General features: G+C 59.7%; 43 protein-coding genes and 1 tRNA gene (1 of these 44 running past the window's edge). 24 read left to right on the top strand and 20 right to left on the bottom strand.

Features of this window, described 5'->3' with window-relative positions:
• The 6 genes from lptA to CKO11_RS14035 all read right to left on the bottom strand — a co-directional run.
• Nucleotides 1-68 carry the 5' end (the start) of a lipopolysaccharide transport periplasmic protein LptA gene (gene lptA, locus CKO11_RS14060; RefSeq protein ID WP_223640063.1) on the bottom strand. Its footprint begins 427 nt before the window's first position, so 68 of the gene's 495 nt are visible here — the first part of the coding sequence; the start codon lies at nucleotides 66-68; its stop codon lies beyond the left edge, outside the window.
• A gap of 7 nt (nucleotides 69-75) precedes the next feature.
• Nucleotides 76-675 carry a hypothetical protein gene (locus tag CKO11_RS14055; RefSeq protein WP_223640061.1) on the bottom strand — a complete coding sequence of 200 codons (600 nt, stop codon included), beginning with the start codon at nucleotides 673-675 and terminating at the stop codon, nucleotides 76-78.
• Nucleotides 675-1,631, bottom strand: coding sequence for an SIS domain-containing protein (locus CKO11_RS14050; RefSeq protein WP_223640059.1), 957 nt, complete (start codon nucleotides 1,629-1,631; stop codon nucleotides 675-677). Before CKO11_RS14050 ends, CKO11_RS14055 begins: the two co-directional genes overlap by 1 nt.
• A complete protein-coding gene (locus CKO11_RS14045) occupies nucleotides 1,612-2,226 on the bottom strand; it encodes a ribonuclease D (RefSeq protein WP_223640057.1) in 615 nt (204 codons plus the stop codon). Before CKO11_RS14045 ends, CKO11_RS14050 begins: the two co-directional genes overlap by 20 nt.
• A 180-nt stretch (nucleotides 2,227-2,406) precedes the next feature.
• Entirely contained in the window at nucleotides 2,407-3,384 is a 978-nt protein-coding gene (locus CKO11_RS14040; protein WP_223640055.1) for an MrcB family domain-containing protein, read from the bottom strand.
• 281 nt (nucleotides 3,385-3,665) lie between these two features.
• A tRNA-Leu gene (locus CKO11_RS14035) sits at nucleotides 3,666-3,750 on the bottom strand.
• A gap of 174 nt (nucleotides 3,751-3,924) precedes the next feature.
• Between CKO11_RS14035 and CKO11_RS14030 the strand changes: the two genes are divergently transcribed.
• The 8 genes from CKO11_RS14030 to CKO11_RS13995 all read left to right on the top strand — a co-directional run bounded on the left by CKO11_RS14030 (nucleotide 3,925) and on the right by CKO11_RS13995 (nucleotide 17,042).
• Nucleotides 3,925-4,911, top strand: coding sequence for a complex I NDUFA9 subunit family protein (locus CKO11_RS14030; protein ID WP_223640053.1), 987 nt, complete (start codon nucleotides 3,925-3,927; stop codon nucleotides 4,909-4,911).
• Nucleotides 4,912-4,914: 3 nt separating this feature from the next.
• Complete coding sequence (locus CKO11_RS14025; protein ID WP_223640050.1) at nucleotides 4,915-5,709, top strand: undecaprenyl-diphosphate phosphatase; 795 nt, start codon at nucleotides 4,915-4,917, stop codon at nucleotides 5,707-5,709.
• A 195-nt stretch (nucleotides 5,710-5,904) separates the two neighbouring features.
• Nucleotides 5,905-7,338, top strand: coding sequence for an NAD(P)-dependent oxidoreductase (locus CKO11_RS14020; protein WP_223640047.1), 1,434 nt, complete (start codon nucleotides 5,905-5,907; stop codon nucleotides 7,336-7,338).
• Between the two features lie 54 nt (nucleotides 7,339-7,392).
• Nucleotides 7,393-8,124 (top strand): hypothetical protein, encoded by a 732-nt coding sequence (locus tag CKO11_RS14015; RefSeq protein WP_223640045.1) that lies wholly within the window; start codon nucleotides 7,393-7,395, stop codon nucleotides 8,122-8,124.
• Nucleotides 8,121-12,659, top strand: coding sequence for a glutamate synthase large subunit (gene gltB / locus CKO11_RS14010; RefSeq protein WP_223640043.1), 4,539 nt, complete (start codon nucleotides 8,121-8,123; stop codon nucleotides 12,657-12,659). The genes CKO11_RS14015 and gltB overlap by 4 nt, the downstream gene beginning before the upstream one ends.
• Nucleotides 12,660-12,747: 88 nt before the next feature.
• Nucleotides 12,748-13,527: a monofunctional biosynthetic peptidoglycan transglycosylase gene (gene mtgA / locus CKO11_RS14005; RefSeq protein WP_223640041.1), complete on the top strand. Its 780-nt coding sequence runs from the start codon at nucleotides 12,748-12,750 to the stop codon at nucleotides 13,525-13,527.
• Nucleotides 13,528-13,669: 142 nt separating this feature from the next.
• Nucleotides 13,670-14,221 (top strand): hypothetical protein, encoded by a 552-nt coding sequence (locus tag CKO11_RS14000; protein ID WP_223640039.1) that lies wholly within the window; start codon nucleotides 13,670-13,672, stop codon nucleotides 14,219-14,221.
• 10 nt (nucleotides 14,222-14,231) lie between these two features.
• Nucleotides 14,232-17,042, top strand: a complete 2,811-nt coding sequence (locus CKO11_RS13995) for a glycosyltransferase (protein WP_223640037.1) — start codon at nucleotides 14,232-14,234, stop codon at nucleotides 17,040-17,042.
• Nucleotides 17,043-17,084: 42 nt separating this feature from the next.
• Here the strand turns inward: CKO11_RS13995 and CKO11_RS13990 are convergent, their stop codons facing one another.
• Complete coding sequence (locus CKO11_RS13990) at nucleotides 17,085-18,095, bottom strand: hypothetical protein (RefSeq protein WP_223640034.1); 1,011 nt, start codon at nucleotides 18,093-18,095, stop codon at nucleotides 17,085-17,087.
• A gap of 163 nt (nucleotides 18,096-18,258) precedes the next feature.
• Here CKO11_RS13990 and CKO11_RS13985 point away from each other — a divergent pair, with 163 nt between their 5' ends.
• On the top strand, nucleotides 18,259-19,254 hold the full coding sequence (locus CKO11_RS13985) for a hypothetical protein (protein WP_223640031.1): 996 nt from the start codon (nucleotides 18,259-18,261) through the stop codon (nucleotides 19,252-19,254).
• A 37-nt stretch (nucleotides 19,255-19,291) separates the two neighbouring features.
• Here CKO11_RS13985 and CKO11_RS13980 read toward each other — a convergent pair whose 3' ends face one another.
• Together CKO11_RS13980 and CKO11_RS13975 are read right to left on the bottom strand one after the other, a co-directional pair.
• Nucleotides 19,292-22,672, bottom strand: coding sequence for a calcium-binding protein (locus tag CKO11_RS13980; protein ID WP_223640028.1), 3,381 nt, complete (start codon nucleotides 22,670-22,672; stop codon nucleotides 19,292-19,294).
• Between the two features lie 42 nt (nucleotides 22,673-22,714).
• A complete protein-coding gene (locus CKO11_RS13975; RefSeq protein WP_223640025.1) occupies nucleotides 22,715-22,993 on the bottom strand; it encodes a hypothetical protein in 279 nt (92 codons plus the stop codon).
• Between the two features lie 206 nt (nucleotides 22,994-23,199).
• On the opposite strand from CKO11_RS13975, the gene CKO11_RS13970 reads away from it, so the two are divergent.
• The 11 genes from CKO11_RS13970 to CKO11_RS13920 all read left to right on the top strand — a co-directional run bounded on the left by CKO11_RS13970 (nucleotide 23,200) and on the right by CKO11_RS13920 (nucleotide 41,410).
• Complete coding sequence (locus tag CKO11_RS13970) at nucleotides 23,200-23,604, top strand: hypothetical protein (RefSeq protein WP_223640022.1); 405 nt, start codon at nucleotides 23,200-23,202, stop codon at nucleotides 23,602-23,604.
• A 48-nt stretch (nucleotides 23,605-23,652) separates the two neighbouring features.
• Complete coding sequence (locus tag CKO11_RS13965) at nucleotides 23,653-25,698, top strand: M10 family metallopeptidase C-terminal domain-containing protein (RefSeq protein ID WP_223640019.1); 2,046 nt, start codon at nucleotides 23,653-23,655, stop codon at nucleotides 25,696-25,698.
• A 162-nt stretch (nucleotides 25,699-25,860) separates the two neighbouring features.
• On the top strand, nucleotides 25,861-29,793 hold the full coding sequence (locus CKO11_RS13960) for a beta strand repeat-containing protein (protein ID WP_223640017.1): 3,933 nt from the start codon (nucleotides 25,861-25,863) through the stop codon (nucleotides 29,791-29,793).
• 580 nt (nucleotides 29,794-30,373) lie between these two features.
• The gene (locus CKO11_RS13955) at nucleotides 30,374-32,386 is read left to right on the top strand and encodes an exostosin family protein (protein WP_223640014.1); all 2,013 of its coding nucleotides are present in this window, start codon (nucleotides 30,374-30,376) and stop codon (nucleotides 32,384-32,386) included.
• 1 nt (nucleotide 32,387) lies between these two features.
• The gene (locus CKO11_RS13950) at nucleotides 32,388-33,434 is read left to right on the top strand and encodes a glycosyltransferase family 10 domain-containing protein (protein ID WP_223640011.1); all 1,047 of its coding nucleotides are present in this window, start codon (nucleotides 32,388-32,390) and stop codon (nucleotides 33,432-33,434) included.
• A gap of 83 nt (nucleotides 33,435-33,517) precedes the next feature.
• Nucleotides 33,518-34,816 (top strand): hypothetical protein, encoded by a 1,299-nt coding sequence (locus CKO11_RS13945; protein WP_223640008.1) that lies wholly within the window; start codon nucleotides 33,518-33,520, stop codon nucleotides 34,814-34,816.
• Between the two features lie 4 nt (nucleotides 34,817-34,820).
• Nucleotides 34,821-36,062 (top strand): hypothetical protein, encoded by a 1,242-nt coding sequence (locus CKO11_RS13940; RefSeq protein ID WP_223640005.1) that lies wholly within the window; start codon nucleotides 34,821-34,823, stop codon nucleotides 36,060-36,062.
• Nucleotides 36,059-37,021 (top strand): sulfotransferase, encoded by a 963-nt coding sequence (locus CKO11_RS13935; protein WP_223640002.1) that lies wholly within the window; start codon nucleotides 36,059-36,061, stop codon nucleotides 37,019-37,021. Before CKO11_RS13940 ends, CKO11_RS13935 begins: the two co-directional genes overlap by 4 nt.
• Before the next feature lie 126 nt (nucleotides 37,022-37,147).
• Entirely contained in the window at nucleotides 37,148-38,881 is a 1,734-nt protein-coding gene (locus CKO11_RS13930; RefSeq protein ID WP_223640000.1) for a type I secretion system permease/ATPase, read from the top strand.
• Nucleotides 38,878-40,164, top strand: a complete 1,287-nt coding sequence (locus CKO11_RS13925; protein WP_223639998.1) for an HlyD family type I secretion periplasmic adaptor subunit — start codon at nucleotides 38,878-38,880, stop codon at nucleotides 40,162-40,164. Before CKO11_RS13930 ends, CKO11_RS13925 begins: the two co-directional genes overlap by 4 nt.
• 217 nt (nucleotides 40,165-40,381) lie before the next feature.
• Complete coding sequence (locus tag CKO11_RS13920; protein WP_223639996.1) at nucleotides 40,382-41,410, top strand: polysaccharide biosynthesis/export family protein; 1,029 nt, start codon at nucleotides 40,382-40,384, stop codon at nucleotides 41,408-41,410.
• Nucleotides 41,411-41,454: 44 nt separating this feature from the next.
• Here CKO11_RS13920 and CKO11_RS13915 read toward each other — a convergent pair whose 3' ends face one another.
• The 3 genes from CKO11_RS13915 to CKO11_RS13905 all read right to left on the bottom strand — a co-directional run bounded on the left by CKO11_RS13915 (nucleotide 41,455) and on the right by CKO11_RS13905 (nucleotide 45,590).
• The gene (locus CKO11_RS13915; RefSeq protein WP_223639994.1) at nucleotides 41,455-42,444 is read right to left on the bottom strand and encodes a hypothetical protein; all 990 of its coding nucleotides are present in this window, start codon (nucleotides 42,442-42,444) and stop codon (nucleotides 41,455-41,457) included.
• 16 nt (nucleotides 42,445-42,460) lie between these two features.
• Entirely contained in the window at nucleotides 42,461-44,731 is a 2,271-nt protein-coding gene (locus CKO11_RS13910; RefSeq protein WP_223639992.1) for a glycoside hydrolase family 99-like domain-containing protein, read from the bottom strand.
• 67 nt (nucleotides 44,732-44,798) lie between these two features.
• Nucleotides 44,799-45,590, bottom strand: a complete 792-nt coding sequence (locus CKO11_RS13905) for an ABC transporter permease (RefSeq protein ID WP_223639990.1) — start codon at nucleotides 45,588-45,590, stop codon at nucleotides 44,799-44,801.
• 326 nt (nucleotides 45,591-45,916) lie between these two features.
• On the opposite strand from CKO11_RS13905, the gene CKO11_RS13900 reads away from it, so the two are divergent.
• The gene (locus CKO11_RS13900) at nucleotides 45,917-46,975 is read left to right on the top strand and encodes a sugar transporter (protein WP_223640106.1); all 1,059 of its coding nucleotides are present in this window, start codon (nucleotides 45,917-45,919) and stop codon (nucleotides 46,973-46,975) included.
• A gap of 16 nt (nucleotides 46,976-46,991) precedes the next feature.
• Nucleotides 46,992-47,711, top strand: a complete 720-nt coding sequence (locus CKO11_RS13895) for an ABC transporter ATP-binding protein (RefSeq protein WP_223640103.1) — start codon at nucleotides 46,992-46,994, stop codon at nucleotides 47,709-47,711.
• Between the two features lie 108 nt (nucleotides 47,712-47,819).
• Here the strand turns inward: CKO11_RS13895 and CKO11_RS17580 are convergent, their stop codons facing one another.
• The 4 genes from CKO11_RS17580 to fcl all read right to left on the bottom strand — a co-directional run bounded on the left by CKO11_RS17580 (nucleotide 47,820) and on the right by fcl (nucleotide 50,833).
• A complete protein-coding gene (locus CKO11_RS17580) occupies nucleotides 47,820-48,782 on the bottom strand; it encodes a glycosyltransferase (protein ID WP_223639988.1) in 963 nt (320 codons plus the stop codon).
• A gap of 17 nt (nucleotides 48,783-48,799) precedes the next feature.
• Complete coding sequence (locus CKO11_RS13885) at nucleotides 48,800-49,351, bottom strand: glycosyltransferase (RefSeq protein WP_223639984.1); 552 nt, start codon at nucleotides 49,349-49,351, stop codon at nucleotides 48,800-48,802.
• Nucleotides 49,333-49,755 carry a hypothetical protein gene (locus tag CKO11_RS13880; RefSeq protein WP_223639981.1) on the bottom strand — a complete coding sequence of 141 codons (423 nt, stop codon included), beginning with the start codon at nucleotides 49,753-49,755 and terminating at the stop codon, nucleotides 49,333-49,335. The genes CKO11_RS13885 and CKO11_RS13880 overlap by 19 nt, the downstream gene beginning before the upstream one ends.
• Nucleotides 49,756-49,864: 109 nt before the next feature.
• Complete coding sequence (gene fcl / locus CKO11_RS13875) at nucleotides 49,865-50,833, bottom strand: GDP-L-fucose synthase (RefSeq protein WP_223639978.1); 969 nt, start codon at nucleotides 50,831-50,833, stop codon at nucleotides 49,865-49,867.
• A gap of 159 nt (nucleotides 50,834-50,992) precedes the next feature.
• Between fcl and CKO11_RS13870 the strand changes: the two genes are divergently transcribed.
• Complete coding sequence (locus CKO11_RS13870; RefSeq protein ID WP_223639975.1) at nucleotides 50,993-52,369, top strand: polysaccharide pyruvyl transferase family protein; 1,377 nt, start codon at nucleotides 50,993-50,995, stop codon at nucleotides 52,367-52,369.
• Here CKO11_RS13870 and CKO11_RS13865 read toward each other — a convergent pair.
• The 4 genes from CKO11_RS13865 to gmd form a co-directional block, all read right to left on the bottom strand.
• Nucleotides 52,351-53,202 (bottom strand): glycosyltransferase family 25 protein, encoded by an 852-nt coding sequence (locus tag CKO11_RS13865; protein ID WP_223639973.1) that lies wholly within the window; start codon nucleotides 53,200-53,202, stop codon nucleotides 52,351-52,353. The two genes, CKO11_RS13870 and CKO11_RS13865, sit on opposite strands and share 19 nt — an antisense overlap.
• Nucleotides 53,203-53,208: 6 nt before the next feature.
• Entirely contained in the window at nucleotides 53,209-54,204 is a 996-nt protein-coding gene (locus tag CKO11_RS13860) for a hypothetical protein (protein ID WP_223639970.1), read from the bottom strand.
• A gap of 71 nt (nucleotides 54,205-54,275) precedes the next feature.
• Nucleotides 54,276-55,028, bottom strand: a complete 753-nt coding sequence (locus CKO11_RS13855; protein WP_223639967.1) for an FkbM family methyltransferase — start codon at nucleotides 55,026-55,028, stop codon at nucleotides 54,276-54,278.
• Nucleotides 55,029-55,119: 91 nt separating this feature from the next.
• The gene (gmd, locus tag CKO11_RS13850) at nucleotides 55,120-56,241 is read right to left on the bottom strand and encodes a GDP-mannose 4,6-dehydratase (RefSeq protein ID WP_223639964.1); all 1,122 of its coding nucleotides are present in this window, start codon (nucleotides 56,239-56,241) and stop codon (nucleotides 55,120-55,122) included.
• Nucleotides 56,242-56,534: 293 nt separating this feature from the next.
• On the opposite strand from gmd, the gene CKO11_RS13845 reads away from it, so the two are divergent.
• On the top strand, nucleotides 56,535-57,581 hold the full coding sequence (locus tag CKO11_RS13845) for a nucleotide sugar dehydrogenase (protein WP_223639961.1): 1,047 nt from the start codon (nucleotides 56,535-56,537) through the stop codon (nucleotides 57,579-57,581).
• The last annotated feature ends 90 nt before the right edge of the window (nucleotides 57,582-57,671 follow it).

Below are 57,671 nucleotides of genomic sequence, written 5' to 3'. Positions count from 1 at the left end.
GCCTGCGCGCCCCCCAAACTGAGAGACAGACAGATCACGGCAGAGAAAATCAAGGGCAGGCAGCGCATCGGAACCTCACTTCTGCGGCTGGTATATCAGCTTCACGCCGCCGTTGAAGTGCAGATCGTAAGGCGCGGCAGGGTCGGGCCGCCCCATCTGCATTCCCCCGGCCTCGATCATGCCGAAGGGGGCTTCGCCCCGCACCGCATTGGGCGCCACCACGGTTGCGCGGTCGGTCGCCATTTCCACCGTCTCGGTTGCCATGCGATAGCCCGCCGAGGTTTGCACCGCGACCCCATCGCTTAGAAGGATTTGCCCCGCGCCTGGGTCCAGCACCCCGGCGCTGGCGGTCAGATCGGTGACCGCGCCATCGGCGCCCTCTAGCTTGGCGATCACCTGGCGCGCCGAAGCGCCATTCCCCGCCGGATCGGGCGTGGCGGTCTTCGCCCGCACCGTCAGCGCCGCGCCATCTTCTGTCATGCCCGCATATTCCGGTGCGGTCAGCCGGGGCTCGGCCACCAATGCATCGACATCGACCTTGGCATAGATCGAGGCCGTGGTCGGATCGACCTTACCGGAAAACAAAAACAAGGTGGACAGCAGGATCAACGCCGCCAGCGGCAGGACCACCTTGGCCCATTGCACCAACATCGAATGGCGGCTTTCGCGCACCATCAAACCACCCCGGCGCGCAAACAATCATGAATGTGCAAAATGCCCACCGGGCGATTGTCTTGCACCGCGAAAAGGCAGGTAATCTTGCGTTCGTTCATCAGGGCCACGGCCGCCTCGGCCAATGCCTGCGGGTCAATTGTGCGGGGGCTTTTGGTCATCACCTGTGCCGCCGTGTGGGACAAAAGCCCCTCCATATGGCGGCGCAAATCGCCATCGGTCACGATACCCGTCAACTGCCCCTCGGCATCGGTCACCCCAACGACCCCGAACCCCTTTTGCGAAATCACCAGCAACGCCTCGGACATCGGCGTTTCTTGGGGCACCAGCGGCATATCGCTATGCATCAAATCCGCGACCTTTGACAATTTAGCCCCCAGCTTGCCGCCGGGGTGAAAAGTGCGAAAATGTTCGGGCGTGAACTGGCGATGCTCCATCAGCGCCACCGCCAAGGCATCGCCCAGCGCCAAGGTCATCGTGGTCGAGGTCGTGGGCACAACGCCGGTGCCGCAAGCCTCTGCCGCCTTGGGCAGCACCAGCGCCACATCGGCTTGCCGCAACAGCGTCGAGTCCGGGCGCGCGGCAACGCCGATCAGCGGGATCGAAAAGCGCCGCGTATGTGCGATGAGGTCGGCCAGTTCCGGGGTCTCGCCAGAGTTTGACAGCACCAGCGCCACATCGGCCTCGGTCACCATACCCAGATCGCCGTGGCTCGCCTCGGCGGGGTGGACGAATTGCGCGGGCGTGCCCGTGCTGGCCAGCGTCGCGGCGATCTTGCGCGCGACATGGCCCGATTTTCCCATGCCAGAGACAATCACCCGCCCTCGGGCTTGCAAGATCATCTCGACCGCAGCGGCAAACGCTCCATCAAGGCTGTCGGACAGCGCTTGCAGACCAGCCACCTCGATGCCGATCACCCGGCGCGCGGTCGCGGCATAATCAGTGGTGGAAGATGTCATTCGGCTCATCCCAGCCTAGCAGATCAAGCTGCCCGCGCACCGGCAGGAAATCGAAACAGGCCTGCGCCAGTTCGGTGCGGCCTTCGCGGGCCAGACGCTCCACCAAAACCGCTTTGAGTTGATGCAGATAGAGCACGTCCGACGCGGCATAATCGTGCTGCGCTGCCGTCAGCTCTGGCGCCCCCCAATCCGAGCTTTGCTGCTGTTTGGACACATCCACCCCGCACAGGTCCTGCAACAGATATTTCAGCCCGTGCCGGTCGGTGAAGGTACGCACCATCTTGGAAGCGATCTTGGTGCAAAATACCGGCGCCGTCACCACGCCAAAGGCGTTATAAAGTGCGGCGACGTCAAAACGCGCGAAGTGAAACAGCTTTTCCACGCCGGGATCGGCCAGCAACGCACAAAGCCGCGGCGCCTCGGTCTGGCCCTTGGCGATTTGCACCAGATGGGCATCGCCATCGCCGGCGGACAATTGCACAAGACACAGCCGGTCGCGGCGCGGGTCTAGCCCCATGGTTTCGGTATCGACCGCCACCACCGGGCCCAGATCAAGGCCCTCGGGCAGGTCGTTTTGATGCAGATGAACAGTCACCGGAGGCCCTTTCTAACCGTTTGCGCCGGTATAGGCGCTTTGCACAGCCAATACCACCATCTCGGCTTTCGCAAAGTTGACACTTTCGCGCGCGGTCCACGCAAAACCTGCGGCAGGGCGGCTCAAGCCCTTCCTGTGAGACCCAGGCGCTTCGGAGAGCTGCGACGCGACAGCAAATAGTCAGGGATTAAAGTAGGTCAGATCATGCGCAATCTTGAAACGCAATCGGCTCTTGAGGTTGCCCAGGTCCGACGGCGTTTCAGTCTTGTGAATCATGCGATGGCATGTCGGACAGAGAACCATGAAATCATCAGGGACTTTATAGCGACGCGTCTCCCCCTCTGCCATTCCATGCAAAGGAGCCGAATGGTGCACGTCCAGTGGTGCTTCGTGGGCAGGCCCGCCGAAACCATAGTCTCGAGCTGGGTCGAGCCCGCAGCATTCGCAAATCGGCGGCTTCACCTTGAGTACGTCCTTGCGGACTTTTGGCGAGCGCTCAATACGCCGCGATAGAACGTAGCGGCGCGTCTCTTCGATATCTTTCCCTCCGGCCTCTTCTTGCATGGCCTCGCTTGGCGTCGTACCCCCGCGGTTCACGAGCGCCTCATAGGCTTGGAGCATTACGTGCAAGTCTTCGGAAAGGCACTCATCATTTAAATCGCCCATTCGATAGGTTCGGCCGAATGCATGTCCGGCCTCATAACCCGCCGGCAGCCCGGCACCCGAACCAAGATCGATCGATTCCTCGGAAAAGCGCCGGGCAAACTCATGTACCCGATCGCACATATCTTTGGCTCGGCGTTTCAACACTTCAAGTCCGCGCGCGTGCCCAAACTCATTGATCACAGCCGTCGTTCCCTGGTTCATCGACAGCGTGATCGTCTGCGCATCGGGGTTGATCAGGTAAACTACGTAAAAACCTCTCGTCGCCGTCTCTGTGATGAGCGGGTCAAAGAAAGCGAGCCATGGCACCGATGCCCAAAGACCCTGGCCGACGCTGGCTCTCACTTTCAGATCAAACGGCCAGACGCTCAGAATTTTCCTTGCCTCGACAGCAATCTCGTGACGCACGAAGTCGCCAAAGGCAGACCCGGCAAATGGCTTCATACGTTCACGCGTATATTCGGCCGCCAGGCGGGATAGGTATTCAGCGAGCATAATAAACCTCTCTAAAACCTCTCTAAAACCTCTCTGGAATTACGTTAATCAACCTACCACCTCGCCTTGCCAGTTGTCTTCGGCGCACATGAACTGATTGCTTATAGAGGATTTTGCGCACCGACAGGACGCGCTTCAAACCATCGCAGGAGATGATCGCCTGAAAGGATTATGGGGTACAGCAGTACGACAAGCATATCACCCGCAGAAATGCGCGAAAGGCCAAAGGAAACAAGGAAAGCCCCGGGGTCCAGCAGGACCACGGGGCTTTTCCAAGTAAATGGTGCCCAGAAGAGGACTCGAACCTCCACGCCTTGCGGCACACGGACCTGAACCGTGCGCGTCTACCAATTCCGCCATCTGGGCTGATGTCGTGAGGGGCGATTTACAGAGGTGTTCAGGGGCTGTCAACGGGGGCTGAAAGAAATATTCTGCACAACTGCCGCGCCCGTGCTTAGCTGTCTTTGCCTTCACCCTTGTTTGGGCGGGGGGTTGGGGCTAAATCTGGATACGATGGTATGCAATAAGGGGCCGAAGGCGATGTCGAAGCTGGTCACGATCTATGGCGGTTCGGGGTTCGTGGGGCGCTACATCGCCCGGCGCATGGCAAAGGAAGGCTGGCGTGTGCGCGTGGCCGTTCGCCGCCCGAACGAGGCGCTGTTCGTGCGGCCTTATGGCGCAGTGGGCCAGGTCGAGCCCTTCTTTTGCAATGTGCGTGACAGCAATTCGGTGCGCGCCGCGATGCAGGGCGCGGATGCGGTGGTGAACTGCGTCGGCATTTTGGTGAACGAGGGCAAGAACACCTTTTCCGCCGTGCAGGCCGAAGGGGCAGAGCGGATCGCCACCCTTGCGGCCGAAACCGGCGTTGAACGGCTGGTGCATATCTCCGCCATCGGCGCCGACAACGAGTCGGACAGCAAATATTCGCGCACCAAAGGCTGGGGCGAATTGGCTGTACGCAAAGCCTTCCCCACGGCGGTGATTTTGCGCCCCTCGGTGATCTTTGGCCCCGAAGACGATTTCTTCAACCGCTTCGCGGCGATGACGAAGCTAAGCCCGGTTCTGCCGATCACCGCAGGCGAAACGAAGTTCCAGCCGGTCTATGTCGATGACGTGGCGAAGGTTGCCGTGATGGGCGTGCTAGGCCAAGCCGAAGGCACTTATGAACTGGGTGGCCCGGATGTCGAAAGCTTTGAAAAGCTGATGAAACGGATGCTGGCCGTTGTTGGCCGCAAGAATATGATCGTCAACCTGCCGGGATCGGTGTCAAAAGCCGTCGCGATTGCGGGCGATACAGTGCAATGGCTGACGGGGGGGCTGATCACCAACCGCATCCTGACCAGCGACCAGCTTAAGAACCTTTATCGCAACAATCTGGTGGCCAAAGACGCGCGCGGCTTTGCCGATCTGGGCCTTAGCCCCACACCGATGGGCGCGGTGCTGCCCGATTATCTGTGGCGCTTTCGCCCGCATGGGCAATATGAGGCAATTCAGGCTTCGGCCAAGAATCTGCGCAAGCACGGCTGATCCATGTCATATTGGGCCGATGTCGCGCTTGGCGTGATCGAAGGGATCACCGAATTCCTGCCGATCTCCTCCACCGGGCACCTGCTTTTGGCCGAGAACTGGCTGGGGGCGCGCTCTGACACCTACAATATCGCCATTCAGGCGGGCGCCATTTTGGCCGTGACCCTGATCTATTGGCGGCGCATCGTCGGTTTATTCACTGGACTAGGCGAAGCCGAGAACCGCGACTACATGACCAAGCTTGGCGTGGCCTTTGGGATCACCGCCATTTTGGGGCTATTGGTCAAGAAAATGGGGTTCGAACTGCCCGAAACGGTGATGCCAGTGGCGATTGCGCTGGTTGTCGGCGGGGTCTGGATGATCGTTGCCGAGCGTCTGGCGGAACGAAAACCTGATTGCGCGGCGATCACGATGAAGGTCGCCATCGCGGTCGGGGTGGCGCAGATCATCGCCGGGGTCTTTCCCGGCACCTCGCGTTCGGCCTCGACGATCTTCATCGCCATGCTTTTGGGCACAACGAACCGTGCCGCAGCGACCGAGTTCGCCTTTCTGGTCGGCATTCCCACGATGTATGCCGCCACCGCTTATGAACTGCTCAAACAACTGGGTGGCGAGGCGGCGCATGAAGACTGGACCGCGCTGGGGATCGCCTTTGCCGTTTCGACCGTAACCGCCTTTGTCGCGGTGAAATGGCTTCTGGGCTACATTAGGACGCACCGTTTCACGATCTTTGCATGGTATCGTATCGTCTTTGGGGGCGCGTTATTGGTCTTGGTCGCGGCCGGCGTCGTCGCATAGCCTCGAATCACTCAAGAAATCCGGCGAAAACGCCTATTGGGTAATTACTGCTTCCCTATTTTGGCGGATTTTCCGCCCATCACCCCGGCCCTTGGCGCATTTTTCCTGCATTTAGGTCATATATACTGACTTTCAATTTGATTTGGCCGGGTGTAAGAGGGCGAACCCGGATTTATCCCAATGGGAGGTGTAACCATGGCAAAGCAACGCATGCTCAAATTCGTCAGCACGGCGAAAGAGACGCCCGAGAAGCGCGATGCCGCCGTGCGTTCGCACGACTTCGACGAGATTTACCGCGAATATGCGGATCAAAAGGCTGCCGAACAGGCCGCGCGTTGCAGCCAATGCGGCGTGCCCTATTGCCATTCGAACTGCCCGCTGCACAACAATATCCCCGACTGGCTGCGCCTGACCGCCGAAGGCCGCTTGGCCGAGGCCTATGAGGTCAGCCAATCGACCAACACCTTCCCCGAAATTTGCGGCCGCATCTGCCCGCAAGACCGCCTGTGCGAAGGCAATTGCGTGATCGAACAATCCGGCCACGGCACGGTGACGATCGGCGCGATCGAAAAATACATCACCGATACCGCTTGGGATCGTGGCTGGGTCAAAAAGATCCAACCCGGCCAAGACCGGCCCGAGTCGGTCGGTATTATCGGCGGGGGCCCCGGTGGCCTTGCCGCAGCCGATGTTTTGCGCCGTGCCGGTGTGCAAGTGACCGTTTACGACCGCAATGACCGCGCGGGCGGGCTGCTGACCTATGGCATCCCCGGCTTCAAGCTTGAAAAAGACGTGGTGATGAACCGCGTGAAACAGCTGGAAGAAGGTGGCGTCGAATTCGTACTGAACTGCAACGTCGGCACCGATATCTCTTTCGATGCGATCCGCGGCAAGCATGATGCGGTGCTGATCGCGACGGGCGTTTACAAAACCCGCGCGCTGACCGATCCGGGCAGCGATGCCAAGGGGATCGTGCGCGCAATCGACTACCTGACCGCCTCGAACCGCAAAAGCTTTGGCGATGACGTGGCCGAGTTTGAAGATGGCACGCTGAACGCCGAGGGCAAGCGCGTGCTGGTGATCGGCGGCGGGGACACGGCTATGGACTGTGTGCGCACCGCAATTCGCCAAGGCGCGACCTCGGTCAAATGCCTTTACCGTCGTGACCGCACCAACATGCCCGGCAGCCAACGCGAAGTAACCAATGCCGAGGAAGAAGGCGCCGAATTCGTTTGGCTTTCGGCCCCCAAAGCCTTTGCCGGTAATCCGGTCCGCTCGGTCACCGTGCAGAAAATGCGCCTTGGCGCCCCCGATGCCTCGGGCCGTCAAAGCCCCGAGCCGATTGAGGGCGGGCTTTATGAAGAAGACGCCGATCTGGTGATCACCGCGCTTGGCTTTGAGCCCGAAAACCTGCCCGAGCAATGGAACACCGAAGAGCTGGAAACCACCCGCTGGGGCACCGTCAAAGCCGATTTCGGCACCCATGCGACCAGCTTGCCCGGCGTCTATGCGGTGGGCGATATCGTGCGCGGCGCCTCCTTGGTTGTCTGGGCGATCCGTGACGGCCGCGAAGCCGGCGAACAGATCCTCCGCTTCCTTGACGGCGCAGAGCGCGTGGCAGCGGAATAATCTACCGGCGGGCATCTGCGGGTGCATCGGGTCCATTTCAAAAGGGGTAAGACGATGCTGCGGCATTGGACCATTCTGGCAGGGATAGGGGGGCTTTTGGCCGCCCCGCTCGCCCATGCCGGAACGGTGTTTACCCCGCCCTCGGGTTGCACGCTCAATATGACGGTGCAAATGCGCTCGTGTCAGGTGGCGAATTATTACACCTGTGCGGACGACCCGGCGGGCGATCAGTGGATTTCCTTTGCCGATGGCGAGGGGGAGTATTTCCTGAGCCATATCGACAGCGAAACCCGGTGGGTGGAAAGCGTGAACCTTTTCGCGGGCGAGATCGAATATCTCGATATGGCCGCGTCGGAGGATCACGCCTCGTTCTCGACCCTGCTGGATGCGGGGCGCGACGAATATGATTTCGTCACACGCACCAACACCGGTACGGTTCAGCGCTTTATCGGCCATGACGAACTGACCGGTGAAAGCACCATGATCGATGGGTTCCCGCTGGAATATTGCCGGTTCGAGATGCGCGTCGAAGATGCGGCGGGCAACTTTTTGGCCAACCGCGAAGGCATGCAACTGATCAGCCGCAAGATGCGCGTCTTCTTTGGCGCGACCGAAAGCTACGAAAACAGCTACGGCGACCGGTCCTCGAATATCGACACCCCGGTGCGGTTCGCCTTTCCCGGCGATGCGGGTTTTGCCGCCGCCACCCCCGAATATGATTGCGACATGATGCTTACCGATCTGTCGCCCCTGCTTGACCATCCCTCGAAGGAGGTAGTGAGATGATGAACTACGATGAAGCCTGGGTTGCCGCCGAGGAAGCCAAGCGCAAGTGGATGGATGAGCATTCGCTCTATAAGTCCGAAGACGAACATGCCTCCTGTGGGGTGGGTCTTGTCGTGGCGCTCAATGGCAAGGCCAGCCGCGCGGTCGTGGCCTCGGGCATCGATGCGCTCAAGGCGATTTGGCACCGTGGCGCGGTCGATGCCGATGGCAAAACCGGCGATGGCGCGGGCATCCATGTGCAGATCCCAGCCCCCTATTTCTATGACCAAATCCGCCGCACCGGCCACGAGCCCGACCGCGAAAAGCTGGTTGCTGTGGGCCAAGTCTTCTTGCCGCGTACCGATTTCGGCGCGCAGGAACGCTGCCGCACGATCGTGGAAACCGAAGTGCTGCGGATGGGCCATTATATCTATGGCTGGCGCCATGTGCCGGTGAACACCTCGGTTCTGGGCGAAAAGGCCAATGCCACCCGCCCGGAAATCGAGCAAATCCTGATCCGCTGCGAAAAGGACATCGACGAAGAACAATTCGAGCGCGAGCTGTACATCATCCGTCGCCGGATCGAGAAAGCCGCCGTCGCGGCACAGATCAACGGGCTTTATATCTGTTCGCTGTCGTGCCGTTCGATCATCTACAAGGGCATGATGCTGGCCGAGCAAGTGGCCGAATTCTACCCGGATCTTAAAGACGAACGCTTCACCTCGGCTTTCGCGATCTATCACCAGCGCTATTCGACCAACACCTTCCCGCAATGGTGGCTGGCGCAGCCCTTCCGCATGTTGGCTCACAACGGCGAAATCAACACGATCAAGGGCAACATCAACTGGATGAAGAGCCATGAGATCCGCATGGCCTCGAATGCCTTTGGCGACGCCGCCGAAGACATCAAACCGATCATCCCGGCCGGCGCGTCGGATTCGGGCGCGTTCGATGCGGTCTTTGAACTGATGGTGCGCTCGGGCCGGTCTGCCCCGATGACGAAAACCATGCTGGTGCCCGAGGCGTGGTCGAAAACCACGACCGACATGCCGCAAGCCTGGCAAGACATGTATGCCTATTGCAACGCCGTGATGGAGCCGTGGGACGGCCCCGCTGCGCTGGCGATGACCGATGGCCGCTGGGTCTGCGGCGGGCTTGACCGCAACGGCCTGCGCCCGATGCGCTATGTTGTGACGGGCGACGGCATGCTGATCGCCGGGTCCGAAGCGGGCATGGTGCCGGTCGATGAAATGACCGTGCGCGAAAAAGGCGCGCTTGGCCCGGGGCAGATGATTGCCGTCGATATGGCCGAGGGCAAACTTTACCACGACCGCGAAATCAAGGATGCGCTGGCCAACAGCCAACCGTTTGGCGAATGGGTCGGCAAAGTGGTCGATCTGAACGCGATCCTGCGCGACGTGCCGGAAAAGGCGCTGCACGCTGGGGCCGAGTTGCGCAAGCGCCAGATCGCGGCTGGCTATTCGGTCGAAGAGCTTGAAAACATCCTGTCGCCGATGGCCGAGGACGGCAAGGAAGCCGTCGCCTCGATGGGCGATGACACGCCGCCTGCGGTTTTGTCGAAGAAATATCGCCCGCTAAGCCATTTCTTCCGGCAGAACTTCAGTCAGGTCACCAACCCGCCGATCGACAGCCTGCGCGAAAGCCGGGTGATGAGCCTGAAAACGCGGTTCGGCAACCTTAAGAACGTGCTTGATGAAAACGGCACCCAGACGGAAATCTGGATCCTTGAAAGCCCGTTCGTCGCGAATGCCGAATTCGACGTGATGATGAAAACCTTTGCCAGCACGGTGACGGTGATCGATTGCACCTTTGCCGCCGGTGCCGGGCAAGACGCGCTGCGCGAGGGGCTGGAGCGGATCCGCGCCGAGGCCGAAGATGCGGTGCGTTCGGGGGCCGCGCATCTGGTGCTGACGGATGAACATCAAGGCGCCGACAAGGTGGCGATGCCGATGATCCTGGCCACTTCGGCGGTGCATTCTTGGCTGACGAAAAAGGGGCTGCGCACCTTTACCTCGGTCAATGTGCGCTCGGCCGAATGTGTCGATAGCCATTACTTCGCCGTGCTGATCGGCGCGGGCGCGACCACGGTCAACGCCTACCTTGCGCAAGACAGCATTGCCGACCGGATCGAACGCGGCCTGCTGGAAGGCTCGCTCGAAGACAACCTGCGCCGCTATCGCGATGCGATCGACGCGGGCCTTCTCAAGATCATGTCGAAGATGGGCATCTCGATCATCTCGTCTTATCGCGGCGGTCTGAACTTTGAAGCGGTGGGCCTGTCGCGCGCGATGGTGGCTGAATATTTCCCGGGCATGCAAAGCCGCATCTCGGGCATGGGCCTGCATGGCATCCAGCGCAAACTGGAAGAGGTGCACGCCAAAGGCTGGCGCGGCGGCCAAGACGTCTTGCCGATTGGCGGCTTTTACAAGGCGCGCAAATCGGGCGAAACGCATGCTTGGGGCGCGCAGTCGATGCATATGCTGCAAGCGGCCTGTGACCGCTCCAGCTACGATATGTGGAAGCAATATTCCGCGATGATGCGGGCGAACCCGCCGATCCACATTCGTGACATGCTCGACATCAAGCCCTTGGGCAAACCGGTGCCGATTGAAGAAGTGGAAAGCATCACCGCGATCCGCAAACGCTTCGTCACCCCCGGCATGTCGCTGGGCGCGCTGTCGCCCGAGGCACACAAGCTGCTCAACGTCGCAATGAACCGTATCGGTGCGAAATCCGACAGCGGCGAAGGCGGCGAAGATCCGGCGCATTTCGTGCCAGAACCGAACGGGGATAACCCCTCGGCGAAGGTGAAACAGGTGGCGTCGGGGCGCTTTGGCGTGACCGCCGAATACCTCAACGCCTGTGAAGAGCTGGAAATCAAGGTCGCCCAAGGCGCAAAACCCGGTGAGGGCGGCCAGCTTCCGGGCATGAAAGTGACGGAACTCATCGCGCGTCTGCGGCACTCGACCAAAGGCGTGACGCTGATCTCGCCGCCGCCGCACCACGATATTTACTCCATCGAAGACCTCGCGCAGCTGATCTACGACCTCAAGCAGATCAACCCGCGCGCCAAGGTGACGGTGAAGCTTGTCGCGTCTTCGGGCGTTGGCACGATTGCCGCCGGTGTCGCCAAGGCGAAAGCCGATATCATCCTGATCTCGGGCCACAATGGTGGCACCGGGGCCTCGCCCGCGACTTCGGTGAAATATGCCGGTCTGCCGTGGGAGATGGGTCTGACCGAGGCGCATCAGGTGCTGGCGATGAACAACCTGCGCGAGCGGGTGACGCTGCGCACCGATGGTGGCTTGCGCACGGGGCGTGACATTGTCATGGCCGCGATGATGGGCGCCGAGGAATATGGCATCGGCACCGCGGCGCTGATCGCCATGGGCTGCATCATGGTGCGGCAGTGCCAGTCGAACACCTGCCCGGTGGGCGTGTGTACGCAAGACCCGAAACTGCGCGCCAAATTCACCGGTTCGGCAGATAAGGTCGTGAACCTGATCACCTTCTACGCGCAAGAAGTGCGCGAGATCATGGCCTCGATCGGGGCGCGCTCGCTTGATGAAATCATCGGCCGGGCCGACCTGCTCACCCAAGTCTCGCGGGGCTCGGCCCACCTTGATGACCTTGACCTGAACCCGCTTTTGATCACCGTCGATGGCTGGGATAAGATCGTCTATGACCGCTCCAAACCGCGCAACTACGTGCCCGATACGCTGGATGCGGAAATCATCAAAGATGGTCACCGCTTCTTCGAAGACGGCGAAAAGATGCAGCTCAGCTATGCCGTGCGCAACACGCTGCGCACCATCGGCACGCGCGCATCGAGCCATATCGTCAAGAACTTCGGCATGCGCAACGCGCTGCAACCCGACCATCTAACGGTGAAGCTAACCGGCTCTTGCGGGCAATCGCTGGGCGCGTTTGCGGCTCCGGGGCTGAAGATCGAAGTGTCGGGCGATGCCAACGACTATGTGGGCAAGGGCCTTTCGGGCGGCACCATCGTGGTGCGCCCGCCGATGGCCAGCCCGCTTGTTGCAGCCGAGAACACGATTGTCGGTAACACGGTGCTTTATGGCGCCACCGATGGCTTCTTGTTTGCGGCGGGCCGTGCGGGCGAGCGTTTCGCGGTGCGGAACTCCGGCGCCAAGGTTGTGGTCGAAGGCTGCGGCTCGAACGGTTGTGAATACATGACCGGCGGTGTCGCGGTGATCTTGGGCAGCATCGGGGCCAACTTCGGTGCCGGGATGACCGGGGGCATGGCCTATCTTTATGACCCCGACAGCGTGGCCGAAGATTACATGAACCTCGAAAGCCTTGTGACTTGCGCCGTGACCCATCCGCATTGGGAAGCGCAACTCAAAGGTCTGATCGAACGGCATGTGAAAGAAACCGGCTCGGCCAAGGGCGCAGCGCTGTTGGCCGATTGGGAAACCGAGAAGAAAAACTTCGTGCAGGTCTGCCCGAAAGAAATGCTGGTGCACTTGCCCTACCCGCTGTCGGATGAGCCGAAAGCGGTTCCGGCCGAGTAAGGCGCAGCAAAGATCTAAAGCGGGGGCGGTGCTGCAAAGCATCGCCCCTTTGCTTTGTCCCGTGGCCAAGGCGCGAGGGCACGGGCAAATGCTTGACCAGCCCGCGCCCGGCATGGCTTATGGCGGCATGGGGCGAAGCAGAAAAAAAACCACGAAGAAAGCATCTGTCGGTGTCGGCCTGCGCAGCCGGATCATCGCGCTTTGGCAGTTCTTGGGCGGCTGGGCCGCGCGGATCGGGCTTGGTGTGCTGGCGGCCTATCTGGGTCTGATCGTTGTCTATGATTTCCTCAACCCGCCCACCACCTACACGATGTGGAGCGAAAGCCGCCGCCTTGATGGCATCGATCAGGAATGGAGCGATGTAGAAGACATTGCCCCGGTGATGCTGCGGTCCGTGGTGGCTGCGGAAGACGCGAATTTCTGCCGCCATTGGGGCTTTGACATGGGGGCGATCCGCCAAGCCATCGATGCGGGCGGCAATCGCGGCGCTTCGACGATCTCGCAGCAGGTGGTGAAGAACGTTTTCTTGTGGCAGGGCCGAAGCTGGGCGCGCAAGGCGATGGAAGCCCTGCTGACCCCGGCGGTCGAAGCGATCTGGACAAAGCGGCGGATCTTAGAAATCTATCTAAATGTCGCGGAATTTGGCGAGGGCGTGTTCGGCGTCAATGCCGCTGCCTTCCACTATTTCCGCACCACGCCCGAAAAGCTGACCGCGCGCCAAGCGGCGCTTTTGGCCGCAGTCCTGCCCGACCCAAAGGGGCGTTCGGCAGCAAAACCCTCGCGCTTTGTGTCCCGCCGCGCCACCGCGATTGCCGATGGCGCCGCGACCATCCGCGCCGATGGACGCGCAGCTTGTTTCAGCCAATAAGAAGCCGATCGCGCCGATGCCCCTTGACCTTGACGCCTAAAAAACCGAGCCTTCGCCTGCCTGGGGCGCGCAGCCAAAGACTTTCCGCAGCATCCGCGACACGACCCCGGAAGTTTAATTGATGGAATGAGTAAACAGTCCCATGACAGCCTCAGCCCCCACCCGCCCGGACCGACAAACTGAAGCGCAGAGCCATGCGGAAATTCAGGCCCTGTTGCGCGAAGAGATTGCCGCCCTGAAAACCATGCTTGATGCGCGTTTTCAGGAAATCGCAACTTTGACCCGCCAACTCGAAGCGCTGGATGCCGCCCGCGAAGAGAACATGGCCCAGCAGATTGAGGATCTGCGCCGCCGTCACGCCCTTGAACTGAAACTGGCCGATATCCGCCATGCCAACTGGCAGAACGGGCCCGCAGCCGGTGTGCCGGATTTCTCGGTCCAGATTGAACTTCTGACGGGCAGCGAACTGTTCGATCCGTCGTGGTATCTGCAAACCTATCCCGATCTTGCCGGTTCCGGCATGAGCCCGATCGAACATTATGTCCGCGCCGGTGCCTTTGAGGGGCGCAATCCCGGCCCGGATTTCGATACCATGGCCTATTATCTGGCGAACCGGGACATTGCGGATGCCGGTTGGCCGGCCCTTGTACATTATGTGATGTATGGGCAAGCCGAGGGCCGCTCCAGAGGCTGAGAGCATTGTTTTGACCGAAAAAGCCCCATCCGGTGATCCGCAGGACAGCCTGTGGGATGATTTCGACCCGGTTTGGTACCTGGAACGGCATGAAGATGTCCGCATTTCAGGGATGGATCCTTGGGATCACTACCGCAATACCGGCCGGGCAGAAGGGCGACTCGGGGCCCCTGTGCAGGCCTTTGAGTTGGAGCATATGCTTTGGAACGGGCAGGATAGCGCTGCCCTGACCGCGCTAAAAGCGCTGCTGGCTGGCCCATCGCAACGCGAACGCGCCGCGGCCGGCTGGGCACTGGCGCGCTGGTATGGCGCACAAAGCGACTGGCCTGCCGCCCACGCCGCAATTTTGCTGTTCCTTGAGACCCCGGACGCCGCCCGCGTGGTGGCGCATATGGGCCCGTGGCTGCTGGGCGTTCAGGCCTGTCTGGCCTGCAATGACCAAACTGGCGCAGAACGTTTCTTGGCAGAGGCTCTAGACCATTTCGGTCCCCGGCCAGACCTCAGTCTGGCGCAGATGCTGCTGATACGGGCGGACGGGGCCGAAGATGCGGCGCTGTCTGTCAGCCTGTCCGCGCTACACCCCCCGCACGGTCTGGCCCCCGTCACACTCGCACCCGGGGACGGGGCCCGTTTCGACCGGCTTCAGGCCAGCGCCGCACCGGCGGAGACCACACAGGAAGACCTTCCCCTGGTCAGTGTGATCGTGCCGGTTTTCAACGCGGCGACGGGCGGGCATGGGGGGCTCAGCACCGCGCTGCGTGGTCTGGTGGCGCAAAGCTGGCAGAACCTTGAAATTCTTGTCGTTGATGACGGCTCCACAGATGACAGCCTAGCCGTCGCCCAAGCCTGGGCGGCCCGGGATCGGCGTATCCGTGTTCTGCCGCAAGCAAGGAACTGCGGGGCCTATCCGGCGCGCAATGCCGGGCTTACTGCCGCCACGGGGGCTTTCATCACGGTGCATGACGCAGATGACTGGTCCCATCCTGAAAAGATCGCGGCTCAGGCCCGTATCCTTTTGGAAGATCCCGATTGCATGGCCACAGTGTCCCATTGGGTCCGTGCCAGCGATGATCTGGATATGACCCTGTGGCGCATGGATCAGGGCTGGGTTTACCGGAATGTCTCTTCGCTGATGCTGCGCGCAGAGTTACGCGAGAGGCTTGGATACTGGGACCGGGTCCGGGTCAATGCAGATACCGAATATTACTACCGGATCATCGCCGCTTTTGGCCCCTCCGCGATCCGCGAAGTGTTCCCCGGTGTGCCGCTTTCCTTTGGGCGCACGGCGGCTGGATCGCTTACCATGCAGTCAGAGACACATCTGCGCAGTCAGTTTTCCGGCGTGCGGCGGGACTATATGGAGGCCGCCCACTACTGGCACAGCATATCCCTCAAAGATGGCGACAAGGCTCTGTTCTTGCCGGAATTTCCTGAAGTCAGGCCTTTCCGGGTTCCGGCACTGATCGGATGCGGTGATCCCGAAGGGCCGCCCTCAGACTATGATCTGCTTTCGACCTCCGAGCTGTTCGACCCGGACTGGTATCTGAAAGCCCATCCTGATGTATACCGCTCTGGCATCGGCCCCGTCCGCCACCATCTTCTGGGCGGCGGTCGCGAAGATCGCGATCCCGGGCCCTTATTCAGCTCCGGCGGCTATCGTCTGGCCCAAAACCTAGACGATGAGACCGTCCCCCTGATCCAGTATGAGCGCGAAGGCCGGGCCCAAGGCGCCCCGCCTTTGCCACGCTTTGAAGGCGCATTGCAGGACAGAACGCCCGATTGCCTGTTCTTCGCCCATAGTCTGGGCAAAACCCTGTTCGGGGCAGAGCGCAGCCTGATCGACGTGCTGACACGGATGGCCGGGCGCGGCGCGGCGCCTGTGGTTGTCGTCCCTACCTTGCGCAATCGCGACTATCTCACGCAACTGCGCAAGGTAAGTGTCGCGGTGGAATGTCTGCCCCAGATCTGGCGCCACGCCGGGCGCGATCCCGATCCCCGGACGGTTACGGCGATCCGCGCGCTGATTCGGCGCTACCAGCCGAAAACGGTCCATGTGAATACCCTGGTTCAGGATGCCCCGCTTGTTGCGGCCGCCGCAGAAGGCATCGAAACCGTGGTCCATGTCCGCGAATTGCCCGAAGATGACGTTGCCCTGCGCCGGACCCTGAATTGCAGTGCTGCGGAGCTGCGCCGCCAGCTTCTGGATCAGGCCGATCGCTTTGTCGCCAATTCGAATATCGTCGCTCACTGGCTTGATTGCCCGGAGCGGGTCGTCGTGCGCCCGAATTCCGTGCCCGAAACCCTGTTTGCGCTTCCTTTCGCCCCGCAAGATGTGCTTCGGATCGGGCTGATTAGCAGCAATGTTGCCAAGAAAGGCGTCACGGATTTTCTGCGCATCGCACGGATCGTGGCAGCGCAGAAACGACCAATACGGTTTTTGCTGATCGGGCCGCCCAGCCGCGATCTGCATCTGCTGCAACCTTTGCCGGATAATGTGGATTTCCGCGATTATGCCGAAACCCCCGAAGAGGCTATCGCGCAGGTTGATGTCGTGATGAGCCTGTCGAAATTTGCCGAAAGCTTCGGCCGCACGGTTATGGAGGCCATGGCCGGTGGAAGACCCGTGATTTGCTATGATCGCGGCGCCCCGCCCGACATGGTGCGCAGCGGCGAAACAGGCTTTGTTGTGCCGCCCGATGATCCGTCTGCGGCCGCCAATGCCGTCTTGGCCCTTGATGCCGCAAGGGGGCAGTTACTTCGTCTGAGTGATGCGGCGCGGAAACGGGCCCGCGCCTTGCAAGATCAGGCGTTTCTGCCCTGATTGCCGGTCTGGCGCGTGAAAGGATAACCGCGCAGCGCCCGCTTAGCGGCGCGCTTGCGTCAGCACTTTCCGGGTCGCGCGCCGGGTCATCCGCATCCAGAAATCCGCCTTGATACGGTTGCGGAAAATCAGGTGATCCAGCTTTTCCGATGGGGTGCGGGAAATCGCAAAGCCGGGTTGCAACGGCGCGAGACCCGCCGCCAGCGCGGCATTGAGCGGCGCGAAATGCCGATCGAGTTTTTGCTGCTCTTCGCGGGTGAACAGGCAAGAGCGGGCCTCTTGACCAAAAATCAGTTGAAAGACGGATTGCGCCTCTGCGACCAGCCAATCCGGGGCAACCTCAGGCCGGGCGGCAACAGAAGCCGCCCAAGCCGGCAGCGGCGGCGGCGAAAGATTGGCCCGACCATTGCCCTGATCCAGCTCCTCCGCGCGCAGCGCACAGCCAGCCTCCCGCAGCACCGCCCCAAGAATGCCGCCCTCTGCCCTACGCGCGGTATCGAAATCGAGAAAGCGGATTTCCTGCGGCGCGAAGCTTTGAAGCAACCGGTCATAGAAGCCCTGATAATCGGTCCACATCCCAGTGCAGTAATCGCCCGCCAATGCCTTGCGCACCAGCTCATCGGGCTGCGGCGGGACCGCTTTTTTGCCAACTTCCAAAAACAGCGATTGCATGAACTGCCATTGCTCGCGCAGTACGCACAGCACGCGGACTTCTTCAAAAGGGGCCAGCGTTTCGCGGATCCAACCATAATCAGGCGCCCCGTTCGGATGCCCCACGGATAGGGTTTCCGAAGACAGGAACACCGTGTGATCGCCCGATGCGTACCGCCGCGCCAGATCGCGCCAAGCGGCGCGGCTACCACCTGAATATTGTAGGTTTTTCGGCAGATCGCGGTACCAATCGCCCGACAAACCATGATGTCCGGTCGGTTTGCCCAGCTTCGGATAAAGTATCCCATGCCGCGCCAGTAGCGCCGCATTGCGGTAGAACACGTTCTGGATTGTTGTCGTCGCGGTCTTATGGGTGCCGATATGCAGGATGATCCTGGCCATCTTCCCGCCCTTTCCGAAGCGTTGTTTGGCTGTGCTAGCGCATGTCTGGTAGGACTGCAATTGCCAGCACCGGGCCACCGATCTTCGGCCTGATCCGGACCTCTTGCACGTTTTCCCCAGAGGTGGTTTCTGCTAACTCTATCCGCGCAGGAGGCACCGCGCCATGGATCTTCTTCTTCATATCGGAACCGGAAAAACCGGCAGCACATCGGTGCAAGGCTTCATGCAAGCCAATGCCGACCGGATGGCGCAGCAGGGGATCATGCTGCCCAACTCGTTGGGGGAGCGCAATCACCGCAACCTGCCCGCCATCGTCCAGTCCGGACCGCTGACCGACAGCTACCTGCGGATGCGCGGCATCCGCGACCCTCAGGACCAGCAAGCCGCGCGCGCCGCCTGGCTGGACGCTTTCCGCGCCGAAATCGCAAATGCGCAAGCCCTGCGCTGCATCATCAGCGCCGAACATCTGAGCTTTCTGAAACCCCAAGAAATTAAGACCCTGCAGGGCATCCTGTCAGAGATGTTCGACAGAATCCGGGTTCTGGTTTATCTGCGTGATCCGGTGGATTACGCGGTCTCGATGTATGACACCGCGATCAAGACCGGCGGCACGCTGATCGCGCCGCGCCCACCCGAGCGCGGCGGTGAAACCGACTATGAAGCCCTGCTGAAAGCCTGGTGTGCTGCATTCGGGCAGGATGCCCTCACCGTGCGCCTGTTTGACCGCAGAGAGCTTTTTCAAGGGGATATCATTGCCGATTTTGCGCAGGTCGCTGGCATCGACAGCACCAACTTTACCGTCCCTGAGACGGAGAATTCCTCTTTGAACCTGCTGGGCCAAGCGCTGCTGACCCGTATCAACCGGAAAATACCGAAATTCGACCGCCGTGGCCGCCCCAATCCGCAGCGCGGACAGATCCACCGGGTGTTTGAACGCCATTTCGGCACGGGACCGAAATATGTGCCCGATGCAGCGCTTCTCAAGGCCTATCGAGACTGTTTTTCCGGATCGAACGAATGGGTCCGGCAAACCTTCTTCCCGGACCGCGCCACACTTTTCGTGCCGCGTGACTATCCGCCCCCGCAGACGCTTTCGGCCTCGGATGCGGAGTTGGAGCAAATCTCAAATCTGATCACGACCCTTTGGAAAAGGCAGTGACCCTGCCCTGAAAGTCAGGGCAGGGTGCGTTCTTAGATCAGGCGAGCAGATCGTATTCCGTGCCCCCGATCAGAATGTTGATGCTGTCTTGGCCCGCGCCATCGACCAGCGCCCAGAGAATCTGGCCGGTCGGGCGGTAGATCACGAAGGCCTCATCCACGTCATCCTGACCGGCCGGGGTTGTTGCGAAGTTCACCTGGAACTGATTGCGCGTGCCAGCGGCGCCGTATTGGAGCACGTCACCCTCTGCCGCATCGTAATCTTGGATCCAGTCCGATCCGTGGCCGCGCAGCCCCGTATGGAAGATCGTATCGGCGCCGTCACCGCCATTGAGACGGTCACTGCCGAACCCCCCATTGAGGAAGTCATCCCCGGCCCCGCCAAAGACGAGATCGGAATAGACAGAGCCGGTCAGATAGTCATCACCATCATTGCCAATCACCGTGTCCGCCCCGTAGTTGCCCGCAATCGTATCATTGCCGGCATCCCCGGTGATGGAGTCATTGCCCCAGCCGCCGTCGATATCGTCATGGCCATCCCCGCCATAAATCACATCGCCGCGGTCGGCGTCGGTATCGCCACCATAGATGACATCGTCATCTTCACCGCCGACCAGCGTATCGCGCCCGTCGCCGCCATAAAGCGTGTCATTGCCGGTCTCGCCCTGAAGACGGTCATTGCCCCAACCGCCATACAGCATGTCATCATAGGACAGCGGGATCACCTCAACCGGGGGCAGCAGCCCGCTTGCATCGACACTCACATTCAGCGTTGCGGTGGCTTCGTCTGTGAGCATGTGCGAGCCGTAGCTGCGCAGCGCAATGGTCCAAATCCCGTCTTCGGTGAAGCTGTATTCCAGATAGGAATCATAGCTACTTGACGACCCTTCCCCGCCTACGCTGGTGCTAGAGTCATCGTCATAGGCGATACGGTTACCCGACTCGTCGTACAGTTCAAGATAGCTATCAAAGCCACTGGTGCCGTCGACATCGAATGTCCAGACCTCGCCTGCCCGCACCGAGAAAGTGAACGCCTCATAAGTATCGCCCGATCCGGTGATCTGCAGCGAGACATGCGGGTTTGTCGTGGAATTCAGAATGTTGGGCGTTTCTGCCAAGCTCCAGACATTCGTCAACTGCAACGGGTTTTCCAAGGTGTTGACCACATCGGCGCCGATCTCAAGCACGCCACTGCCCATCACCGTGATATCGGTGAACAGATCAACGGTGACTCCGCCCTCCCCTTCGCCTTCCCCTTCGCCGGGGTCTTCCATCACAGCAACGCCATCGCCAATCAGCGTGTCATTGCCTGCGTCACCGCGCAGCGTATCGGCTCCGGCCCCGCCGGTCAGGCTGTCATTGTCCGCGCCGCCCAGAAGCAGGTCATTGCCACCGCGGCCTTGGAGGTCATCATCGCCCGCAAAGCCCTCGATCCGATCCATCCCGACAGAGCCCAGGATCTGATCGCCCAGCTCATCGCCGAAAAGACGCATCACGCTTGTGTCAGAGGCCACCCCGTCATCGCTAAGCGACTGGGTGGACACCAAAACGATCCACAGTGCGCCAACCTGCGCCACACCGATGCTGTGGCTATCGATGCCAATCAGCGCCTGAGAGGCCTCAATCGAGGTGACGAGCGCGTCATAGACATCAGACAGGTCTTCCCCAGCCTTCCAAGTGGCTAGCAAGGTGACATAGCTCAGATCAATCCCGGCCGCGGTTGCCAGATCCGCCAGCACATCGGCATAGTTTTCACCGCTGGACAGGGTTTCGGCCCAGTCATCGGATTGCGTCATCGCCAGTTCGATGATCGCCGGGTTGTTCAGGATCCAATCCTGTGCGACCCGGTTTGCCAAGGCCGACAAATCAGCATTCAGGGCCAGATTGGTGTCTTCGGTGCGTTGCTCTTCGTTGACATAGGTGACGAAGGCCACCTCGCCCGCATTCAGCAGATCGCCCGCCCGGGTGCCCAAGGCATGTGTGCCAAGCTGATTGTCGAACAGGTTCGCGGCATCCGTGATGCCAAAGTCATCCGACAGATCCGCCGGGTCCACAGTGCGGCCCGTCGCGTTGATCTGATAGCCCAGCCCGATGCCCGTGGTCAGGTAATGGGCCAGCCCGTTCACCGCCGCCCCCGAGGCCACCGCTTCGGCCGCGTCAGAATACTGCGCCAGATACCAGGTTTCATCGAAAATCAGATCCGAGAAATCGGGATCGGCACGCATCAGGTCGGCGGCATCATCGCCCACCAGTAGCTCTGTATCTGCCCCACCTTGATAGGCATCATAGGCATCGCCGATTTGGTTTTTCACGTAATTGCTCAGCGCAAGGTCATAGACCAGCCCGGTAACAAAGCCCGCAACAGCCCCGGCAATCGGCGTTCCCACAAAGGACACGCCCACGCCCACAAGCCCGGTCGAGGCCATGCCGGTCAGCATATCGCCCAGTTCCATCGCAGTCTGGCGGCGCCAATCGGACGCGGCCTGGATGTTATCGATCCGGCTGCCGATATCCAAAACCAGCCCAAGGATCTTGAAGCCGCGCGCCATCTTGCCAAACAGCGCGGCGGCGTCATCCGCATTGTCCAGATTCTGCGTCACATGCCGGAAGATCTCGCTTTCCAGCTCTTGGTAGCTGACGACCTTACCAATGATCAGCGCCTTGATGTCATCGACGAATTCTTGGTTGGCATCGACGTAATCGGTGATCTGGACGACGACGGTGTAATCCTCCAGATCGCCGTAATCGTCATTTTGCAAGATCTGGAGCGTGTTCTGCCCCGCAACCAAGTTAACGGTATAGGTGCTGGCGTTGGTCGGATCGCTGTTCAAATAGGTCCGAATTTGCGCCGTGGTGGCATTGCTGACGGTCAGTTGCAAAAAATCCTGCGGATCTGCAGTCCCGACCTGATCGGAAAAGATCAGGGTCCGGCCGCCTTCGACATCCCCGAAATCTTGGTCCACGAAGTTGCGGTTCGCCACCCGTGACACAATGGGCGCATCGACCACATCGGCCAGACCATCAAAGACGATCGTATCAACGGAAAACCCAGAGACGTCATAGGCCTCGTCGATCGCAGCAATACTGGCGATGCCGTTTTCGGATGTGAGCGAGAAGGTCTGAACACCTTCCGCATCATTGTGGAAGGATTGGATCAGTTGGCCGAACTGATCGCGGAATTCGATCCGGGTGCTGCCGATATTGTTGAAGTAGCCGACATCAAGGCTGACCGAGGTCACCGGCGTGTCGAAATAGATGAAAACCGGCCCAGTATAGGACGAGTTTGCCGCAATCACCGGGGTTTGAGGCTGTGCCCCGTCCGACACGATCACACCCGTTGTCGTGACAATGTTGTCATCAAAGGTGAAGGTCGGATTGCGTGTGTAGAGACTGTATTCACTAAAGGTAATTGTCGGCATTTTGTTTCCTCCCGAAAAGGGCTTGGCCCCGGTTGATGCCGGTTAGAAAAAACGGAGCAGTGCCGGTGGCAGGAACCAGACAGCGGCGGTCGCCGCCATCCAGGCGGCCCCCACTATCGCAATTTCCCGCCCTGTCTCGGCCTTCGTGATCAAAAGGATCAGAAGAACCAGACCGGCAGCGATCCAGGCGTACTTATTAAAGCTATCGAGAACCCAGACCCGGTGACGGGTCAGCTTGTGCGCAAGCGGACTTAACGCGGCGGTCCGGAACAGGGCCGAAACACCACCACCCGTCAGAAGCAGGACAGCGATGAATCCCATCGTTTCTTCCTCCCCTGAGCCGGCCTGCCACCCTTCGCTGACAACCGCCGGACATCTTGCGGCGCCTGGGCGTCACATTCTTTCATCATGAAACGTGCCGACAAACCGCCCACACATTCCCGTGAGGACTTTAAAACAGTTTGTTAAACTTTCAAATAGACTATTACTTTGGTTGATCGTCATTGCTGTGAAAATTGGAGCAGAATATGCCCCACAGCCTGCGCCTGCGGGACAAACCGTGGCAGGACCCGGGACGAAAAACGAGATATCTGGCTCTGGCATTCGGGTTATCATCTGTTCTTCTATGCGGATGGTTTGCGCTGACTTCAGCCCATGCACAGGTGCTGCCGGTTCAGTGCCACGCCACAGAAACCACGGGCGCGCAGATCTGTCGCTGGGCGGAACAAGCCGCCGCCGGCTTTGCCTTACAAAATGCAGATCGCCTGATTCTGCATGTGGAACCGCAAGGCCCGCACCGGCTGCTGGCATGGACCCAGCGTCCCGGCGAAAACCCGGAACCACCATTGCGTTTGATTTCCCGTGATCAGCCCCTCTCCCAGCAGGCGGTAAAACGCCTGATTCGCCACATTCTCGCCGGGGATCTCGGCTAGAAGCATCCGTAATCGCGTCTGCATCCCGGTATATGAAAGGACTTTTGAATGATTGCGAACCGAGCCTCCCTTTCCGATGCTGTGACGGCGACGGCTGTCTCTGACACCGTGCTTCATGCCGCAATCACCGAAACGACGGATGCCGCCCCCAACCGGACAACCCCCTATACGATCTCCGTCGGGGACAGCTTCACCGGCACCATCGCCAGCGACAGCGATCTAGACTGGGTCGCGGTGAATTTGGAGGCTGGAACCCGCTACGTGATTTCACTTGAGGGCACCGGAATTAATGCGCTTTCTGATCCGTTTCTGAGCCTCTATGACGCACAGGGAAATTTGGTCACCTACGATGACGATAGCGGTGGCACATATGATTCGATGATCACCATCACGATCAACACCAGCGGCACCTATTACCTTGAGGCACAATCCTTCTATACCGCCAATCCAGATTACAGCTCTGTGGATACCGGCAGCTATGTTCTGAGCGTCATCGAAGACACGACCGGGGAAACGGTCCTGCCTGTTTACAGCTATGATCAGATCGCCCATCAGTTGACGGATGACGGCCAAGCCTTTTGGGGGGAAAGCCGCCAGAGCTTTGACATTCAGACCGGCGACACGCTGAGTGTGAATATCAGCGCGATGAATGCGGGCGGTCAGGCCTTTGCGCTGGCGGCCTTGCGGGCCTGGACGAATGTGTCGGGCATTCAGTTCGAGGTCACCACCGGCAGCGCCGATATCAGCTTCGATCACAACGATTACAGCACCTCAGCCTATACCTCCACGATCCTCAGCGGCAGTGAGATCCTCTCTGCCACCGTGACGATCACCGAAGACTGGTTTTCCGGAGATTGGCGCCTGGTGGGCGGACAGGCGCAGATCGAGCTCGACAGCTATTCCTTCCAGACCTTCATTCACGAAATCGGCCATGCGCTGGGTCTGGCCCATGCCGGCGATTACAACGGGTCGGCCACTTATCCCCAGGACGCGATCTATGCCAATGATAGCTGGCAGGCCACGATCATGTCCTACTTCAGCCAAACGGATAACACCACGATCAACGCCTCCTATGCCTATGTTGTCACGCCGATGATCGCCGATATCATCGCGATCCACGACCTTTATGGGGCCCCGGCGGATCAACGGCCCGGCGATACCGTCTACACTGCGGATCTGGCAGCGCTTTATGGCGGTGTCAGCGCCGGCGCCATCGACCGCGGGGTGACGCTGACACTTTATGATACAGGCGGCGAGGATACGCTTGATCTATCGGGCTCGGTCGCCAATCAGCGGGTCGACCTTTTGCAAGAAGCGATTTCTGATGTTTACGGACAGACCGGCAATTTGCTCATCGCCCGCGATACAGTGATCGAAAACGCGATCACGGGAACCGGCAATGATACGGTCTCGGGCAATGCCGCAGACAATATCCTGACCGGAGGCAGCGGCCATGACCGGCTGCGCGGCGAAAACGGGGCCGATACGCTTCACGGCGGCGAAGGACGTGACACGCTCAACGGTGGCGACGGCGATGATGTCATCTATGGCGGCACCACAGAGACAGACCTGAGCGATTTGATCTATGGCGGAAACGGCAATGACAGCATCGATGGCGGTTGGGGCAATGATGAGCTTAATGGCGGCGAAGGCGATGATTCCATGGCCGGCAACTACGGCGCGGATACGCTGATCGGCAATGGCGGCAATGATTTTTTGACAGGCTCCGTCTATTCCGATCAGATCTTCGGCGGCGATGCGGATGACTTCCTCAATGGCGGTTTCGGCAATGACCGGCTGAATGGCGGGGCGGATGCGGATACCTTCTACCATACCGGGATTTTGGGCCACGGATCGGACTGGATTCAGGATTATGACGCCGCAGAAGGCGACGTGCTGCAATACGGCGCAGCGGCCACGGCAGGACAGTTTCAGGTGAACTACGCGGCCACGCCGGCAGGCGATGACAATGTCGATGAGGCCTTCGTCATTTACCGCCCCACGGGTCAGATCCTTTGGGCGCTGGTCGATGGTGCCGGGCAGGACAGTATCAACATCCTGATCGGGGGCACAGAATACGATTTGCTGGCCTGACGGGGCGGCAGACCGCTCCGCAACCGACCCACCGGCACAGTGTTCAGCGGTGATTCCTGTGCCGGTTTTAGGGTTTTAAAAACGATATGTTCATAACGTCATCGCAACCGTAAGGAACAGCCACCCAATCCCCGACATCCACATTCAGACGAGGTTTCATCCATGGTCACCACTTCCGGCACCAACGCAGCCGACACATTGCAAGGCGCGTCTGGCGACGACCTGCTGACAGGATATGGCGGCAACGATCTGCTGACCGGCCTCGCTGGCAACGACACCCTGTCCGGCGGCGATGGGGCAGACACTTTGTCGGGCGGAACGGGCAACGACGTTCTCAATGGCGGCGACGGGGCGGATTCCCTGTCCGGCGCAGAGGGTGTGGACCTGCTGTTTGGGGGGCAGGGGGCCGATACCTTGGATGGCGGCGCTGGCGAGGATCAGGTTCTTTACTACCGCGAACCGGGAACCTCGGGTGTCACGGTCGATATGGAAACCGGCACCGCAACCGACACCTATGGAACGACAGACCGGCTGATCAGCATCGAAAGGGTCTACGGGTCCAATTATGCAGACACGCTGCTGGGCGCGGCATCGATCGGTGATTTTCTGGCCGGCGAAGACGGGGACGACAATATCAACGGGCGCGGCGGGGCCGACACTTTGGTGGGCGATGCCGGCAATGATACGCTGACCGGCGGGGCGGGTGATGACCAGCTGGCCTATTTCTTGGAACAGGGCAGCAATGGGGTCAATGTGAACCTCAACACCGGCCGCGCCACGGATACCTGGGGCGATACCGATACATTCAGCGGCATCGAACGGGTCTATGGCACCGCGATGCGCGATACGCTGATCGGCTCGGACAGTGACAGCGATTACCTGTTCGGGCGCGAAGGCGCGGACCTTTTGCGCGCGGGCGCCACCGGCGACACGCTTGTGGGCGGGGCCGGGGCCGATACGCTGACCGGCGGCGCAGGCGAAGACCTCGCAATGTATACGCTGGAAACCGGGACAGGCGGCATCACTGTCGACCTGGCCGCTGGCACGGCGACCGACACCTGGGGCCATACAGACAGCCTGAGCAGCATCGAATATGTCCGGGCCAGCGCACAAGACGATGTGCTGCTCGGCTCGGATGCAGAGGACGAGCGCTTCTTCGGCGATGCCGGCAATGACACGATCAACGGGCGCGACGGGAATAACCTGATCTACACCGGCAGCGGCAATGACCATGTCATTGTTGGCACCACGATTGCCGATGCTCGCGATACTGTGGTGATTGACGGGCGGGGCACGAAAACGATCACCGGGACCGATGCGACCGGATCGGCCTATGCCCATCACATCGTCTTCCAGCTCGATTCCGCAGTCACCGTAAACTTGGCCACCGGCATCGCGACGGCGGCGGGCACCCGGGTCGATTTCACCGACGCGCTTTATTTCCTCGAAGTCGGCGGCACGATGTATGACGACGTGCTGATCGGCGGCAATACGGCGCATGACTATCTGGAATGGTTCTCCGGCAATCAGGGCAACGACACGATCAACGGCGGATCGGGCCGCCGCGATACGGTGATTTATGATGCCGAAATGCGTGTGGGCTCGGTCAATGTTGAAACCGGCCAGCGCGAATATGGCACGCAGGGTGTGGTGGTGAACCTGACCACCGGTGTTGCGACCGACACTTTCGGCGACACTGATACACTGATCAACATCGACGATATTCGCGCCACGGCCCTAGCCGATCGGATCACCGGCAGCGCCGAGACCAACTTCTTCTGGGGACTTGCGGGCAATGACACGCTGAACGGCGCCGGTGGCGTCGACGCGGTCAACTACCGTGAAGATTATGCCACCGGCGGCACGGCAGGGATTGTGGTCGATCTGGCGGCGGGCACGGCCACCGATGGCTTCGGCGACACTGATACGCTGATCAGCATCGAAGACATCTACGCCACCGATTATAACGACGTGGTCAGCGGCTCGGATGCCTCAAACCGGCTAGAGGGCGAAGCCGGGAATGACACGCTGGACGGTTTGGCCGGCACCGACCTTTTGCTGGGTGGCGATGGGGCCGACATGCTGCGCGGCGGCACCGGCGATGACACGCTTTGGGGCGATGCCGGGGCAGATACGCTCAATGGCGGCGATGGCGAAGACCGTGCCAGCTTCATGGGTGATACCGCCGGGGTCACCGTCAATATGCTCGCGGGCACCGCGCGTGACGGATCGGGCGCGACCGATACGTTGATCAGTATCGAGGATGTGTTCACCTCGGAACATGCCGACCGGGTGACCGGCGATAATGCGGCGAACCGGATCGAAACCTATGGCGGGGCCGATACGGTTTCTGCTGGCGGCGGCGCGGATCTTATTCTTGGCGGCTGGGGCAATGACGTGCTCGATGGCGGCGGCGGGAATGATACGATCTGGGGGGAAACCGGCTCGGATACGATTGACGGCGGCGACGGGACCGACCGGGTCAGCTACATGGACGATGCGGCCGGGGTGGTGGTGAGCCTCCAAACCGGGCTGGCGACCGATGGCGGCGGTGCCACCGATCATCTGAGCGGGATCGAGGATGTTTATACCTCGGCCTTTGCCGATATGATTACCGGCGATGACGGCGCCAATAACATCTCGGCCTATGCGGGCGACGATACCATCAACGGCGGCGGCGGTGCGGATGTCATCACCGCAGGCGACGGCGATGACGAGGTGCATGGCGGCGCGGGCGATGACAAGCTTTGGGGCGAAGCGGGCGATGATACGCTTGACGGGGGCGACGGCGCGGATCTTGTGCGCTACATCACCTCGACCGATATCGTGGGCGTCAACCTGCAAGAAGGCATCGCGCGCGACGGGCTGCGCGGCGAAGATGTCTTGATCAGCATCGAACATGCGCATGGGTCGGATTACAACGATACGCTCGTCGGTTCGACCGCCGATAACAGCCTGTTCAGCTATGCCGGAGACGATATCCTAACCAGCGATGCCGGGCGCGACACGATGTCGGGCGGCGACGGGTCTGACACCTATCATTTCTACGCTGGCGACGGCTATGATCTGGTCACCGATCAGGGCGGGAGCGGCACCGATACGATCATCTTCCACAGCTACACGGCGGCGCAGGCCTCCGTGCAGCTTCAGAACCCCAATCTGCCCAATGTCGTCATCCGTTTCCGCGGCTCCGATCAATTCCATGACGGCACCGAAGATTACGTGGTCATCGCGGATACGCTCAATGCCGGGCAGGCCGGGACAATCGAACAGATTATCTTTGCCGACGGAACGGTTTGGGATCATAGCACGCTGATTTCGATGATCGGCAATGACGCCGAAGAGCTGACAGCACAGGTTCTGAGCGATGCCGGGGATCTTTACACTGGCACGGCGGCATCAGAAGATTTCGACGGCGGTCTGGGCGATGACATCCTGTTCGGGCTCAACGGCGATGACCGTCTGCGCGGCTCTCAGGGCAATGACACGCTTGATGGCGGCGACGGGCGTGACACGCTTTCGGGCGGCGACGGCGACGATGTGATCCGCGGCGGCCTGAGTTCCGCCGACAAACGCGACATCATCTATGGCGGCGACGGCAATGACAGCATCGACGGCGGCGATGGCAATGACGATCTGAACGGCGGCAACGGAAGCGACACGATTGAGGGCGGCTATGGCGCCGATCTGGTGATCGGGAATGACGGCGATGATTACCTGACCGGATCGGTCTATGCCGACCAGATCTTTGGCGGCAATGGCAATGACTTCATCAATGGCGGGTTCGGCAATGACCTCGTCAATGGCGGGGCGGATGCCGATACGTTCTACCATACCGGCATCGCCGGTCATGGATCGGACTGGATCCAAGATTACACCGCCGCGGATGGCGATGTTCTGCGGTTCGGGGCTTCTGGCCGGGTAAACGATTTTCAGGTCAACTTTGCCACCACGACAGCCGGGGATGACAATGTCGATGAGGCCTTCGTGATCTACCGCCCGACGGGACAGATCCTCTGGGCGCTGGTCGATGGCGCAGGCCAAGACAGCATCAACATCATGATCGGTGGCACGGAATACGATTTGCTCGCCTAAGCCAGCCGAGCCTGAGAAAGCAAACCGGGGGCAGCCGAAATCTGCCCCCGGAGCACGGTCGTTTTGCGACCGGGGCAACTGAGACGTAGGCCAAATCTATCGGCTGTTTCGGCGATCGGTGATGGCTTCGAGATGCCCCCATGCCAGACCGCCGACACCCCGCAGATCTTGCGCCGTCGCGCCCGGCACGGTTGAGGCGCCCCACAAAGCCTGCATGCATCCTCCGCAAGAATGGCCCCACGTTCGCCCACCGCATGATCATAAATCGGCCGACAAAACAGGGGTTCCTTGACGTTAGATCGCGCCGGGCAAGCCTGCGCAGCGCAAGCTGATGTTTTGGCGCAATGCCCAACCGCCATGAGACCGCGCAAAAGGTGGGCCGCACATGCTGCGATGCAGAACGCGCGGTTGCCATGTTTCCCGACCCAGGTATAAGTTTCCTAGGGCCAAGTCTGGCCTTACCGATCACGTGGCATTCCGGCCAGACCTGCGGAACGGCACAACCGGTGCATCCTCCGCAAGCGGCCCCTAACCAGTTTTGTTTTGCATTCATCCGGCTGCTAATTTTCAGGACCTGGCTATGACAAGAACAATCCACCTCTACACGCCCTACTATCTGTCGGATGATTTTGAGCGGCAAAAAGAGCTTGACCGTTGCCTAGAAAAGAATATCGCCGTGGCAGAGGTCGATAGAATTTTCCTGATGATTGATGATGGGCACACCCCGCCCTTTACATCAGACAAGCTGACCGTGATCCCGATCAATGGCCGGCCCAGCTATGCCGACTGGCTTGATCTGACCGCCCGTCACAGCACAGATGCAATCTCGGTTCTGGCCAATTCAGATATCTATCTTGACGAGACCGCAGCCCTGCTGCCGCAGATTTTTGACACCAGCCCCCAAGCCTTGGCCGCGATCAGCCGATACGAGATCGAAGGCGACAAGGTCAGCATGCATCCCAAACCACAATGGTCTCAGGACGTCTGGGTCATTGACGGGCGGGTGCCGGTGCCCGATGCAATCCGCCGCAAGATGGAAATTCCGCTGGGCGTGCCGCGTTGCGACAACAAAATCGGCTATGTATTCTCGGTGCACGGCTACGATATTTTCAATCCCTGCAAATTCGTGCGAACCTTTCACCTGCATGAAACCCAGCTTCGGTCTTACGACAACCATGTCGACAAGCGTATTCTGGGCGGCACCGCTTGGGTTCACCCGTCAGAGACGCTTACGACACCATCGAAAATGGTCTTTGATATCTGGTCGCTGAAACCGGACCCGGTTGAGCGGATTAAAGTGAACGATACGATCATCGTGAAAGAGCGGCAGGGCCTTGGCACGCCGAAACGTAAGATCAGCAATGCGATCGTCGCCTATGACCGGAACTGGCAGTTCCCGGCGATCACGGAACAGCACGCTTTTGAACGGATGGCCGAAGATCTGGCACTTCGGGAAACCGATGGCAGCGTGATTTACTTGGCCTTTCCCTGGGCAACGCTGATCGACAACCTTCTTCACAATAAAAAGAACCCGGAGCGGACCGCATTCTTCCGTCAAAAGCTTTTGTCCCTGAAACCGCGCCTAGCCGGTGCGCAATCAGTGATCACGACCTGTCAGCACATCCATATGCTGCGCTTTCAGGAACTGTTCGATGAGATGGGTGTCACGGATATTTTCTGGTCCCACGCGGTGCAAGATCAGCCTGCCCTGCCGAAATTTCCCGGCATCGCCTTGCATGCCTTCCCGCTTTATCCGGTGCAGGCGAAAGATCTTTGGAAGGCGCCCGCAATCCCCAAGAAACACTTGTATTCCTTCGTCGGGGCCAAGGCGAACCAGTACTATCTTACGGAATCGCGCAATATCATCATCGATGATCTGTCAAAGACCCATACCGGCTTCATCACCGGCAATGACACATGGCATTACAACAAGGTCGTCTATGACCATCAGGTGAGGGGCCTCGCCAAGACGGCGGACAACCTCGTTGACAACGACGCCTCAAAAAACTTTCAAAAAATCCTGCGCGAAAGCGTCTTCTCCCTGTGCCCCTCGGGAACGGGGCCGAACTCCATCCGGCTGTGGGAATCCATCGGCCTCGGCTCGATTCCGGTGATCCTTGCCGACAACCTCGCCCTGCCGGGCAACCCCGCTCTGTGGAAAGAGGCCGCTGTCTTCTGCAAAGAAGACAAGGCCAGCATTCTGGAACTGCCTGACCGGCTGAAAGCGATCCACGCCGATCCGGATCATCTCGCGCGCAAACGGCATGCGATGGCACAGATTTGGGAACTTTACGGGATCGACAATTTTGTTCATGACATCCGCCGGCTGATGCTGGAACGGTTGCAGGCGCATGCTGGCCAGATGCCGCGCATGGCACCCGCAGCCACCGTGCCGGTTTCGGATGCGGCGGCCCCGTCGCTGACCGCGCTCACCACCCAGATCCTTTTGGCCCCCGATGATATTGCAGAACGGCTGAAAAGGGATCGCCCCGGCATTGAGGCCCTCTTGGAAACAGCCACGGAAAGCCAACGCGCCATCTTTACCCGTGCGCTTGAGGTGCGCGACCTGAAATCGATCTGGGAAACCGCCTGATATGCGTCTCTTCATTATGGGCCGCCATGCCCACCGCACCCCTTTTGCCTATCGGACCTATCGTGCCCTGTTCGGCCGGAATTTTGACTATGTCGATCATCCGGAACAGGCCGACGTCATCCTGTTCGGTTATGTGCTGAATATCGATGAAAATGCTGATGAGCTGGCCGCTTTGCTGGAGAAAAAACCGGATCTGCGTCTGGTGGTTGTGTCAGAAGAACCACTTTGGGACACGACCAACAGCGGTGATTTCACGAAACGGCATAACATCCGGAAGACCGGGGGGCACAGCTTTCGCTATTCGGTCATCAACCACCACACATCAGATGTCTATGAATTCAGCCGTTTCCCCTATTTCCTGACCACCGACAACGAATACTTTCTGCGCTACAGCCGGATATTTGCCCAAAATGCCGCATTGTCCGCCGATGCACATCTGCAGGCCTGGAAGGCGGCAAAGATCCGCTATGCTTTCTTTGCCGAGAACCGCGACCTGGTGAAGAAATATAGCGTCTCGCACCCGGGGATCGAAACCTACGGGCTTTCGGTTTACCGGACCGATATCGCGAAAGGGATGCCCGACAAGGGCACGATGCGCGTGGGTCAAGGTTGGGGGGCAAAGGTCACCCGACAGGCCCTGCCCGATTGGCATCTCGACAAGATCGCGACGTTGAGGGGCAAAAGCTTTGTCATCTCCGCAATCGAAAATACAAGCCAGCGAAATTATATCTCTGAAAAGATCTTCGACGCTTTTGCCTGCAGAGGGCTGCCGCTATTCTGGGCCCCGCCTTCCCACCGTATTCACGAGTTCTGCCCCGCAGACAGCTTCATCAATCTGCACGGTCTGGAACCGCAGGAGGCGATAGACCGGATTACCGGTCTGACGCCCGGCAAGGCCGCCGCCGCAGCGCACGCCGAGGCACAAGATACCCTGCGCGCCCGTTTCCGCTATATGGACGATTATATCGCGGAACGTGCCGGGTTCGCCGGTCGGATTTCTGCGGAACTCAATGCAATAGTTCAGGAAAACCTTCCGGCGCTGAGCTGATCTTTCGGGCGCGGACGCTTCACCCGAAGCGGAGAAACCAGTATAGAAATTCTAACGAAATACCGATCGGAAAGACAGGGGTCATGCAGCCCATATCAGACCAGACGACAGCGTCAGGCGCACCGGCCAGCGGTGCCGCGACGATATTCCTGGCAACCGGTGCCCGCGAAACAGAATGCCGGGCTCGCCTGCGGACAGATGTGTCGTTTTCGCCGTTCACCCCCGGGGCGCTAACCGAGGCTCTGGCCGTCGGCCACGACCCGGTTATCATTTATCGTCGTGCCCAGCCCTGCGTTGCCCAAGCCCTGGAGGACGGAACCGCCCCATCTGCGGCACTGGCCGCCTGGTGTGAAGAGGCTGCGGCCATATTGAACACCCGGCAACAAGCCCGCCGCCGTGTGCTGTGCGTTGAGGAAACCCTGCTTCTGTCGGGCACCGAGGACGCGCTTGAACGGCTGCTGCGCCACCTTCCCGCGCCCGGCGCACTGGGCGAGGCACTCGCGCCGACAGGCCCGGCGGTCCCTTCTGACGACCCGCTGCATATGGTTCTGGCGGCACAGATCCTTGCCATTTCACCGCAGGCTCAGCGACTGGCCGCAGAACTGGAAGCGGCCAGCCTGTTCGCCCCGGCTCCAGCCCCCACAGCAGAGCTTCTGGACGCACTTTATGCCCAGTCACATGATCGCAGCTCTCTCGGAACTCTTGCCGCAGAGCGCGATCTGCTCTTGGCGCATATCGCGCAGATACATACCGAAAACAGCGAAGCTGAAGCGCGGCTGAAAGAAACGCTCCTGCAGGCTGACGCGCGGGATCAAGCCCTGACAGAGCTGCGCGAAGAAGCACAAAAGGCCCGCGCTGCCCATCACGACCTTACGGCAGAACGCGGGGTTCTACTGGATCATATCCGCGATCTTCAGGAACAAACAGACAGCCGCGGCACCCGCATCCAAAACCTGACAGACCAAGTGACCGCGCTTGAGGCCGATCTTGATTCAAGCCGTCAAGCTCTTCGAGACGCCCGTCAGCAGGCCTTGGAGACAGCCCGCAAAACTGCGGAACGCGAAACTGCCGCCCTGCGTGAACAGATCCGAACCCTCGAAAACCGTGAGACCTCCCATAGGGAAGAGGTCGGCGGTCTGCGGCAGGCCCGTGACCGCGAAGCTGCCCGTGCAAAAGCGCTCCAGTCCGAAATAACCGCCGCGAAAAAGCACTGGGGCGAAATACTTTCTCAGGCGGAGCAGCGCGAACTCGCCTTGCAGGAGCAGCTGACCCTGCTGCGCCGCGAATATGACAAGCTCATCGTCTCCCGTTCTTGGAAAGTGACGCAACCGCTGCGCTCTGCAAACAGTTTGCTGAGCGGTCGAAAAAACAAGGATCAGTGAATTCATGCAGGACGTCCCCAGAGCGACACCTGAAGGAACCGCTATCGTGATCGGCACTGGCCGAGTGATAGATATGTCGGGCTTCGGGACGCCCCGGACCATCATTGTTGAACCAGACCCCGCCCGCGTCGCGTGGCTGGAGACGCAGACCCGCGGCATGGCGCAAATCACACTGCTCGCAGGGATGATTGCGGCACAGGATGGCGAGGCCGAACTCAACATCTTCAACGTGCCCGGGCTGAACAGTTTGCATGCGCCCGCACCGGCACTCGAAGAGCTCTATCCCGGGCTGCGGATCTGTCAGCGCCCGGTGATTTCCCTGATCACACCGGCCAAACTGATCGCGGCTGCGGCGCCACTGCAAAGCCCTGTGACCCTGCGCCTCGACACACCGGGTGACACGACGGATATCCTCTTGGCGCTGACGTCCACAGGCGACCTGACCGGTTTTGACAAGATCGAACTGCGTTGCTGCGCGGATGATCTTTTTGGGACAAAAACCGGCGCGGAGGCCGCAAAGGCCATCCTGATAGAGGCGGGTTTCACGGTCCAAAGCACCGACAACAGCGATCCGGACTGGCCCGTTTTGCATTTCATCCTTGACCGGGCCGCCATGCAAATCCGCAAGCTTGAAAGCGCCCTTTCCGAAGCCCGAACAGAAATCACGGCGCTTCAGGCCAGCGCGAAAACCCGCGACGAGCGGACTGAGAGCCTAGAGGCCGAGCTGAAAGCGGTCAAAGAGAAGGCCGAATGGCGCCTGAAGCGGATCAAGGAACTGGAAAGCGAGGCTGAGGCGGCCCGGGCCGGGCGGGATACGCTCAAAGCCAAAACGGAAGCCAGCGACGCGCGGATCACAAGCCTTGAGGCGGATCTCAAAGCCATCACCGAGAAGGCCGAATGGCGTTTGAAACGTATCAAGGAACTCGAAGCCAACACCCAGCAGCTTGAAAAGGAGCGCGACAGGGAACGCAGCGATCTCGGGCTTGCGCTGAGAATGCAGACACTTGCCGGCAGCGATCTGTCTGATCTTCGGCAACGCTATGCTGCCCTGCAGGACCAAAAACTTCGGCAGGACACGCTGATCTCCCAGCTTGTTGTCCGGCTTGAAGAAGCTTCTGGCTATCTGCAAGACCTTGCATCCCTGCCCAGCCCGACCGCAGAGCCCATTTCGGACAGCCGTCCAGTGCGGAAAAAAAAGGCCTCAGAGTCCAAACAGGGACGCGCAGCGAAGCGAAAAAAGAAATGAGCGAAGAAGACGCGCGCATCGCCGATCTGCACCGGACGCTGACCACGACACTGGAGGCGATCCGGCGCGAAAGAGGGACATCATCGCAGGAGATGATCGCCGCCCCGCCACTCGAAAGCCTGCTCGATCAATGCCGCGCCCTAGAGATGGAAGCAACGCAGGCACAAGACGGGGCCGTTGCCGTGCTGGAACATTTTGCCTGCACCGGCGGAACCATCATCAGCAGATGCTTGGCCGCGATGCCAAACACCGTGCTTCTGAGCGAAATGGATCCGCTCAGCCTGAACCATATGACCACACCGTCGCGTTTTGCCCCGACGGATCTGATCAAACAGATGCGCTACAGTCGGCATGAGTTGCCTGACACTTTGGCTATCGATATCTTCCTGTCGGGCCTGAAGCCTTTGCTCGACGCAATTCAGCGCAACGGCCAGAAACTGGTGATCCGGGCGCATGCGCATTCGCAATACTGCACCACGGCGGATTGGACGGCCCGCCCCTCGGTGACAGAGATCATCGCCCGCAATCATCCCGTGCGCGATGTGCTGACCGTCCGCCATCCGCTGCAATCTTGGCAATCCCTGCAAAAGAATGGCTGGGTCCAGTTCGCCCCCGGCACCCTTGAGGAATATGCGCGCCGTTACCTTGCGTTTCTGGATGCCCGCCCCTCAGCCCGCATCCTGACTTATGAGGATTTTATCGCCGATCCCGAAGCCGTTCTGAAGCAAATCTGCGACGAACTGGGCCTGACCTATGCGCCCATGACACCGTCCATGGTTGGGGTCATTGGCATGTCTGGCAACAGCGGGCGCGCCGGCGATCAGATTGCAGCCCGCCCCTCGCGGGAACTGCCCGATGATCTGCGCGCAGAGCTTCGCTCCAGCCCGTCTTATGCCGCGCTGTGCCAACGTCTAAATTACCCTAACCTGCCCGACGACCTGTCACAGGCTTCGGGCTGACAGCCCTGCCGCAGCATTTCCGGCGGACCGAGAACCAAGCGGTCCGTGTTAGCCCTCGCCCTCCTGCGCCGATCGGCTATAAGATGGTGAACGGCAAGCAATAAACCGGCGCAGCAGGGATTTCGAATGAGCCAGCCTTCCGGAAAGCGGGCGCAAAATGAGTTACGCGCCACCCTAAGCAGATCTACGGGTGCGCTGGCGGGGGTGGCGCTGTTCAGTGCTGTGATCAACATCCTGATGCTGACCGGCCCGACATTTATGCTGCAAATCTATGACAGGGTGATCGGTAGCGGTTCCACCAACACGCTGGTGGTCCTTTTTGTGATCGTGGTGTTCCTGTTTGCCATGATGGGGCTTCTGGATCACATCCGCGGACGGGTGCTGGCGCGGGTCGGTGCACGGCTGCAAGACAACCTTGATGTTCGTGTTCTGGGGGCGATCCTGCGTCAGGCCGAACATCCTGTGCTGCGCAGCAGACCGGCCTCTGCGCTTAGCGATCTGGCGCAGATACAGGGGCTATTCTCATCCCCCGCGCTCGGTGCGGTCTTTGATTTGCCATGGACCCCGCTTTTCATCGTCGTTCTGTTCCTGTTCCACCCACTGATGGGGTGGTTCGCCATTGCCGGCACAATTCTGATCTTTGTGCTGGCCTTGCTGAACCAGCGCACCACCAGCCGCGGCCAGATCGACGCGCTGCGCGCCATGGGCGAGGCTGAAATGCGCGGCGCGGCAATGCGCAAGGAAATCGAAACCGTGCGCGGGCTCGGCATGCGCCCCGAACTGATCCGACGCTGGAAAAACGCCCGTCAGGAGGCGCTGAAATCCACGCTGCAGGCCTCCGATTTCGGCGGCGGCTTCACGGCGGCGACCAAGGCCTTCCGGATGCTGCTGCAATCGGCGATGCTCGCGCTTGGCGCTTGGCTGGTGTTGCAAGGCGCGTTGACGGCGGGCGCGATGATCGCGGGCTCTATCTTGCTTGGGCGCGCCCTTGCCCCGGTGGAACAGACCGTGGGCCAGTGGCCGCAGATCCAGCGCGCTTGGGGCGCGTGGAAAAACCTCGGGCAGCTGCTGTCCTCGGTGCCCGAACTGGAAAGCCCGCTTGACCTGCCCCCGCCCAAAGCCCTGATCGAAGTTGCCAATGCCGCGATTGCGCCGCCCGGCAGCCGAATGCCGACGCTGCACCGCGTGGGGTTTCGGGCCAAGGGCGGGGATGCCATTGCGGTCATTGGCCCGTCGGCCTCGGGCAAATCCACTTTGGCGCGGGGCCTTGCGGGTCTGTGGCCGGTTCTGCAGGGGGATATCCGGCTCGATGGGGCGCGGCTCGATCAGTACGATTTTGACCGGCTGGGGCGGCTGATGGGCTATCTTCCGCAAGATGTCGTGCTTTTTGCCGGCACGATCGCGGAAAATATCGCCCGGTTCAATCCCGATGCCGACGCCGATAGCATCGTGGCTGCCGCCAAAGCCGCCGCCGCGCATGAGCTGATCTTGAGCCTGCCCAAAGGCTATGACACCCAAGTCAGCGATGACGGGGCGGAACTGTCGGGTGGGCAGCGTCAGCGTATTGGACTGGCCCGCGCTTTCTACGGCGACCCGGTCGTTTTGGTTCTTGATGAGCCCAATTCCAGTCTGGATGAGATCGGGATCCGTGCACTTAACAGCGCGATCGCGCATGCCCGCGCGGCCGGAAAGATCGTCTTTGTGATGTCGCACCGGCCCTCTGCGCTGGCCGAATGCAATCTTGTCATGCTGATCGAAGGCGGCCAGATGCGGAATTTCGGACCGCGCGACGAAGTGCTGGCGCGCAATGCCCGGCCCGCCCCCAATGTGGTTCAGGCCAACCGGAAGGAACAGTCATGACAATGGACTGGTCGCCGCGACGTTTTCTGCTTTGGGGTTTTGTCACTCTGTTCTTGGGGCTTGGAGGCTTCGTGGCTTGGGCCGTGGCCACAGAGATCACCGGTGCCGTTGTCGCATCGGGCCGGGTCGAGGTCGCGGCGCGCCGTCAGGTGCTGCAGCATCCCGACGGCGGGATCGTGGCCGCCATTGAGATCCGCGACGGCGACAGTGTCATTGCGGGCGAGCCGCTGATCCGGCTCGACGGCACGGAACTGGAAGCGCAAAAAAGCCTGCTGCAGCGCCAGCTTTACGAGGCGCTGGCCCAGATGGACCGGTTGCAGGCCGAAGTGCTGGATCATGAGCACCTGACCTACCGCCCCGAACTGACGCAAATTGCCGCCGCGCGACCCGAGATTGCGCGGCTTTTGCAAGATGAGCGGTCCTTGTTTGAATCGCGGCGCGACACAATTCGTCAGACGCTGGCCCAGTTCGACGAACGCAAGGTCCAGACCGAGGCGCTTATCCATGGCTACACCCGACAAATTGCCGCCCAGCAGCGGCAGCTTGATCTGATTGAACAGGAAATCCGCGATCAGGATTCGCTTTTTGAGCGGGGCCTGACGCAATTTGCCCGCGTCTCGACGCTGCGCCGCGCGGGTGCGGAACTTGAGGGGGAAATCGCGCGGCTCGAAGCCTCTATCGCGGAAGCCCGCAGCGCCATTGCCGGCTATGAGATTCAGCGTCTGCGCACCATCGCCACCCGGCGCGAAGAAGCCCAAGATGCGCTGCGCGAACTGCAGCCACAAGAAATCCGGCTGCGCGAAAACCTGCGTGTGGTGGACACCCGGCTGGGCCGTCTGGTGCTACGCGCGCCGATGTCAGGCCGGGTTCTGGCGCTGCAAATCCACACCATCGGCGGGGTGGTCAATCCGGGCAGCGATATCGTATCGATCGTGCCCAGAGACACACCGCTGATCTTTACCGTGCGCATCGATCCGCGCCAGATCGACCGGGTGCGCCCGGGCCTGCCCGCCTCGATCCGCTTTCCCAATTTCAACAGCCGCATCACCCCAAGCTTTTCGGGATATGTCAGCACCGTATCGGCCGATACGGTCAGCGACCCACAGACCGGGGCGGCCTATTACACTGCCGAGCTGGAACTGTCTGACGCCAGCTTGGCCGGGTTCGATCTGCAACCGGGGATGCCACTGGAAGCCTTTATCGAGACCGGCGCCCGCAGCCCGGCCTCTTTCCTCGTGAAACCGTTTACCGATTACCTGTCCTACGCGCTGCGCGAAGACTGAACCGCCGCGCAGGGCCGGGCCGGTTTCCCGGCGGTCGTTCGCGCCAGCGGCCGACCGGATCACGGTTTTTGATTGGCCCCGCGGGCCCGGCCCGGTATGACTTCCGACATTGCTGACTCCCCGGGGGACGAAAGACTTGCGTAAACTGCCGATTCTCAGCCTCGTTCTATGCTGCACAACCGCCCTCTCTGCCTGTTCCCTGCCCCGCGGTGTCGGCATGACCCAGGAAATCATCGGCGCCAATGAGGAAGCCGCCGAAGAAGCCGGCTTTCAGATCGTCCATGTCAGACGGGACAATGTTTTGTCGCTGGCCTCTTGGCCCGCCACCGGCTGGTCGGGGGAATATAAGTGGCTTTCCGGCGGGCGCGGCCCCGCCTCCCCGCTGATCCGGCCCGGCGACAAGATCAGCCTGCAAATCTGGGACAACAGCGATAATTCCCTGCTGACCTCTGAAACCCAAAAAGCGGTTTCCCTGACCGAGTTGGACGTCACCCCGGGCGGCACCGTCTTTGTGCCCTATGCCGAAGATGTGCGGATCAGCGGCCTGTCCCCGGATGCCGCGCGCCGGAAAATTCAAGAGGCCCTGCAACCCTTCATTCCGGCGGTGCAGGTTCAGCTTGGCTATGCGGCTGGCCGAGAAAACTCGGTCGATCTGGTCTCAGGCGTCAGCAAGCCCGGCACCTATTCCCTGCCGGACCGCAACAGTTCCGTTCTGTCGATGATTGCGCAAGGCGGGGGGATTTCGTCCTCGCTGGACAACCCGTTGGTGCGGCTGATGCGCGGCGGAAAAACCTATGAGATCCGCGCCGATACCCTGTTTGCCGATGCCAGCTACAACACCTTGCTGCGGGGCGGCGACAAGATCGTTGTGCAGGAAGATCAGCGCTACTTCACCGCCTTCGGCGCCAGCGGCAACGAAAGCTTGGTGCATTTCCAGAAAGAAGAGATCACCGCGCTGGAGGCCATGTCGCTGATTGGCGGGCTCAATGATCAGCGCGCCAATCCCAAAGGGGTACTTGTGCTGCGCGCCTATGAGCCGGAGCAGTTGCGGCTCGATGAAAGCGGCCCGAACCAGCAAGACGTGGTCTTCGTATTCAACCTGACCAATGGCGAGGGGCTCTTTGCGGCCCGCAAATTCCGCATTCATCCGAAAGATACCGTGATTGTGACGGAATCTCCGGTGATGACGGTCCGCACCGTGTTCGGCCTGTTGAACACCCTTTTGGTGACGAATAACCGCTTCTGACGCAGGCGCGGCCCCGGCGTGCCTCGTGGGCCCGCCGCAAGACCTTAGAGCCGGTCCAGCGCCATCCGGTGGGCCACACGAATCCAGTAGGATGCGGTAAGCTCGTTGCGGAACAACGTCAGCCCGTCCATTTCCGCCGGGGTCACCGCAAAATCGGGCTGTATCGGCGCACGACGGGTCCGCAACACTTCGTTGCGAGCACCGAAATGATCCTTCAGCGCCTCGAATTCGCCGCGTGCAAACAGGCAGGGCACGCAGTCGTCGCCAAATTCAATGCGCATCGCTTCGGTCGTGTGGGTCAGAAGCCAATCTTGCGCGACCTTGGGCTCGGCAAGGATATTGGCGGCAAAACTGGCCAAAGAGGGCGGAGACACATTGGACGTGCCGCCATTGACCTTTTCCAGATCATCCGGGTTCAGATCCACATTCAGGTGGCGCAGCATGGTGCCAATGATCCCACCCGGCGCGTTGCGGCAGGTGGCAAAATCCATGAAGGTGATCTCTTCGGGGCGGAACACCGTTTCTAGGCGATCAAGGATGGTATTATAATCCACGCTAAGCCCGGCATACATACCGCTTTCAATCACCGGCAAAACCAGATGCGGCGGGCGTTGCGGATTGCTCTTTTTGGACAGTTCCAGATAGACCGACTGAAGAAACTGCCATTGCGTGCGCAAAACGCAGATGACCTCGATCTCATCAAAGGGGCTCAGCGCCGCGCGGATGGCCTCAAAGTCCGGGGCGCCACGCGGATCGGTGCGAGAAAATTCTTCGCTGCTCAGAAAGACGGTCGCCTCGGTCTGTGCATAATCCTGCGCAATCCGGCGCAACGCGGCAAGACTGCCCTCTTCATAGGCATAGACTTTCGGCAGGTGGCCCCAGTCAAAGACCAGCCCGTGATGGCCGGTCACCCGGCCGAGTTTCGGGTAGATCAGGCCTTTTTGCGCCAGTAGATCCGCATTGGCCCAGAACATGTCCTGGATCGTGGTGGTTGCGGTCTTGTGGGTTCCGATATGCAGAACGACTTTCGACATCGTATTTCTTTCCGCCTCAAACGGCCGCAGAGACCGGGGTCACCACCGCATCTTTCGCCTGCGCCACCGGCGCACCAATTCTGTCGCGCATCACCTGCAGATACAGATCCCCCCAGGTCATGGAGGGTTCCAGCACAGCTTTTTCGGCCCATTCGTTCCAGGCATTCACGAACAGCTCTCCGCGATAGGATCCCGCCAGCCGGTGATCGGCAATCTCTTTCAACCAGCGAGAGAAACTTGCCGGGTTCGCGCCATAGGCGATATGAGCCTGCAAATGCCGACGCGCTGTATTATCCCAACTGGGCATCGCGCCGCAGATCGTGTTCTGCGGCAAGGTCGCGGTATATTTCGCCGACACCGAATTCGCGATCACCCGGTCATAGTCATAGACCAGCCCCTTGAAGCCGCCATGGATCTCGCGGTTCAGCAAGTTGCCATCCGGCCCGCCAAACAGATAGTCGCTGGCCGTCACCATGCCGTGCGGCGGCATCTCGACCCAGAAATCAAACAGATCATCCGCGACATCGGCCTCGCCGCCGATGTGGAAGCAGACCGCGCCCAGTTCGACCTCACCGATCCCGGCGCCGCGCCAGGCGTCCCGCATGCGGGCCACGCTGGCCGCCGGATCGGGCATATCCTCGGGACGATAGATGATGAAACGCGGGCGCGTCCCATCGGGGCGGGCATAGCGCGCATCGCGCATATAAGGCAGGGAATCGCGCACCAGCGCCGCTTCGAACCCCTCCCTGTAGGTCTGTTCCAAAAGCACTGTACCGGACATCCCGTCCCAGTTGCGCCGCCAACTTTCATTGGCCCAGCACAGGTAGAAGGGGAAGTCGATTTCCGGGCGTTGCAGCAGACGGTCCAGCGGTTGTTCCAGAACGCGGCGACCATCGAACCAGTAATGATAGACGCAGAACGCGTCGATCCCGGCGGCGCGCGCCAGTTCCGTCTGTGCGCCCATCGTCTCTGTCACGCGCAGATCGTAATAGCCCAGATCCGCCGGCAGAAGCGGCTGCGTATGCCCCGGGAATAGGGATGTCGCCCCGACCACACCACGCCATTCGGTAAAGCCGCGCCCCCACCAGGAATCGTTCTCCGGGATCGGGTGAAACTGCGGCAGATAGAATGCAGAGGTGAAAGTCGGCCGACGCCCCGGCGCGGGCGGGCTGGCTTCTTCAAGCTGCGTGGTTTGCAAAATCCGCTGCCCGGCCGCGCGTGCCAAGCCGCCCATGGCGCGTTCCAGACCATGGGCCAGTGTCGCATCGACCTGAGCCGCCTCGATCTCGAAATGATCTTCGTTGAGCCGCAACGCCTTGAGCATTCCCACCATCAGTGGCTTCAGCCAGTAAATCGACCCCGCCGGGAAAGAGAGACTGTCCCAGGGGCAGTCGATTTCCACCCGCTGCAGCAGATGCCGGGTGATTTCATAGTTCGATCCCCACCATTCGGTGCTGGTGAAATGCTGCCCGTCGGCAACCCAAAAGGCGGCCTCACTGTCGGCGGTGAACCGCTCCAGCAGATCCGCCAGGCCGGTTTCGGGCAGAATGCCGCCGATTAGATGGTTGCGCCATTTATCGCCATCTTCGCGATGCGGCGATTTCTTCGTGTGAATCTTGCAGACAGCCTCATAGCCATCAAGCGCGCCAGCATTGACCAGCCGCAGGAAGGGCAGGATATCGCGGCCGCGATTGGCCACCTGAACAACCGTCGCCTGCGGGAAGGCCGCGCCGATTTCCTCGGCCAGTTCGTCGGTTTCCGCACCGCGATAGGTCAGCGTGACAAAAAGATCGTAGTCAATCTCCAGCGCATTGAGCCGGGCGGCAAATTCCGGCCAAAGATCCGGGTAATAGACATGCGCAACCACGGCAAAGCGCGCGCGGGGGCGATCCCGGTCAAAGCGCAGAACCGGTGTCTTGCCTTGGGGCAGGTCTTCGACCTTGGGAAGTTCCTTGTGAATACGGGCCTCTTTATGGCCCGAAACGACCCAGTGATGAAACGGCGACATACCGGTTTCGGCAACATCGGGATTGTAGCGCAAATAGGCCGAGGGCGAAAAATCCGGATTGGGGCGGAAGCCACGGCCTTCGCCGTAAACGATGTAATGGCGCAGCGGAAATTTATGAAACAGTGCCTGAATGCCCGGATAGGCCCCGCGGTAATAGACCGGATCAAAGAGCCCCGAGGCCCGCGCAGCCTTCAGAAAGGACCGCTCTTTCCGTGTCAGTAAAAAAATTCTCAAAAATCGCAGTATCCGCGCCACTGCCCCGTTAGAATCTTGCCGCATGGCCAAGCCCCGTCCGTTACCGCCTCCGCATAGCAACCCGTCAGTGCACTGACAAGCAAACTAGGGATCAAGCGCCTTCATCCATAATGATGCGGTGATAGCGATGCAGGAGCAGCATGCCAAGCGCTGCTAAGACGACAGAAAGCATATAGACATAGGGTTCGGACACATAGGCGGCGCCATAGGTATCGTATATCCCCGCCCGCATCATCATGATGACGTGCCCGGCCGGGTTCCACAAAAGCAGATCCCGTGCGGCCTCGGGCAGTTCGTCGATCAGAAAGAAGATCCCAGAAATCAGAAAAAGCGGCCGGTTCAGAACGGCCCAGACGAATTGCCAGATGGGGAACATGCTCATCAGATAGCAATTCGCCAGCCCGACCCCTGTTCCCAATGCAATGGCCATGCCAAAGCTACGAAAGATCTTTAGGTAATCCAAATTGAGATGCAGCCCAAAGGCGATGATGATGCCACTCACCACCAGCCCGAAAACCACGATCTCCGTCAGGGCGTTCAGGATCAGACGCGCCACGATCGCATCCATAAAGGTGACATTCGGGTAGGACAGAAGCTGCCGGGAATAGCGGATCGCCGTCCCGACCTTATTGCTCAGGCTCTGATAGAGCATGAACGGCATGATCCCTGTTGCAAAAAAGAGGGGGAAATTGTCCCCCAGTGGCGGCGTCCGTGCAATGAAGGACAAAACGACCGTAAAGATCACGATCCCGCCCACCGGTTCCGCAATGGCCCAGACATAGCCACCCGGCGAACGACCGTAGGTGGTGGACATTTCGCGCAGCATTAGGGCCATCACCACACGAAAGAACACGAAACGTCGGCGGGGGACGGAAACAGACATCATGACCTGCGGGATCCTTCGGCAAGTTCAGCGTATTCGGGGCTAGCGGGCCGGGCACTACAGGTCAAGGAACAAGGTTTTTGCTTGCATCGACACAGAGAAAATTCCATGCCTACCTTCGCACCGCTTTTGCAATTCGGAGCAGACCCATTTCAAAACCTCCTCTCTCCGCCGTCGCGAAATCGCAGTCTTCCGAAACCGCCAGCAAGCCGGAACCCGGCGCCGGCGCAAAAGCGCAGGCAGGAATTTCCGTTCCGCGCCCGGTCTCTGAGGCCGGCATTGAGCCGCGGCATCGTTGGATCTTTATCAGCTTTCTTGGCTTGGTCGTGCTGCCAACGCTGCTCACCGCCTTTTATCTGTGTTTCATTGCGGATGATCAGTATTCGACGAAGGTTGGGTTCTATGTTCGCTCCGAAGAGACCGAAAGCGCGGAATCTCTGCTAAGCGGATTGTCGAGCCTGTCGGGCACCAGTTCCTCTGATACCGATGTGCTCTACGAATATATTCAGAGTCAGGCACTCGTAGAGAAAATATCGTCCCAGATCGATCTGCCCGGGCTTTATTCGAAACCGGCTTTTGATCCGGTCTTTGCCTATCAGCCTGACGGTGTGATCGAGGATCTGACAGATTACTGGCAGCGCATGGTGAAAGTGAGCTACACATCCGGATCTGGTCTGATCCAGCTTGATGTGCGTGCCTTCACGCCCGAAGACTCTCTGATGATCGCCAACGCCATCGTCGATGGCTCGTCAGAGATGATCAATGACCTCTCCGCCATCGCGCGCGAAGATGCCACCCGCTACGCCCGCGAAGATATGGCTGTCGCGTTGGATCGTTTGAAATCCGCGCGGGAAGCGCTGACCACCTTCCGCTCCCGCAACCGGATGGTCGACCCGGATGCCGATATTCAGGGCCAGATGGGGCTGCTCAACTCTTTGGAAGCGCAACTGGCAGAAAGCTATATCGAGCTGAATTTGCTGGAGCAGACCGCCAAGGAGAACGATCCCCGCCTTGAGCAAAGTCAGCGCCGGATTGAAGTGATCCAAGGCCTCATTGAACGGGAACGCCAGAAATTCGGCATCGGGGGGCAGGCCCGTGGCGATGAAGAGGCGGATTATTCCACACTTGTGGGCGAATTCGAAAAGCTGGCGGTTGATCTGAAATATGCCGAGGAAGCCTATCTGACGGCCCAAGCCGCCCTAGATGCAGCGCAAGCCGAGGCACAGCGCAAAAGCCGCTATCTGGCGACCTACGCCAAACCGACCCTGCCGCAAAAGGCGCTTTACCCGCAGCGTGGCATCCTAAGCCTGATCACGGCGCTGTTCCTTACCCTGCTCTGGTCGATTGGCGTCTTGGTTTATTACAGCGTCCGCGACCGCCGCTGACGCAGGAAAGCCTGCCATGATCGAATTGCGCAACCTGACCAAGACTTACCGGCTCAACGGAATCCAAAAGACGATCGCCGACAACATCAGCTTCACCTTTCCCACCGGATCAAGCGTGGCGCTGATGGGCCCGAACGGCGCGGGGAAATCCTCGATTCTGAAGATGATTGCCGGCACGCTTCAACCGGATCGCGGCCAGATCATCTCAGACGGTACAATTTCTTTTCCCGTCGGCTTTGCCGGAAGCTTTCACCCCGATCTGACGGGGTCGCAGAACGTCAAATTCGTCGCCCGGATCTACGGCGTCGACACGGCAGAAATGGCCGAATTCTGCCGCGACTTTGCGCAGATCGGAAACCATTTCAATCTGCCGGTCCGGACCTATTCCTCGGGCATGAAATCCCGGCTGGCCTTCGCGATGTCGATGGCGATCAAATTTGACACCTATCTGCTGGATGAAACCACGGCGGCCGGGGATGGCTCCTTTGTTGCGAAAAGCGAGGCACTTTTGCGCGACCGGCTGCAAAGCAGCAGCGTGATCTTCGTATCGCATTCGATGGCACAGATGCGCCGAATGTGCACCTCAGGGATTGTGCTGCAGAATGGGCGGTTTTTCTATTACGGCAACATCGAGCGCGCGATCGAGCATTATGAGCATGTGATGAAAGGCCGCCTGCCGCCGTGGATGCGCAAGGGACGCAAAACGCGCAAGGGACCCACCCGGCCGAACAGCTGACCTACGGTCAGAGCGCCTGCCCGAACCCGGGCCCGGGACAAACCGCGCCGGGCGCGGAGCCCCTCAAATTACGAAAGCTTCCGCCTTTATCCGTCCGCGCCCTGCATCTTACCCGAAAATCTTTTTGAAGTCGGGAACGTAAGACTTCCGCAGCTTATGGAAGAACGTGTCCTTGAAATACTTGTCGGCGTCGATGCTCGTAACCCCGAACCGCTTGAATATGCCGTCGAGCGCCTTGATAAACTCCCGCCGGTAGCCATGGGCCTGATCGATGTGCATCTGACGGATGCGCGCCGGGTTGCGCGGCCAGCGCACCATTTCCTCGACCGCTTCGGCGATCGCCTCGGGCGTCGGATCAGCGATGATCGAATTGTACGCATTGTACCAAACATCACGCCCGCCATAAGAAGGTGTCGAGACGACCGGCACCCCGCAGAGCAGATATTCGCTGGAGGCGAAACAGGCGCCTTCCGTCTCTGACATAATCAGACCACAAGAGGCCTTGTTGATCATCTCGCAGACCTGATCCGGCGTCAGCTGGGTGTCGTTCAGGTAGCGATACGGCGGCAGGGGGGCCTCAGCATTGCCATGATTGATCCCGGCCACAAGCGCAAGGTTGCCCACTTTCGCCGCCAGTTCATGGCGCTTGAACGCAGAGCGACGCGCCACGTAGATGGCATCATATTCTTTCGCCAGCCCCAGCGGCTTCATGACGAGGTTCTCGTCAAGCCAAGCGTTGTGGTTGATCACCGCACCTTGAAACCCGTCGAAGTTCTTCTGCTCAAGCGGCGAGTTGAACATAAAGAAGAAGTTTTCTTTCCGCAGTCCAAGCAGGCGGAAGATCTTCTCGGTATCCTTGGCGCCACCGACGCTTTGATACCAGCCGCTATAGACGAAAAAGATGTCCGTCGGGCGGAAACGCTCATGCCATTCGTACATCCAGTTCCAATTGTTCCGGATGTTCTCAATGATGAAAATCCGGCATTCCGGACCATCATAATAGACCCGGAACGGGAAGGCAGGGTTCGGCCAGACGTAGCTGGGCTTGTAATCGTGCTTGGTTTCCGCCACCGCGCTGTTCCTTGTGCTCAGGATGCCTTCTTGGTGCCCTTAAAGAGTGCCACGATGTCATCGTGCCACATGCCTGCCCGCATTTTCGGAGTGAAATTCTGGCGGAAATAGAGATGCGCATCCACCTCTCCGTCTCCGTGCCGCTTGAGAATGTCACCAAAGACCTTCGCAAAGCGCTTCCGGTAAACCTCGGCCTGCTCGATATGCATCTTGATGATCTTCTCGGGATCGCGCGGATTGGCGACAAAAGTCTCGACCGCAGCGGCCACGGCATCGGGGTTCGGTTCGGCGATGATCGCATTGTAGTCATTGTACCAGACATCGCGCCCACCCAAGGACGGGGTCGATACCACTGGGATACCGCTCAGCAGGTATTCGCTGGACGAAAAACAGGCCCCCTCCATCGCCGAAAGCAGAAGGCCACAGCGAGACTCGTTGAGCGTCTGGTGAACCTCGGCCTGAGTGAACTTATGCGGATTGAGCCACGCATGTTCCGGCACCGGCGCGATGGCGTTGCCGTGGTTATCGCCTGCGATGATCGCAAGGTTTTTCACCTTCTCCGCCAGCATGTGGCGCTTGAAAGCGCTCCGGCGTCGAACTTCTTGGCCGCGCCCGTCGCGCCGAACTGCTTTTCCTTTAGCCAGGCATTGTGATTGATCACATCGCCCTGGAAGCCCTGTTTCTCGAAATTGCTCTTCTCCTGCGGGGAGTTATACATCATGAAGAAGTTCTGCTTGCGCAGATTGAGCAGCGAGAAGATCTGATTGGCCTCGCTTGCAAACGATTCACTTTGATACCAGCCGCCGATGACGAAGAAGTAATCCGTCGGTCGGATGTCCTCGGCGCATTCGGACAGCCAGTTCCAGTTGTGTTGCACGTTCTCGATGATGAAGACGCGCAGATTTCCAGACTCGTAGAACAGCCGGAACGGCACGCTGGCGGGCCATGTGTAGGAGGGTTTGTAATCGGACACGCAGTAATCCTTTTGGCAGTCCGCTGGACGGATTCCGGCGCTGGCAACCTAGGTGGGCCGACGTCGGCATGTCAATGCTAAGGCCGCCCGAAGGGGCGCCCCCGCGTGGTCACATCCGCAGGCCTTCGGCCTGTTTGAACCAAGCGTAAGTTTCCGCGATTCCGGCTTCCAGACTAATGCTGGCCGTCCAGCCCATTCGGGACAGACGGCTAACATCCATCAGTTTTCGCATCGTGCCATCGGGCTTGGTGGGATCTGTCGAGATCTTTCCGCTGTAACCGGTGATCTTGGCGACCAGTTGCGCCAGTTCCAATATCGAAACATCGGTCCCCGAACCCACGTTGATATGGCTCAGCATCGGCTCTGTATTGGCCTCATAGATATCGCGCGGCAGATCCAGCACGAACAGGCTTGCTTCTGCCATATCGTCAACATGCAGGAATTCGCGTTTCGGGGTGCCGGTCCCCCAGATCACCACCTCTTCGGTGCCATTCTGCGCCGCCTCGTGGAAGCGCCGGATCAGCGCGGGAAGCACGTGAGAATTTTCGGGATGGAAATTGTCGCCGGGCCCGTAGAGGTTGGTGGGCATGACAGAGCGGTAATCTACACCGTGTTGGCGGTTGTAGCTTTCACAAAGTTTGATCCCGGCAATCTTTGCAATGGCATAAGGTTCGTTGGTGGGCTCCAGCGTGCCGGTCAGCAGGGCATCTTCCTTCATTGGCTGGGGCACCGCTTTCGGGTAGATGCAGGACGATCCCAGTTGTAGCAGTTTCTTCACCCCTGCGGCGAACGCTTGATGGATCACATTGCATTCGATCATCAGGTTTTCATAAATGAAATCTGCAGGGTAGGTATTGTTGGCATGAATGCCGCCAACTTTTGCCGCCGCCAAGATCACAACATCTGGGTTTTCGGCCTGCATGAAATCCCGCACAGCCGGCTGGCTGGTCAGGTCCAATTCTGCATGCGTTCGGGTCAAAAGCGTCAAATCTTCGCCTGCCGCCCGACGCGCTTCGAGACGACGCAAAATAGCGCCGCCCACCATGCCACGATGGCCTGCAATGTAAATTTTTGTCATATCGCCTGTCGCACATCCCCGCGCCTCTGTGCGGCAATGTTCCCTGATCGGTTTCTTTGATGGCCGTAAGTCGTTATGTAGAGGGTATTTAGGCACAAACGGTGCCGCTCTTCAAACCACTTCGCGCGCCCCCGCGCTGGAAAACAGACAGGGCCTTTCATGTCGGCAAAGACGAAGACTCCGGTCAGAGCGCAGACCGTCCGATGCTGGACGGGCGGTGGTCCCCGAAATGAAATCTGGAACTGGGGCGATGCGGTCAGCCCAGCGATTTACCACTATGTCGTCGGCCATATTCCGCAAGTTGTGGATTACACCGACATGACCACAGAGCCGCATCTGATGATCTGCGGCAGCACGATGAAATGGATCACGGCCGGAAGCATCCTGTGGGGCGTCGGGGAAATATCGGACACGATGGCCTTTCTGACGCCCGGCGTGCAGCCAGCACATGTTGCCGCGGTGCGTGGCCCGATGACCCGGACGCGCCTGCTAGATCGCGGTATCGCCTGCCCCGAGATCTACGGCGATCCGGCGCTGCTGTTTTCAAGGTTTTATCGTCCTGCGCAACCTGAGCGGCGTTATCGGCTCGGGATCATCCCGCATTACATCGATCAAGACCATCCCGCATTGGCACGTTTCGCGGCACATGAGCATGTCCGGGTGCTGGATATCACACAGGCCGGCATCCCAGAAGAACAGCGGATTACGAGATTTATCGATGATGTCTGCGCCTGTGACGCGATCCTGTCGAGTTCCTTGCATGGGCTGATTTTGGCAGATGCCTATGGCATCCCCTGTCGCTGGATGAAACTGTCTGACCGGGTGGTTGGCAATGGTTTCAAATTTCGGGACTATTTTCAAAGCATGGAACAGGCCTCCCGGGCGCAGGCGCCATTGGCCGGACTTGAAGGCGATCTGGAGGATCTGATCGCCGCGGCCTGTGCCGATTACGAGCGTCTTGGCCCCATACGGCCCGATCTTGATACCTTCCTTTCAGCCTTCCCCGGCACACGGGTGCAGACAGATCTGGACCGCTGGGCCCGTGTTGCCATGGATGCCCCGCCCTGGGATGCCCGGAACCAACGGATTGCGCGGCACATTCCCGAAGGGGCCTGCGTCATCGAGTTCGGGTCCGGCAACCAATCCCTGCGTCGGCATGTGGCTCTGAAGGCCTATCAGCCGATCGATTGCGTTCCGGGTGAGGGCGATGTTTTCATCTGCGACTATAACCGGGAGACGCGCTTTCCTGACGTGGCTGCCGATGTCATCGTGATGAGCGGTTTTCTGGAATATATCATCGGAACGGAAGCTTTTCTCGCCGCGCTGAAGCAGGCCTATCCCGGCACTCGATGCCTGTTTAGCTGGGCCTACGAACCCAGCGATCCGGCAGAGCGCAGGGCTCATGGCTGGATCGCCGGGATCAATCCGGCGACGGAAGAAGAGACCCCGTTTGCGCGCATTTTCCGACACCTGAAAGTGCTGGATGAACACGCGACCCAATATACCCGGCAGGTTATCTATGAGGGGGTTTTGTGAGCCCGCTCGCGGAAGTGCTGCGCAACATGTTCCCGGTAGCGGGCCGCTTCATCTAAACGCCCTTGCGCCTCAAGCCAATCGGCATGTCGGTCCTTGGGGTGGATCAGGGATTCCAGCGATCCGACCGACCATGAGAGTTCCGAGGCGACGGGCGGAAAAACCGTTCGCGCGCCCCGCGCCGCAACCGGGGCAAGCTGGTGTTGAAAGACATCGGCCGTATGTTCGACACGGTCAAAGCTATCCAGAAGGGCCCGCGCATAGGCACCGGTCACTGCATGGCATGGGTTTGACATCCGAAGGGTATCGTCAACGCGGAACGGGAGAGCCGCATCATGGTCGGCACACAATGCCCAGCCAAGGCGCAGCAGGGCCGGTTCTGCCCCGGTGAATATCAGATGTCCGTCTTGGATATGGTCCGCGAGTTTTTGCAAGACGCCCCCGGTCCAGGGATGAAAAATCACATCGTCTTCACAAACCAAAACACGCTCATCCGTTTGGGCAATCTGCTGCCAGAGCTTGAGATAGGTCGCAAAAACAGCAACCTGCGGCGGCGTCAGCACATTGTTGCAGTCTGGCTTGCCGCAATCCTCTTTGCCGCAGCGAAAACAGGGCGGATAGCGCAGAACCCTGTCTGTGCCGAACAGCGCATGCACTTCCGGGGCCGTCGCATCGCAAGCATCGAAGAACGCGTAATCCGTAATTCCAACCTGTGCGAAGTGGGCCCGTATATGAGCCCTGCGATCTGCGGATGCGGGGAGGCTGACAACCACAATCCGGTCAAACAGACCCTTGGGGATCAGCGGGTTTACCGTCATCGGCAGCGCCTCCGTCATCGGCTGTTACAGTTTCAGACCTTGGGCCGGATCCGTATCATAGGATGTGAACAATGCGGCAAGATAGCCGATGCGCGGACCGGTATCCTTCTCCCCCTTTAGCAGATCCACCTCCGGGACACCCGGAAGTTGCTGCAACACCAGTTCTGATGCCATAAACGGCGCCATGCGCATCGGATACATCCGTTCATAGTAACAATACGGATCATAGGGCTGCACGGTCCGGGCCTCGCCTTGGGGCACCGCAACCCTGATCTGTCCAGAACGCGGCCCGGCAATGGCCATCAGGCCGATGATCCGGGTCGGTTGCGGCAGTTTGATGTGCAGCGGCTGACCGGGATGCAGCTCTGCACAGGTGAACTCCAACCCCGCACGCTCAAAGCGTCGGCCCGCACCGGGGGCCAGAACCCGAGAGAAGGCAAAACAGGATTGTCGCCCAGATGCAGCAATGGCCTTCGGCACGATCAGCGGCTCGGCGACCAAATCCCGCAGCAGCGCAAGAAGGGCGTCTGAGAGCGTTGCGATGCCGTCCGGAGTTGGATGGACAACATCCTTGAACATCCCCTCTGAGGGCGCGACAGCCGCATGGGGCAGGCCAAGCTGGCGACACGCATCGCCATGTTGCGTCACCACCCAGTCCGTTGCGAACTCCACATCTGTTCTCGGCAGATCCAGAAAGGCGCAGGGCAGGTTGCGGGTATGACAGGCATTCAGCAGTGCCGCGAGGATCGGCGGATGATTCAAGTCTGCATTGGTCTGATTGCGGAAAGAAGATGTCGCAATCTCAAAGACCACGGCATCGGGCTTTTCCCTATCAAGGATGTAGTCGATCAGTGGCGGCAGGTTCGACGGGTGAAACCCGCCGAGCCCGACCTTACGCAGATCTATCGGGCGCGGCAGCCCGTCTGCCGCGAGCCTTTCGGCAGCCGCTTCGACATAACCGTTCTTTTCTGCCGTTACGCTGAAGCCAAGAACCAGCACGCGCATCGCTTTGCTTTCCACAGTCATCTTCCGTATTTCCTAGAAAGGCCCGTTGCCGACCTGTGCGAAGCTCCCGAGAACCCCTTTATGCCTCACGCAGGCAGGCCTTCTTTCCGCACGAAACACAGACCATCATCCGTCGCGTAGGTGCAAACGTAGCCCAAATTTGTCAAAGAGTTCACGGCTTGTGTAATCCGATCCGGCCAGTTGTCATCCATCGGGTGATTCAGCTCATCGAACTCGATGCAGAACACCAGCGGCCGGATGTCTTGCTTGCTGAAATCGGCAAGGACAGTGTATTCTGCCCCTTCGATATCGATCTTGATAATATCGGGCGACACCCCAATGTCCGCGACGATGGTCGACAGGCGCCGAACGTTTGCCTCGAAATAAGTCTCGGTTCGCTGCAGATTGACAATCGAATGCGAGATATGCGCCTCGTTCTGTGGGCTGTAGAATTTCACGACATCGTCCGCATCCCAGATCCCGATCTCATGGAAATGCAGCTTGTCGAGGACCGAGACCGGCACCCGATACCAGTGCTGTTCGTGCTCGGCCCGGATGATCCCCTCTGGAGAGGCGCTATGGATATTTTTCACGACCCGGTCGTAGAACTTCTTCGCGCCGGGGGTCGGATCGAAGATGTGAACCGTCAGCCCGTACCGATGTGCCACCGCGACGTCAAAGCTGATGTCTGTGCCGGCGCCAAAGGAATAAACCGTCTTGCAGCTTTCAAGCGCGAATTCAGGGATTTCCCAGGCCCCATACTTGGTCCCGAGTGTGACATGAGGCAACTCGGTCGCGGTGGATACCAACCCCTTCAAGAAACTCGCAGTATCAAACATCCCGATCTACTCCTTCGCTGCCCTGCATATTTCCGCCCAAAGTCTTATGACTGGCCGGAGACGGGATTGCACTGTCCAAAGACAGGTCCTGTCAGCCCTCCACGCTGACCGGCAGATCCAGGCCATGTGCTTTCAAAAGCGCGTGGCGCTTCGCGGTCCGCAGATCTTCCGCAACCATTTCTGCACACATTTCCTGCGCCGTGATTTCCGGGGTCCAGCCCAGCTTTTCCTTCGCCTTGGTCGGATCGCCCAGAAGGGTTTCCACCTCTGCCGGGCGGAAATAACGCGGATCGATGCGCATCACCACATCACCGGCCTTCAGCATCGGGGCGATGGCATTGTCCACCGATTTGACCGTCGCGATTTCATCCACCCCCTCACCAGAGAATTCCAGCTCGATCCCCAATTCCCGCGCGGTCCAGGTGATGAATTCGCGCACAGAATACTGAACGCCCGTCGCGATCACGAAATCCTCGGCCGTATCTTGCTGCAGCATCATCCACTGCATGCGGACATAATCCTTTGCGTGCCCCCAGTCGCGCAGGCTGTCGATATTGCCCATATAGAGGCAGGGTTCGAGTCCCATGGCGATATTGGCCAGACCACGCGTGATCTTGCGGGTCACGAAGGTCTCGCCACGGCGGGGCGACTCGTGATTGAACAGGATGCCGTTGCAGGCATACATCCCATAGGCCTCGCGATAGTTCACCGCGATCCAGTAGGCATACATCTTGGCAACAGCATAGGGGCTGCGCGGGTGGAACGGCGTGGTTTCGCGCTGCGGAATTTCCTGAACGAGCCCGAAAAGTTCCGAGGTCGAGGCCTGATAGAACCGGGTCTTTTTTTCCAGCCCCAGAAACCGGATCGCCTCCAAAAGCCGCAAGGTGCCAATCGCATCAACATCGGCGGTGTATTCCGGGGCCTCGAAGCTGACAGCGACATGGGATTGTGCGCCGAGGTTGTAGACTTCGTCGGGCTGCACTTCCTCAAGAATCCGCGTCAGGTTCGACGTATCCGACAGATCACCGTAATGCAGTTTCAGCCGGGCATTATCGATATGCGGATCTTCATAGATGTGATCGACCCGCTGGGTATTGAACAAAGAGGCCCGGCGCTTGATGCCGTGAACTTCATATCCTTTTTCAAGAAGGAATTCCGCGAGGTAGGACCCGTCCTGCCCCGTGATGCCGGTAATCAAGGCCGTTTTCGTCATGCTTTGTCCATCAATATGTCCGGCCTTCCCGATGCGCAGCGGACACGAAGCGCCTGTCCGGACCTGTCTTTTATATCTTCGCTGATATTTACCTGCGCCCCAGTGGCAAAACAACCGCAAATGCCCTGCCGCAGTCTTGCGCCTGCCCGCCCGATGGGCGCCGGCTGGCTTCTGGCGGGATCGCTGAACTTTCTGCTTGGCCTTCGCCGCGGCACGCGCGAATGTCCGCGCAAGTAAGCGTAGCGGGGCGCAAGTCTCTGAGCCCGCTCACAGACGCATTCGGAGAATAATTCATGTCTGATCGGAAAATTGCCGTCGCCGGGATTGGCTATGTTGGCCTGTCAAACGCGGTATTGCTGGCACAGCACAACCAAGTGCGGATGCTGGATATCGATGCAGACCGGGTGGCACAGATCAATGCGCGCAAATGCCCGATCGTGGATACCGAACTTGAAGACTATCTGGCGCAAAAACCGTTGAACCTAAGCGCGACGACCGATCCGCAAGAGGCATTTGAAGGCGCAGAATTCGTAATCGTGGCCACCCCCACCAATTACGATTCCCAGACACATTTCTTCGACACATCGAGTGTCGACGCCGTCATTGCCAAGGTGCGCGAAATCGCCCCCGATGCGGTGATCGTGATCAAATCGACCATTCCGGTCGGCTACACGAAAGAGCTGTCAGAGCGTCTGGGCTGTGACCAGATTATCTTCAGCCCGGAATTCCTGCGTGAAGGCCGCGCGCTTTACGACAACCTGCACCCGTCGCGCATCGTGGTGGGGGAAAAATCAGAACGGGCCCGGGACTTTGCGGATTTGCTGATCGAAGGCGCCTTGGACAGCGACATCCCCGTGTTGTTCACCGATCCGACCGAGGCCGAGGCGGTGAAGCTTTTTGCCAATACCTACCTTGCCCTGCGCGTGGCCTATTTCAACGAGCTTGACAGCTATGCGCTCGCACATGGGCTCGACACCCGGCAAATCATCGAAGGCGTTGGCCACGATCCGCGCATCGGGATGCATTACAACAACCCCTCTTTCGGCTATGGCGGCTACTGCCTGCCCAAAGATACCAAACAGCTTCTGGCAAACTATTCAGAGGTGCCGCAAAACCTGATCGCGGCGATCGTAGATGCGAACCGGACGCGCAAGGATTTCCTGTCCGACCGGATCATCGCCATGAAACCGGCGACCGTCGGCGTATATCGGCTTGTGATGAAGGCCGGGTCAGACAACTTCCGCCAAAGCTCCATCCAAGGGATTATGAAGCGGATCAAGGCGAAAGGGATCGAGGTCGTGGTTGACCTGCCCCCCGGAAGTTCCCTCAATCTGATGTAGAGTCTGCCCAACCTGAAGGAGCAGACGAATGCGAAAGAGCCGTTTCACCGAGGCACAGATTATCGGGATGATCAAAGAGCAGGAGGCCGG

Source organism: Rhodobacter sp. TJ_12 (assembly GCF_020023995.1).
Taxonomy (GTDB): Bacteria; Pseudomonadota; Alphaproteobacteria; order Rhodobacterales; family Rhodobacteraceae; genus Rhodobacter.
The sequence above is the reverse complement of the archived record's forward strand: the minus strand, read 5'-3'. Positions and strand labels throughout refer to the sequence as shown.

Bases quoted from the DNA above. Each gene is read 5' to 3' on its own strand.
- CKO11_RS14055 (WP_223640061.1), bottom strand. From the start codon at position 675: ATGGTGCGCGAAAGCCGCCATTCGATGTTGGTGCAATGGGCCAAGGTG.
- CKO11_RS14050 (WP_223640059.1), bottom strand. From the start codon at position 1,631: ATGACATCTTCCACCACTGATTATGCCGCGACCGCGCGCCGGGTGATC.
- CKO11_RS14040 (WP_223640055.1), bottom strand. From the start codon at position 3,384: ATGCTCGCTGAATACCTATCCCGCCTGGCGGCCGAATATACGCGTGAA.
- CKO11_RS14030 (WP_223640053.1), top strand. From the start codon at position 3,925: ATGTCGAAGCTGGTCACGATCTATGGCGGTTCGGGGTTCGTGGGGCGC.
- CKO11_RS14025 (WP_223640050.1), top strand. From the start codon at position 4,915: ATGTCATATTGGGCCGATGTCGCGCTTGGCGTGATCGAAGGGATCACC.
- CKO11_RS14020 (WP_223640047.1), top strand. From the start codon at position 5,905: ATGGCAAAGCAACGCATGCTCAAATTCGTCAGCACGGCGAAAGAGACG.
- CKO11_RS14015 (WP_223640045.1), top strand. From the start codon at position 7,393: ATGCTGCGGCATTGGACCATTCTGGCAGGGATAGGGGGGCTTTTGGCC.
- gltB (WP_223640043.1), top strand. From the start codon at position 8,121: ATGATGAACTACGATGAAGCCTGGGTTGCCGCCGAGGAAGCCAAGCGC.
- mtgA (WP_223640041.1), top strand. From the start codon at position 12,748: ATGCTTGACCAGCCCGCGCCCGGCATGGCTTATGGCGGCATGGGGCGA.
- CKO11_RS14000 (WP_223640039.1), top strand. From the start codon at position 13,670: ATGACAGCCTCAGCCCCCACCCGCCCGGACCGACAAACTGAAGCGCAG.
- CKO11_RS13990 (WP_223640034.1), bottom strand. From the start codon at position 18,095: ATGGCCAGGATCATCCTGCATATCGGCACCCATAAGACCGCGACGACA.
- CKO11_RS13985 (WP_223640031.1), top strand. From the start codon at position 18,259: ATGGATCTTCTTCTTCATATCGGAACCGGAAAAACCGGCAGCACATCG.
- CKO11_RS13980 (WP_223640028.1), bottom strand. From the start codon at position 22,672: ATGCCGACAATTACCTTTAGTGAATACAGTCTCTACACACGCAATCCG.
- CKO11_RS13975 (WP_223640025.1), bottom strand. From the start codon at position 22,993: ATGGGATTCATCGCTGTCCTGCTTCTGACGGGTGGTGGTGTTTCGGCC.
- CKO11_RS13970 (WP_223640022.1), top strand. From the start codon at position 23,200: ATGCCCCACAGCCTGCGCCTGCGGGACAAACCGTGGCAGGACCCGGGA.
- CKO11_RS13965 (WP_223640019.1), top strand. From the start codon at position 23,653: ATGATTGCGAACCGAGCCTCCCTTTCCGATGCTGTGACGGCGACGGCT.
- CKO11_RS13960 (WP_223640017.1), top strand. From the start codon at position 25,861: ATGGTCACCACTTCCGGCACCAACGCAGCCGACACATTGCAAGGCGCG.
- CKO11_RS13955 (WP_223640014.1), top strand. From the start codon at position 30,374: ATGACAAGAACAATCCACCTCTACACGCCCTACTATCTGTCGGATGAT.
- CKO11_RS13950 (WP_223640011.1), top strand. From the start codon at position 32,388: ATGCGTCTCTTCATTATGGGCCGCCATGCCCACCGCACCCCTTTTGCC.
- CKO11_RS13945 (WP_223640008.1), top strand. From the start codon at position 33,518: ATGCAGCCCATATCAGACCAGACGACAGCGTCAGGCGCACCGGCCAGC.
- CKO11_RS13940 (WP_223640005.1), top strand. From the start codon at position 34,821: ATGCAGGACGTCCCCAGAGCGACACCTGAAGGAACCGCTATCGTGATC.
- CKO11_RS13935 (WP_223640002.1), top strand. From the start codon at position 36,059: ATGAGCGAAGAAGACGCGCGCATCGCCGATCTGCACCGGACGCTGACC.
- CKO11_RS13930 (WP_223640000.1), top strand. From the start codon at position 37,148: ATGAGCCAGCCTTCCGGAAAGCGGGCGCAAAATGAGTTACGCGCCACC.
- CKO11_RS13925 (WP_223639998.1), top strand. From the start codon at position 38,878: ATGACAATGGACTGGTCGCCGCGACGTTTTCTGCTTTGGGGTTTTGTC.
- CKO11_RS13920 (WP_223639996.1), top strand. From the start codon at position 40,382: ATGACCCAGGAAATCATCGGCGCCAATGAGGAAGCCGCCGAAGAAGCC.
- CKO11_RS13915 (WP_223639994.1), bottom strand. From the start codon at position 42,444: ATGTCGAAAGTCGTTCTGCATATCGGAACCCACAAGACCGCAACCACC.
- CKO11_RS13910 (WP_223639992.1), bottom strand. From the start codon at position 44,731: ATGCGGCAAGATTCTAACGGGGCAGTGGCGCGGATACTGCGATTTTTG.
- CKO11_RS13905 (WP_223639990.1), bottom strand. From the start codon at position 45,590: ATGTCTGTTTCCGTCCCCCGCCGACGTTTCGTGTTCTTTCGTGTGGTG.
- CKO11_RS13895 (WP_223640103.1), top strand. From the start codon at position 46,992: ATGATCGAATTGCGCAACCTGACCAAGACTTACCGGCTCAACGGAATC.
- CKO11_RS13885 (WP_223639984.1), bottom strand. From the start codon at position 49,351: ATGCTGGCGGAGAAGGTGAAAAACCTTGCGATCATCGCAGGCGATAAC.
- fcl (WP_223639978.1), bottom strand. From the start codon at position 50,833: ATGACAAAAATTTACATTGCAGGCCATCGTGGCATGGTGGGCGGCGCT.
- CKO11_RS13870 (WP_223639975.1), top strand. From the start codon at position 50,993: ATGTCGGCAAAGACGAAGACTCCGGTCAGAGCGCAGACCGTCCGATGC.
- CKO11_RS13865 (WP_223639973.1), bottom strand. From the start codon at position 53,202: ATGACGGAGGCGCTGCCGATGACGGTAAACCCGCTGATCCCCAAGGGT.
- CKO11_RS13855 (WP_223639967.1), bottom strand. From the start codon at position 55,028: ATGTTTGATACTGCGAGTTTCTTGAAGGGGTTGGTATCCACCGCGACC.
- gmd (WP_223639964.1), bottom strand. From the start codon at position 56,241: ATGACGAAAACGGCCTTGATTACCGGCATCACGGGGCAGGACGGGTCC.
- CKO11_RS13845 (WP_223639961.1), top strand. From the start codon at position 56,535: ATGTCTGATCGGAAAATTGCCGTCGCCGGGATTGGCTATGTTGGCCTG.